We start from the raw sequence: 56,535 nt of genomic DNA, 5'->3' as shown, positions 1-56,535 counted from the left end.
TTTCGGCGCCTTCATCGGCGGACTGGCGACCGGTGCGATAGTCGGCGGTCTGCTGAGCCAGCCGAGATATGCCGGGCCGAGTTATTACGGCGGCGGCAGCGCCCACACCCGCTGGTGCTATGCGCGATATCGATCCTATCGCGCCTGGGACAATACCTATCAGCCGTATGGCGGCCCCCGTCGCCAGTGCTACTCGCCCTACAGCTAGAGCATTTTCCCGTCAGGTGGAATCACCTGACGTCGCACAAATGCGGCAAAAACAAACAGATAGAGCGGTCGCGCGAACGCACATGAGCGCATCCCGCTCTACTGCATGATTCCTTAAATCGGAATCGATTTAAGGACAAAATCATGCAGCAAATCAAAGTGCTACAGCGACCTTTGCGCGTCCGATTGGACGCGCGGCGCTGTAAGGCATTCACGGCTGCAATCCACAGCCCTTCCCACCGAGCAATGTGCCGAGGGCCCGGCTTCATAGAAAGTTCTGTCTTTGCATGGCAGACCGTTGCGCCGACACAAGCCGCCCTTGGCCTTCAGCCCACTTGCCGTCGCGCATCCAGCAGCTACGATTTCACCTCCTCTTGACCGAACGGAGTGGCCATGGATCGGAGTGAATTTCGCGAGCATCGCTTTCGGTTGCAGGACGGCCTGCAGCTTTATGCCAGATCCTATGGCGATGTACCGCGTGGACGGATCCCGGTCATCTGCCTCCCCGGCCTTACACGCAACAGCCGCGACTTCCAGGAGCTCGCGTGCTTTCTCGCCTCGCCGGCGGGAGGCGAGCATTTCATCCTCTCGCTCGACTCCCGCGGGCGCGGCTGCTCGCAGCGCGACGACGACAAGAGCCGTTACACGGTCGCGACGGAAACCTCGGACCTCATCGCCGCCTGCGCCCATTTTGGCATCGAGAAGGCGATCTTCATCGGCACGTCGCGCGGCGGCCTGATCCTGCATCACCTCGCCGGCCTTGCCCCCGCGTTGATCGCAGGCGTCGTTCTCAACGACATCGGCCCCGTCATCGAAATCGAGGGGCTGCTGCGGATCAGGGACTATCTCAACGCAGCGACAGGACCGGCAAGCTGGACCGCGGCACCTCGCTACCTGCAATCCGTACATGGGGATGATTTTCCAATCCTCCGCGAGCACGATTGGCAGGAGATGGCAAAGGCAATTTATCGCGACGAGGGCGGCATCCCTGTCGCCGACTTCGATCCGGCAATCGCGGCACAGTTGCGAATGCTAACGGCCGATACGTCACTGCCGGATCTTTGGCCGCAATTCGACGTCTTCGCCGGCCTGCCGATGATGGTCATTCGTGGGGAGCGTTCCCGGCTGCTGTCGAAAGCAACGGTCGAAGAGATGAAGCGTCGGCATCCGAGCCTGATGTCCGTGACCGCGGTCGGACAGGGCCATGCACCGCTCCTGCATCTCGATGGCCCAAGGCAGGCTATAGCGGCCTTTCTACAGCGGTAACGGTTTGCGCTCGTCCTACGCAGAGAAGCGTCTCTCGCTCCACGAAACGCCCAAAATGAGAAAGCCCGGCTCAAGAGCCGGGCTTCCCTAACTGACCGAGGTCAGGTCAGATTAGAAGTCACGCTGCAGGCGGAGGAAGCCGAAGACTTCATCGTCGCCGTCATCCTGGTCTTCGTACTGAACCGACAGACGGGTGGCGAGGCCTTCGGTGATCTTGTAGTCAACCGTACCACCAACGCGCCATGCATCGTTGCTGCCGAAGTCGGTAAGCGAGCCTTCCGACAGGTTGCCGAAGTACTGAGCACCGGGGGTGATTGCGAGCTTGTCGTTGACGTTCCAACGGTACGAAGCAGCAACCGTCCACTCAGACCGTTCCCAGTAAGCGTTCGGGTTGGATGCCCAGATACCAGCAACCTGGAAGACGCCCGGGCCGAGGTCAGCCGAAAGCAGAGCGCGGATCGCGCCTTCTTCGAGTTCGGTGTCGAAGCCGCCGAGCAGGTCGAAGCTTACGCCGCCGAGCGTAGCGGAAACGATACCGGCAACGCCGACGCCGTTGTCCTTGGTGGAGGTGCCTTCGAGTTCGTCGACCGAGATACCGGCCTGGAAGGTGCCACCGTCATAGAGGTAAGCGAGCGAGTTGAATTCGGTGAAGTTGCCGAGCGAGTCGGTTTCACCGTTCAGACCCTTATCCCACCAGCTGTAGAAGAAGCCGGCCTTGAAGCCGCCGAGCTGGATGTAGGCTTCATCAACGTCGATGAAGTCGCTGTCGCCAGAATCGGTATCGTTGTCGGCGTTGAACTCAGCAGCGAAGAAGCCGGTGAGCGTGCCGTACTCGGTGTCGCTCTTGGCGTCGGTCGAGATGTAAGCGCGGGAGAACATGTCCCAGTCCGAGGTGGCCTGGTTGCCGAAGTCGCGAGCATCGAAACGGCTAGTTACCTCGTCACGGCCGAACGAGCCCTGAACGCGGATGAAGCCGCCGATCTTGAGGCAGGTTTCCGTGCCCGGGATGTAGAAGTAGCCCGTGCCGAAAGCGTCGCAAACGCGAACGTATTCCATGGGCTCCGGCTCGGCGGCGACGATTGCGTCGGCTGCCTGAGCGCCGGATACTGCTGCGAGAGCAGCAGCGGAGCCGAGAAGAAGGCTCTTGATGTTCATTTCTGACCTCCAGTCAAAAGTTTCAAACGGGTCTGGGTTTCTTTGCTGAAGGACAGCGTTCCCTGCCCCATCCCCAACGTTCAAGAAGTCGGACGATCAACCGCCCTTGCTTCCGGAGTTGAAAATACAAAACCGGATGGGGCACGCAACGTCCAACTTACCAGATCACCTCCTTTGCGCTGCCCTTCCCTGATCCCTGTTGCTGAAACGACACAAAATCGCCTCATCCCACCCGAGGAAATTAACAAAGCGTTAAGAAAACCCTTTAGCGACGGGGGGTTAGCACAAGGGCGCAGCGAGGCTCCTGTTCCAGAAAGGGGCAGAAAATGGCCGAAAACAGGGGCAAAACCGGGCATCGGCGGCTCCGGTCTGCGGTCTTCTCACCAGCAAGCCGCCACCCAAACGGCATCTGGCGAGATGGCGACGGGAGATCTTTTGCCGATTCACAAGAGAATCAACGCACTGGATTCGCGAATCCTTCGGAGCCCACTGGCGACGCCGGGAATCGCACGACTCGTCGCGGGGCCGAACGCGAGAGGGACAAGGATGCGGACAGGCGGGCACGATTTTACGTGTGTGCAGAGAGCACTTGCAGAAGTTGCAATCGAAGAACGGAAGATCGGCGAGCCGCTACAATCGAACAACTTGCCCGACCGATGACGTTTCGTGGGTTGTCATGGACAAATGAGGAAATGGCGGAGAAGAAGGGATTCGAACCCTCGATACCGTTTCCGGTATACTCCCTTAGCAGGGGAGCGCCTTCGACCACTCGGCCACCTCTCCGTTAGCGCCTGACTAGTGTCACCGCGCCATCAATGCAAGATTTTTTTGTCAGATTTCGGGAAATCACACGATTTTCATCGGCTGGCGATACGTCAGGAGGCGCCTCTATCGGCGATGTGCATCGCGACCGGAGGGTGCACACGCGGGCCGCCGCCCTTGGAACCAGACAATTTGCCAACGAGATGATGTCGGCTTCCCGAAGGTCCCGACGTTTCGTAAATAGCGCTGCCCGCAAGGCCGAAGCAAGTCCGCTTGCCAAAAATAGCCGTCTCGCGGTCGAGCGCGGTGATTCCCCGCCGAATGACGACATCGCGTGGTGGATAAAAGAGTCGGCATTTTCGGAGGCCGCTATGTCGATGATCATGCATGTCGCGCAAGCAAAGCCCGGCCAGACCTCGGCCGTCTACCAGCATTATTTCATCGAGCGCCCGTGCCGCATCCTTGTCATCGGCAAGCAGTTGAAGACTAAGGCCAAGTATCAGTGCCTGCTTCGGCATATCTCGATTGGCGGCGCAATGCTCGACTTCAATGCCGCGATCATGCTGCCGAAGCACTTCTTTCTTGAGATCGACGGATTCAAAGAGGAGATCGGCTGCGCGGAGGTCCATCGCAGCGGCACGGAGCTCGGCGTGCGCTTCAACATGCTGCTTGCCCAGGACTTTCTGCGCCGGCTGATCCGGTTGCAGTTTTCCAGCGGCGGGCTTTAAAAGCGCGTCGCGCTCAATCGGACTCATGCGACGCGCTTTAGGTCATCGCTTTTATGCATATCCCAAAACCGCTGCACACTTCTCGGCGACATGCATCAGTAGCGGCTGCGTCGGTGTCCAAATAACGCAAGCTTGTTAGATTCTTATCGATTAGCTTCAAGGGATTGCAAGTTTCCCACTGGAGACTGCCGAGAATAGCCTTCCTGCCCAGGCATTTTGGAAGGCACCGGCAAATGACTTGTCCGGACTTCGTGGAATCGCAATCGCCGCTTCATGCGGCGCGTCCGGAGTATGACGCATGCTGCAGTCGACCATGTATTCGCTCGTCCCCTCGCCTCTCTACGAGCGCAAGTACGAGCGCTTTTCGATCGGCCAGGCTGGCACGCTGATGTCGGTGCGACCGGCCCTCGGCGGCGTCTCCATACGAGCCTGCAAAATGATCGACATCTCGCGGGGCGGCGCGAGCTTTTCCGTGAGCACGACAATCGGACTGTCGCAGCACTATTACCTCCATATCGTCGGCACGAAATTCCGCATCGGATGCGCCGAGGTCTACCGCAAAGGAGAGCGCATCGGCGTGCAATTCATCAAGACGATCGACGAGGCATTCCTGCACGAAATCGTGCGCCACGAATTTTTCACCGGCCAGGACAAGAAGGCTCCGTCCAACCTAGCGGCGGTCTCGCGTCGTCCCGCATCTGTCAACTGGGGCTTCGTCGAATAAGGCGCTGAGCGCAAGCAGGTCGATCTTTTCCGCAAAAGCGATTCCGATTCTTGCGCATATGCGATAAGTTCCGCGGCATTTGTTCCACGGGGTCCAGCTTCTCGCATGTCCGCATTCTCCCGCTTCACACCGCTTATCCAGTCCTTGCCAGCAACCATTCCCTTCGTCGGGCCTGAAGCGATCGAGCGCCAGCGCGGCCGCAAGGTTGCCGCGCGCATCGGCGCCAACGAGAGCGGCTTCGGTCCGGCAAATTCTGTGCTGCTCGCCATGCAGCAAGCGGCCGGAGAAACCTGGAAATATGCCGATCCTGAAAATTACGACCTGAAACAGGCCCTCGCCAGCCATCTGCGAATCTCTTCCGCCAACATCGCGATCGGCGAAGGCATCGACGGCTTGCTCGGCCAGATCGTCCGCCTCGTCATCGAACCCGGCATGCCGGTGGTGACCTCGTTCGGAGCCTATCCGACATTCAACTATCATGTCGCCGGACACGGCGGGCGTCTCGTCACGGTCCCCTATGCTGACGATAGGGAAGACCTCGACGGATTGCTTACCGCCGCAAAGCGCGAGGATGCACCGCTCGTCTACTTCGCAAATCCCGACAACCCGATGGGGAGCTGGTGGCCCGCTGATCGTATCGTCGAATTCGCAAATGCCCTGCCCGAAACAACGCTCCTCGTCCTCGACGAAGCCTACAGCGAAACAGCGCCGCCCGAGTCGATACCGGCGATCGAAAGTTTGATCGACAAGCCGAACGTCATACGCACGCGCACATTTTCCAAGGCCTACGGGCTTGCCGGGTCGCGCGTCGGTTATGCGCTTTCAACGCCCGGCACGGCTTCGGCGTTCGACAAGATCCGCAATCATTTCGGGATGAACCGTGTCGGCGTCGCGGCAGCGATTGCTGCTCTTGCTGACCAGAGTTATCTTAAGGACGTCATCGCGAGAATAGCGGCGTCGCGTGACCGAGTCTCTCGGATTGCGCGCGACAACGGGCTGCAGCCATTGCCATCGGCCACAAATTTCGTGGCCGTCGACTGCGGACACGACGCGACCTATGCGCGGGCGATCGTCGACCGCCTGATGAGCGGCCACGGTGTTTTCATCCGCATGCCGGGCATTGCCCCGCTCAATCGCTGCATCCGGGTCAGCGCCGGGCCCGATGCTGAAATGGACCTGTTTGAAGCAGCCCTGCCCGCCGTTCTCAGGAACCTGGCGGCAGGTAGCTGATATTGTAGTAGTTCAAAGTGCTACAGCGACCTTGCGTGTCCGATTGGACGCGCGGCGCTGCAGGCTCACACCTCGCTGTCAATGTACCGTCATCCATTCGCGGGCGGCGCGCAGGGCGGCGGCAAGATCGGTCTTGCTCATCGTTGCCGCAAGATCGGCGCGCAAGTCCGCAGCGCGGTCGGATCCCTTGATGGCGGCAATGTTCAGCCACTTGTGGGCAGCGACGAGGTCGACCGGCCGGCCACGGCCCGTCGCATAGGCCAGGCCCATTTCACAGAGCGCGTCCGCGCGGTTTTCGCCACCCATCGCGGCGTCCGAAGCGATTTGCATATCAAAGCGTGCCATTTGTCTTGTCCCTGTCTTGCTGGTTGATCCGGCTGAAGCGGCCCGCCCTCTCGGGCGGACCTTGCTCCAGATCAGCATTTTTGGTCCCTGTTCAGTCGCGCCTCTTTGTGGGCTTTCCGAAAGTGCACCGTCTTTTGCGAGTGTCGCTTTCGGCAGTTCGGCGGGTTGTTCTCTCCGCTCGTCTTGTGGCCTGGAGTATGCTCAACGGCCTTCAACGCGCGCTTAAAATGCATGCTTAATTTGACGCAAACAAAGTTCAAACGCTTGGTAAACTTGAGTTTTCATTAAGCATAGGATCGCCTGAGATAGCGCGCATTTGCCTCAAAATTTACGAAATATTCAGCCGCCGATTTAAACCAATCGCTAACCACACAAACAGCATCGGCCGGCCGCACATCGATTTTCGTTGCCTCTCGCCGGCTCTGCAGACCTGGCGAACCAGTGATACGGGAGGGCTGCGGATGTTTACCTTTACGTGCGCGTAAGATACGTTCGCGCCACGCGGTGCGAGACCGCTTGACATGAGGTATTCCAGCTGGGCCGGTAGACGATACTATGCCGGCCGGCTTTCTTTTTGGGAGGGATTGAATGATTCGTACATTGCTCGTCGCAGCGGCCATTGCCTGCACTACCGCGGGCTCGGTCCGTGCCGCGGAACCGATCGTCGGCAACTGGAAGACAGCGAGCGGCGCCACGGCCGAAATCGCACCATGCGGCGGCGCTTACTGCATCACTTTGAAAACCGGGAAGTACGCGGGCAAGCGCATCGGCAATCTGACCGGAGCCGACGGTATCTACAGCGGCGAAATCACCGATCCGGAAAGCGACAAGACCTATAGCGGATCAGGCACCGTCAACGGTAAGGCGCTAAAGATGAAAGGCTGTGTGCTGAAGGTGCTTTGCAAATCGCAGACCTGGTCGCGGCTGTAAGTCTCACTATGGGGATGGGAACCGCCTGGGTCTTCTGCCGAAGGGCAGCCTGGCGGTGTGTCAGAGGCGAAATCCCATCCTCCGACAGAACGATTTTATTCGGGGCTTGGATGCCCTACAGCGCCCGCGTCTTTTGTCACACGCAAAGGTCGCTGCATTTTGAATCGCTGCAGGATTCCTCAAATCGATTCCGATTCGGGGAATCATGCAGTAGAAGCGATTCGCAATCCGATATGGTCTCGCGAGGATTTCGAGGCATTCCCCGGTATCCGTCAGCATCAGAGAATTGAGCATGCCGAGGAATGTCGATGGAAGCAAAAGACGTTGAGGCGATCCTTTCCGAATACGAAGCGCTAGCCCTGATCGCCAACAGTGAAGGTGTAGACATCGATGCGGTCATGCGCGCCCTTCCAGAGCGAACGCTGTATGTCTTTTTCAACGGGTGCGCAAAAGTGCTGGCCCGCCCGTTCGAGAAGGACGCCATACTGTGTCAGCGCCTCATCAGCGGCGGCACGCGCTTCCTGACTTCACAGAAGCATGTGGATCGGGCACGTGCACTCTTCTCGCGGCCCTTAAAGGCTGAGATTGGCGTTCTTGCCGAGCGCGGGGCACTGGAAGGAACGCCTCGCATAGCGGCACCGCGCAGGAGCGCGCTCGTGCAACATACGTTGGACTTCGACCATGAGTTCGGCTCGCTGTACACAGCCAGGCGCATGCCAACGACCGGTTTTGCCGTTGCCCTATGGCTGCTCGAGAAGGCGCCACATGCAAAGGTCTTCCTCTGTGGTTTCACCGGCGCCGCGGGATCCCGATTCGACATTATTGTGGAGCACGACTGGACCTTCGAACAAATCATGCTGCGGTGCTTCGTGAAGCGAGGGCGCATTCAATTCTTCGAAGAGAGCGTCAGCGAGCCGGCTGGCGCCCTGGAGCGCGTCTGCGCTCATTTTCCGGATCTCAGCGAGGCGACAATAGCGCTAATCGCCTCCAACGTTCTCGCAAACCGCCACACGGCTGTGGAACGGCAGGTCGCGAAACTTTGGGCGACGACAAAGCTGCAGCGCCGGATCCGCTCGTTTTTCAAGCGCATTAGGCTCAGGTACGGCGAACGCTGACGATCCAAAACCCTTCGTCCGGTTCGCCGCCCCTGATCTCATGCAAACGCGGGAGCGATTGAAACGTCCGTTTGATAGCACCCGACGCTAACGCGCACGCTGTCCAAACAGGATCTTCTGCGCCTCCTGGTCCTCGGCGAGGCTCTTCTGGCGAGCGCGCTCTTCCTTACCCACTTCGATCGCCTTTTGAACGGCTGGCCGCGCAAGCACCGCCTCGAACCAGCGCTTCAGATGCGGGAAGTCATCCAGATCCTGTCCCTGATTCTCGTGCGGGATCACCCAGCCGATACAGGCCATGTCGGCAATCGAGTAGTCGCCAGCCAGGAACGGCCGGTCGGCGAGGCGCTTGTTCATCACGCCATAGAGGCGGTTGGCTTCGTTGGTATAGCGATTGATCGCGTATTCGATCTTCTCCGGCGCATATTGGCGGAAATGATGGGCCTGTCCCGCCATGGGACCGAGGCCCCCCATCTGCCAGAAGAGCCATTGATCGACTTCGACGCGCGATCGCTCGTCGGCAGGATAGAACTTCCCGAATTTGCGGCCGAGATATTGCAGGATCGCCCCCGACTCGAAGATCGAAATCGGCTGGCCGCCCGGGCCGTCGGGGTCGATGATCGCCGGCATTCGGTTGTTGGGGGCGATCTTCAGGAAATCCGGAGCGAACTGTTCGCCACGCCCGATATTCACGTATTTGACCACATAGGGAGCGCCGAGCTCCTCCAACATGATCGTGATCTTCCAGCCGTTTGGGGTCGGCCAGTAATAAAGCTCGATCGGAGCCGCCATCCTGTTTCTCCTGAGGTTGCAAGAGTTAACACGTAGGCACGCCCGCCGCCTCCTACAAGACTGATAAAATTCACGAAGATGAACCGGAGATGAACGGACATCTCAGCATCAATTCAGTTTGGTTGTGAGAAAAGACAATCAATCGATCTTAACGTGCCTCCAGCCAACGGACAGAACCATGGATATTCTCGCTCGGCGCCTCACCATCATCAGCGTGCTGATGGTTGTCTTCGCTATGACGCTCGCCGCCGCGGTCAGTGCCGATACGCAGCGCCGCCGCCAAAGCACCTATCTCGGCTCGCTGACCGACTGCACCGCCCACACGGCCCAATATTGCCAGGCCAAGCTCTAAGAAGCCAAAGATGACCGCTCTCGCCACTTCCGCCATTCTCTCGCTCCGTGTCCTGATACTCACAGGCCTGCTGATGGCGCCGATCGGAGCAGTCGCCTACACCAAAGCCGCGGGCCTCGGCATCGGCAAGACCGGTGCCGGCCTCGTCCTCTTCGTGACGCTCCAGCGTCAGGCGATGAGTTGACGTCCACAGCGCCGCGCGTCGTATCAGACGCGCAAAGGACGCTGTAGCACTTTGAATTGCTCGCGACCCGTCTACCGCTTGCATATGGATTGAAATTCCGGTCCTTTTCCGGCGAACGGATGGAATAATGCCTGCATATGCAATCTATCTCGCCGCCGCACTTGCCGAAATCGCCGGATGCTTTGCCTTCTGGGCATGGTTCAAGCTCGGCAAATCCATCTGGTGGCTTGTACCCGGCATGGGCTCGCTCGCCCTGTTTGCCTGGCTCCTGACGGTGGTCGATTCGGCGGCCGCCGGCCGCGCCTATGCCGCCTATGGTGGCGTCTATATCGCCGCTTCGCTCGCCTGGCTCTGGCTCGCAGAAGGTGTGCGCCCGGACCGCTGGGACATGACCGGCGTCGCGCTGGCGCTCGCCGGCAGCGTGATCATTCTCGCCGGTCCGCGCTGACTCCAGCAAGCGAGCATAGGTGTATCGGATTCAATCGGCGTTCGATTCCAGATAGTTAAAGCGATGCCACGGCGGAAAAAACGGCTCCACAATTTTCCAGACCCCACTTTATCTTGTCGTTTGCTTGTCAGAAGGCGCAGCCTATAATGCGACATGAACAAACGAATCTCTTCAAACTCCGTTCTCTCCGTCGCAACCCCTGAACCATTCGAGCCGCACCTCTTCGAGGATCCGGCCGAGGCCGTCGATTGCCTGGAGGCTCTTTATGAACGCAACACCCGCTTCCTCCGCGAGGCCTTCGAAGGGCTTGGAAAGAGCGATGCGCCGCTCACGCGGTTTCGTGCCTGCTATCCGCAGGTCAGCATCGAGACGAGCAGCTTCGGCCACGTCGATTCCAGGCTTTCGTTCGGATATGTCAGCGCGCCCGGCGTCTACACGACGACGATCACCCGACCCAAGCTCTTTCGCCATTATCTGAAGGAGCAGCTCGGGCACCTGATGCGCAACCACGGCGTCGGTGTCACCGTTTCCGAATCGTCGACACCGATACCGTTGCATTTCGCCTTCAGCGAGGGCGCTCATGTCGAAGCGTCGGCCGCCGAAACCATCGACATCCCGCTGCGCGACCTGTTCGACGCGCCCGACCTGACGACGACCGACGACGAGATCGCCAATGGGTCCTATGAGCCGGGCCCCGGCGAACCCTCGCCGCTTGCTCCGTTCACCGCGCAGCGCATCGATTATTCGCTGGCCCGCCTCAGCCACTATACAGCGAGCAGCCCGACGCATTTCCAGAACTTCGTGCTCTTCACGAACTATCAGTTTTATGTCGACGAGTTCTGCGCCTGGGCCCGACAGCAGATGGCACAGGGCGGAAACGGCTACACCGCTTTCGTCGAGCCGGGCAACATCGTGACACCCGCGGGCGCCGACAGGCCGGATGCCGACTATACCTCCGTCCGCCTGCCCCAAATGCCGGCCTATCACCTGAAGAAGAAGGGGCACGGCGGCATCAGCTTGGTCAACATCGGTGTCGGCCCGTCCAACGCCAAGACGATTACCGACCATATCGCGGTGCTGCGCCCGCATGTCTGGCTGATGCTCGGGCATTGCGCCGGGCTTAGAAACAGCCAGCGCCTCGGCGACTATGTGTTGGCGCATGCCTATATGCGCGAGGACCACGTGCTCGACGATGATCTGCCGGTCTGGATCCCGCTGCCGGCGTTGGCGGAAGTGCAGGTTGCGTTGCAGGACGCCGTGGCCGAGGTGACGGGCTACAAAGGCTACGACCTCAAGCAGATCATGCGCACCGGCACGGTCGCGACGATCGACAACCGCAACTGGGAACTGCGCGACCAGCGCGGCCCGGTCAAGCGCCTGTCGCAGGCGCGCGCAATCGCGCTCGACATGGAGTCGGCCACGATCGCGGCCAACGGCTTCCGCTTCCGTGTGCCTTACGGCACGCTGCTTTGCGTGTCGGACAAGCCGCTCCACGGCGAGTTGAAGCTGCCCGGCATGGCAACCGCCTTTTACCGGACGCAGGTGAGCCAGCATCTGAAGATCGGCATCCTGGCTCTGCAAAAGCTCGCGGCAATGCCGCCCGAGAAACTGCATTCGCGCAAGCTCAGAAGCTTCTACGAAACCTCGTTCCAGTAGATCACGATCTTCGCCGCAACAGCAGTGAGAGCATCGTGCCGGCGACGGCCGACACGATGACGAGCAGGTGCGCATTGACGCTGGCACGGCCGAGCAGTTCCAAGGCGGCGCGATTGCCGGGCGCCCCGAAGGAGATCGCTCCGGCGGCGATCGCAGCCGGATAGGTGCCTACTCCCGCCGGGGCATGAACCGGCAGAACCGAGGAAAGCTCGCCGCCTAGGGCACCGCCGAAGCAGGCGGCAAGCGGCGCTACCCCCATGATGGCAAGCACCCAGGCGAGAACCACGACCTTGACGCCCCAGTTCAGCATGGTCATTGCCCATGCACGCAGGAATGCCGGCACGTTGTCCGGCAGCCCTGCTTCCACTTCGTCCAGAACGGTCGCGAGTTTCGCCGGCGCCTTGCTGCGCGCAAGCGTCAGAACCTTTCCCTTCAGGAGAAAGAATGCGAGCGGTGAAAGGAAAGCAAGCGTCCATGCGAGCCAAGCGATCAATGCATCGCTCATGTCGATCACCAGGCCGATCGCCGCGACCGTTAGCAAGGCATGCAGATCGAGCAGCCGCATGACGAGCAGAGCCGACGTGCCATGCACCAGCGGCACCCCGAATTCAGAGCGCATCAGCAGGGGAAAGCTCGTTTCACCTGCTCGAAACGGCAACATGATGTTGAGCAGATTGTGGACCTGCGTCACGCGAAACAGAGGCAGGAACCGCCCACGGGTCTGTTCCGGGAAATAATCGTAGATGCGAACGCAGCGGATGAAGTAGGTGGAGATCAGCAAGACGAGTGCGGCAAGCACCGACCAGATGCCGATTTCGGCCCACTGGCGCATCAGGGTAGACCAGCCCCAGACCCACTCGACAAAGACCGCGTAAGCCGCGATCGCGGCCACGGAAATCAGCGCCATGCGGTTGCGTACGAGCCACGATCGCCGACTGAACTGCCAGTCCGAATTCATCCGATGCCGATTTCCTGTGCTGAACCACGCAATTCGACGTTGGTTATCACCGTTAACTGTGCAAGAAAACTGCGACAGTACGTCGGAGACAATCCTTGAATCACATTGAAGAACCCGTGACGGCTCTTGCCGATAAAATTGAGGCCATCGAGCTGTCCGTCGTTGTCCCCGTGTTCAACGAAGAGGACAGCGTCGGGCCGCTTGTCACACGCATTCGTGACGCGCTGGCCGGTTTCAGCCAGCCGTGGGAACTGATCCTCGTGGATGACGGCAGCACCGATGGTACCCTTGCCAATGCCCGCGCCGAACTCTTTCGTCCGGACTTAAGGCTGAAGATCATCGAACTGCAGAAGAATTTCGGTCAGACTGCCGCCATGCAGGCCGGTATCGATGCCGCGTCCGGGCGATTGATCGCGACCCTCGACGGCGACCTGCAGAATGACCCCAATGACATTCCACGCATGGTCGCGGCAATCGAAGAGCGCCAATTGGACCTGCTCGTCGGGTGGAGACAGAATCGGCGGGACGGCCTGCTGCTCAGAAAAATTCCCTCATGGTGCGCCAACCGGCTGATCGGCAAGATCACCGGAGTGAGGCTCCATGACTACGGTTGCAGCCTGAAGGTCTATCGCGCCTCGATCATCAAACAAGTCAAACTGATGGGCGAAATGCACCGCTTCATCCCGGCGTGGGTCGCCGGTGTCGTGCCCAGCAGCCGGATCGGCGAGATGCCCGTTACCCACCACGCCCGGCACTTCGGTACGTCGAAATACGGACTCTCGCGCATGTTCCGCGTCATACTCGATCTCCTGGCCGTACTCTTCTTCATGCGCTACAAGGCGCGCCCCGGTCACTTTTTCGGATCGATCGGGCTTGCGACCGGCGGCTTGAGCGCACTCATCCTCTTCTATCTGGCCATCGACAAGTTCATTCTCGGCAATGACATCGGCACCCGCCCGATGCTGGTCGTGGGCGTGATGCTGTTCCTGTCTTCGGTCCAGCTCATCACCACCGGCATCCTTTCGGAAATGATGGCCCGCGCCTATTTCCGCGACGACGAGACGACGAGCTATATCGTGCGCCAGGTCTTCGATAAGGGAGGGCCGCATGCTTGAAGCCTTCGACCGACGCCCCAATGCGGCCTTCGTCGCGGTGGCCGGCTATTTTCTGTTGTGCATAGTCTTACGTCTTGCGGTGTCGAACTCTCTCGAGATCGATGAGGCTGGCGTGGCACTCCAGTCGCAATTCCTGCAGCTCGGATACGGGCCGCAGCCCCCATTCTATAACTGGCTGCAATACGGTCTGGCGCAGTCGATCGGCGCGTCGCTTGCGACGCTGTCAGTCCTCAAGAACAGCCTCCTGTTTCTTTCCTGCCTTTTTTACGGTCTGGCGGCACGCCTTGTCCTCAGTAACTGGCGCCTTTCGGCGATGGCGATGCTTGGCGTCCTGACGCTGCCGCCTGTATTCCTGCTGGCGCAGCGCGATCTCTCGCACACGGTCGCCGCGCTCTTCACGGTGTCGCTCTTTCTTTACGGCTTCCTGAGGACGCTCACACGGCCCACCCTGTTCTCGTACCTGCTGACAGGCATCGCCGTCGGCATCGGCATAATCTCGAAGTATAACTTCGTGTTGATCCCGGTCTCGGCGATAATTGCAGTCCTGCCGGAGCGCGACTTGCGGGCTCATGTCTTCGACTGGAGGATCCTGCCGGCGATCGTGATCGCCGCCCTCATTGTTCTGCCCCACAGCTACTGGCTATTGCAGAATCTCGACTTCGCCTCGGGCGGCACCTTGAACGAGATGAGGGAACATGAGGCGCAGGGGCGTTTGCTGCAGGCCTTGCGCGGAACCTACGCACTCGGATCGGCGATCATCGGCGGTGGCCTCGTTTCAGCACTCGTATTCGGCCTTGTCTTTCGCGGCAAGGTGCGCGTGATCTGGCAGGCGGAAAACCAGTGGAGCCGGGTCGTGGGGCGGATGATCGCGATCTGCCTGGTTGGGGTGCTGCTCATCGTGCTGGGTGTCGCGGCAACGCACATACGCGAGAAATGGCTCGTTCTCTATCTCATGCTTGTCCCGCTTTATCTTTGCCTCAAGATCGAAGCGGCGAAGATCGATCTCACCAACATGTTCCGGCGCTTCTTCCTGTTGGTGGCGTTTCTCGCCTTGACGGCACTCACCATCGTGTCGGCGCGCGCGATCGTGCGGCCATGGTTCGGCGACTATTCAAGGCTGAATATCCCCTATAGCGACTTCGCCGAAGCGGTGGCTCAAGCGGAGGGCGGGCAGCCGGCGCTCGTCGTTACCAATGACAAGCAAATTGCGGGAAATCTGCGCACACGGTTCAGCGCGGCGCTGGTCACCATGCCGAAGCTCAACGCGCTTCCGGTCGACATGACGAAGAGGCCGCTTCTGGTTGTCTGGCACGACGACACAACCCAGGAAGCGCCCATTCCCGACCTTCTGAAGGACACGCTCAAGGCTTCCACCATTCCGGAAGCGGCGATGATGCCGCGCCACCTCGCCCTCCCCTACATTCATGGCGCCGGCTCGGATCGTTACGCCTTCAGCTACATCTGGATCGCGGAGTGAGACCTGCTCTGTGGCGCTAACAAAGCACGTCGCATTCAATTGCAGCCATGCGACGTGCGGTGGGTTTTTGTCCTCATGCATGTCTTTGTCCCGAAACCGCTGCACACTTTTGGGCGACATGCATGACAGCGCCGTGCGTCCTTTAGGACGCACAAAGGACGCTGTAACTCTTTGATTCGACGCATCGTGCTTTCCGAAAATCGGGTCCGATTTTCGGGCCGATGCGCTAGGCTCCCACCAGCAGCTTCAGCTCGCCAGGATGTATCCGTAGCGCCACGTCGCGTCCCATAGGCAAAAGCTCGCCGTCGATGACGCAATTGATCTTTCGGTCGACTTTCGGGAAATGCAGGTCGACTGTGATGGCGCTCATTTCCGTGATCAACGGGCTCGCGCGGAACTTGCCGCGCAGGATGGCGAAGGCGAGCTTCGCGACGCCGGCAGGATTCAGAGGCGGCGCGGTGTAGAAGCCGAGATGCCCGCTCGTCACGTCGTCCGCGTACATGAACGTGGAATGGCCGAAATGGTTGTTCGAGACAGAAATCGCCGAAACATGCCGGCGCTCCCTGTGGCCGTCGGCATCGAACTCGATTTCAAAATCCGGCGGGTTGAAAACAACGCCGATCGCCGCGCGTGTGCTTGCACCGATCTTTCCAAGCCGCGAGGCGAAACGGTAGGATTTGCGATACCGCACCAGACGGGCATGCAGGCCCATGGAAAACTGATGAACAAAAGCGCGGCCGTCGGCGCTGCCAATATCGGCAGCGATAATTCTGCCATGAGCAAGAACCGCCGGCGCCTTCCAGATATCGAGCGGCAGCTTCAACGAGCGCGCGAAAAGGTTCATCGTACCGGCCGGGATGACTCCGAGCGGCATGCGGTTCTTCCACGCGACTGCGGCAGCGGCCGAAATCGTGCCGTCGCCGCCGCCGGCAACGATCGCATCGAGATCGCCCCGCCGACAGGCTCTTTCGAGCGTATCCCGCATGTCGACGGCCTCGACAGCGGCGACTTCGATCTCATGTCCGGCAGCGCGAAAGACCTCTTCCACCCACCTGCCGTATGCCTCCATGTCCGTCGAACGGAAGGTTCCCCCATCTCGATTGAAGACGGCCTTAACTTTCATGGAACGTCATGTTCTCCGGTGACCTCGCCAACATCTCAGATCAGAGATAAGCGCGGCGGTGGGCGTTTCCAGAGGCCTAAGCGGGAATCAGCGGCTGCGGTTTCAGATAATGGTGAACCGGCGGAAAGAAACACGCGCAGCGCTACGCGCCGCGGGCTTCTTCATGGCAACGAAGGCAGCTTCAGCGGTCCGCCCGTCTTGATCGACCGGATAGCGAAGTTCGATCGGATATCGGTAACGCCCGGCAGGGCAAGCAGCGTCTCGGTCAAAAGCCTCTCATAGGCCGAGAGGTCCTCGACCACGACCTCCGCCAGGAAATCGGCATTGCCGGAGATCAGAAAGCAGGAGACCACCTCCGGAATGCCAAGCAGCGCTTCCTGCTGGCGGCGTGCGTTTTCCTGGCTGTGATGGCCAACCTTGATTTCGACGAAAACCGTCAGGCCAAGGCCGACCTCCTTGCGGTCGATATCGGCGCGATAGCCGCGCAAAACGCCTGATTTCTCAAGATTGCGAATCCGTCTCAGGCAGGGCGACGGCGACAAGTTCACGCGCTCGGCGATCTCGACATTGGTCGCGCGCGCATCCTCCTGGAGGATCTTCAGAATGGCAATATCGAATTTATCAAGTTTTGGCATACTCAATAAGTTTGCTGCACAAAGTTGGCACATTGTTGCTCATTGTATGCCATGTGAGGCACAGATAGCAAGGACATGCCCTGCCGCTTGGCGCTAGTGTCTTCCCGATCCGAACCCCTCTCAAAACCGATCGGAAGGAACACGAAAATGGTTGCGCTGACACTCGATCGCGGCTCCGCCGCACCTGCCGTGGCCGGTTATGCCGGCGCTTTCATCACCGTGATGATCTGGGCGACCTGGATTCTGGCCACGCGGCATACTGCAGCGACGGCGCTCGGGACGATCGACCTCGGCCTCATTCGCTACGGGATACCGGCACTCGTGCTTGCGCCTGTCTGGCTGAAGACAGGCCTCATACCCAAGACGCTGCCGCGGGGGCTTCTTGCGATGATGGTGGCGGGTTCGGGCGCTGTCTTCTTCCAGGTGGCCGCCTTCGCCATCCATGCAACGCCCGCTGTGTCCGTCGGTGTTCTGCTCGGCGGCTCGATGCCGCTCGCGACCGCGTTGATCGGTGTCGCATTCTTCGGCGAGCGCCCCGATCGCATGCGCCTCGTCGGCTTTGGCGCCATCATAATCGGCGTCACCATCCTGCTCGTTCGCAGCCTTGGCGCGTCGGATGGATCCGCCTGGACGGGCTACATGCTGCTGCCCGCGGCCGCGACGCTCTGGGCGATCTACACGCATGCGTTCCGCCGCTCGGGCTTGAGCGCCGTGGAGGGCAGTGCGCTGATTGCGGTCTGGTCGTTTCTCATTCACCTCGTCCTGGCGGCCGTCTCGGGCACCAGCACGCTCATGAGCGTTCCGCTCGGCGAGGTCGGTCTTCAGGTTTTGAGTCAGGGCGTTCTTTCCGGTTTGGCGGCAACGCTCGCCTATGGTTTTGCGGTCCGTCGCCTCGGCGGCACACAGGCGGCGGCCTTCACCGCCTTGACGCCCGTGCTCGCCATGTTCGGTGGAGCGGCACTGCTTGGCGAAACGATCGGCCCGTTCGAGATCGCTGCCGCGGTCGTCACCTCGGCCGGCGTCGCCCTCTCCACCGGCATTCTCTCTCCAAAACAGGCTTGATCGCATAAACAAACGGCCCGGAAACGCTGGCATTTCCGGGCCGTCCTTTTTTCGTCGTTTGGCTTTAGCCGTGAACGATCTCGCGATGCCGCTGCAAGCGGTGGCCATAGGCCTGGCTGACGCGATCGAAGATAATCGCGATGCCGACGATGGCCAGTCCGTTGAAGATGCCGAGCGTGAAATACTGGTTGGCGATCGCCTTCAAAACCGGCTGGCCCAGCCCCTGAACACCGATCATCGAGGCGATCACAACCATGGCGAGCGCCATCATGATCGTCTGGTTGATGCCGGCCATGATCGTCGGCAAGGCAAGCGGCATCTGGACGTTCTTCAGCTTCTGCCAGCTCGACGAACCGAAGGCGTCCGCCGCCTCGAGCACATCCTTGTCGACCAGCCTGATACCGAGATTGGTAAGGCGGATCATCGGCGGGATGGCGTAAATGACGACGGCAATCAGGCCGGGAACCTTGCCGATGCCGAGCAGCATGACCACGGGAATGAGATAGACGAAGCTTGGCATCGTCTGCATGACGTCAAGCACCGGATTGACGACGTTCTGGAAACGATCGGAGCGCGACATGATGATGCCGATCGGTATGCCGATCGCAATCGACAGGACGGTACAGACGAAGATCATCGAGATCGTCTTCATCGTGTCGTCCCACATATCGAAATAGCCGATGACGAGAAGCGTACCGACGCAACCGGCTACGATCTTCCAGTTACGGCTGGCGAGCCAGGCAATCAGCGCGACCAGGATCAGGATGATCGGCCAGGGCGTCCGCGTCATGAAGCGTTCAGACTGGATCAGAAAGAACTGCAGCGGTTCGAAGAAAGACTCGATGCCATCGCCATAGGCGCGGGTGAACGCCCGAAAACCTTCGTCGATCACTTTCTTCAGCTCTCGAAGCTGATTATCGTCCATATGCGGAAATTTGGTCAGCCATTCCATTTGATTCCCCTTCGCATTGCTCCTGGCAGCGCTTTCGTCTTGTTGTTTTCGCCGCCGGTCATCAAACATGAACGGCGCGCACGATGCGCGCCGCCCACTCGGATCAACAGATCAAAGCGCGGCCTTGATCTTCTCCGCAACTTCCGGAGAAACCCACTTGGTCCAGATGTCCGGGTTCTCCTCGAGGAAGTGCTTGGCGCCTTCCTCGCCGCTCGCCTGGTTGTCGGTCATCCAGGCCATCAACTTGTTGACCGTGTCGTTCGTCCAGGCACGCGCGTTGAGGTATTCCATGGCCGGGCCGGCACGGTCGGCAAAGGCCTTGGTTACCAGCGTCTGGACCTTGTCCTTCGGCCAGTCGTTCTTCTTCGGATCCGGGCAATCCGCAACCGTGTTGCAGCGCTTCCATTCGGCCATGTCGTTCGGCACGCCATGGTCGAGCTTGACCATCTCGTACTTGCCGAGCAGCGCCGTCGGCGCCCAGTAATAGCCGACCCAGCCCTGCTTGCGCTCGTAGGCCTTGGCGATCGAACCGTCGAGGCCGGCGGCCGAGCCGGTGTCGACCAGGGTGAAGCCCGCGGCCTCGGCGCCGTAGGCCTTGTAGAGCTGCGTCGTCACGACCGTGCCGCCCCAGCCCTGCGGACCGTTGAAGACAGCACCCTTGCTCGGATCCTCCGGATCTGGGAAGAGTTCCTTGTGCTTCAACACGTCATCGATCGTCTTGATATCCGGATTGGCGTCGACGATGTATTTCGGCACCCACCAGCCCTGCACTGCGCCGTCAGACAGCGCTACCGCCGCGCCGACGAGCTTGCCTTCCTGAAGGCCGCGATTGACGACATCCGGCAGCAGGTCGACCCAGCCTTCCGGCGCGATGTCCGGCTGACCCTTCTCAATCATCGAAGTAATCGACGGCACCGTATCACCGACGACGAGCTCGGCGCTGCAGCCATAGCCCTCGGTCAGGATGAACTTGTCCACGTTCGCCAGCACTTCGGCGCTCTGCCAGTTCATATTGGCGATCGTCACGTCGCCGCATTCTGCCGCCGACGCCGCGCTGCCCAGGCCGAGAAGGCCGGCAGCAAGACAAGTCGTTGCAAGAAATTTCTTCATTTTCGGTTCCCTCTGTTCTCGCGGTGTACCCATGGCGAACTGCCAGCCTCACCGCGGCGGCCGGCAGCGAACGGAACAAGGCCCCTGCCCCAGTCCGCCGGAATGGAAGCAACAGCTTACCACAGCCGTCAATGCCTGTTCGGATTGACGCCTAATCATTTGCTACCGAGTCTTTCCGGCAAACACTTTTCCATTTGCGTCAGCGATTGCGCTGACTCCCGCTTCCAGGGAACACAAATAATTGATGGGTTTTCTGAAGGGACCGTCCACGACCGTCCTTCCTTCGTAACGGGTCGGATTGGACTGCGGACGCGGCCCGGAAATTCGAGTGCGTTGAGCGCGACAGTTCAATGCAATCAATCGCGCCCGCTCAAGGCTTATGGCGCCCCGCATCTCGAGAACGCTGTCGCATGTCGTCGGGAGTCCGTGCGGCGACTGCCGAACATTACATGTTCGGATAGACCGGGCCTTCGCCGCACTCTTGCCTGGCGGGGGTCCGTGCGGCCCGACTGCCGAACATTACATGTTCGGATAGACCGGGCCTTCGCCCCCTTGTGGCGGCACCCAGTTGATGTTCTGGTTCGGGTCCTTGATGTCGCAGGTCTTGCAGTGCACGCAGTTCTGGGCGTTGATGACGAAGGTCGGCTTGCCGTCCTTCTCCACCCACTCGTAGACGGCGGCCGGACAATAGCGCGTCGACGGGCCAGCAAAGACGTCGTATTCCGACCGCTTCTGCAGGTCGGGGTCCTTCACCTGCAGGTGGATCGGCTGATCTTCCTCATGGTTGGTGTTCGACAGGAACACCGAGGACAGGCGATCGAAGGTCAAGACGCCGTCTGGCTTCGGATAGTCGATCTTCTGGTGCTGTTCGGCCGGTTCCAGCGAGGCCGCGTCGGTCTTGCCGTGCCGCAGCGTGCCGAAGAAGGAGAAGCCGAACAACTGGTTCGTCCACATGTCGAGGCCGCCGAGGGCGACGCCGACCGCGGTGCCGAACTTCGACCACAGCGGCTTGACGTTTCTCACCCGCTTGAGGTCCTGGCCGATGGCGCTGTCTCGCCAGCCGTGTTCGATCTCAATCGGCTCGTCATTGGCGCGGCCGCTGGCGATCGCCTCGGCGAGCTTCTCCGCCGCCAGAATGCCCGACAGCACCGCATTGTGGCTGCCTTTGATGCGCGGCACGTTGACGAAGCCGGCCGAACAGCCGATCAGCGCACCGCCGGGGAAGGACAGCTTCGGCACCGACTGGTAGCCACCCTCGGTGATGGCGCGCGCGCCATAGGAGAGGCGCTTGCCGCCCTCGAAGGTGCCACGGATTGCCGGATGCGTCTTGAAGCGCTGGAATTCCTCGAACGGATGGAGATAGGGGTTCTTGTAATTGAGGTGGACGACGAAGCCGACGGCGACGAGATTGTCCTCGAGGTGATAAAGGAAGGAGCCGCCGCCGGTCCTCATGTCAAGCGGCCAGCCGAAGGAATGCTGCACCAGGCCGGGCTTATGGTTTTCCGGCTTCACTTCCCAGAGTTCCTTCAGGCCGATGCCGAACTTCGGCACGTCGCGGCCCTCACCAAGCTTGAACTTGGCGATCAGCTGCTTGGCTAGCGAGCCGCGCACGCCCTCGCCGATCAGCGTGTATTTGCCAAGGAGCGCCATGCCGCGGGCGAAGTTCGGTCCCGGTTCGCCCGAGCGCTCGATGCCCATGTCGCCGGTGGCAACGCCGACCACGGCGCCCTCGTCGTTGTAGAGCACTTCCGTTGCGGCGAAACCCGGATAGATCTCGACGCCCAGGGCTTCTGCATGGGTGGCGAGCCAGCGACAGACGTTTCCGAGCGAGACGATGTAATTGCCATGATTGTTCATCAGGGGCGGCATCAGGAAATTCGGCAGGCGGATCGAGCCGGCGGGACCCAGGAACAAGAAATGATCGTCGGTGACTTCCGTCTTGAACGGATGGTCCGGCTCGTCTCGCCAGCCGGGCAACAGCCGGTCGATGCCGATCGGATCGACGACGGCACCGGAGAGGATGTGGGCGCCGACTTCTGCGCCCTTTTCCAAAACGACGACCGAAAGTTCCGGATTGACCTGTTTCAGCCGGATCGCCGCCGCGAGCCCTGCCGGTCCGGCGCCGACGATCACCACGTCGAATTCCATGCTCTCGCGTTCCGGCAGTTCCTGTCGTTCGGTCATTCTCATGCACTCCAGTGTCGTCGGTCTTCCGCCGGTTCTGTTCCCAAGCCAAATCATCCCCGTCATGGCAAATGCGGTCGGGCTTGTCGAGCCGGGATGCGACAGACAATCTCCGCATTTGCGCATAACTTCATGAGTTTACCACACGTGCCTTATATTACTTTGACGTAAACGTAAACATTGGCGTCATCTTCGGCAGCTGAGACGGCTTGCTTTTGCCGCAACCGCGTGCGAGGAGGCCCGCCCTTCCCTTCCAACGCAACGCCGGAAAAACCGCGCACATTTTCCTCGGCCTGCTCAAGACACGGAGAAAGTCATGGCATCCGCCCTCGGTCTCGATTTCGGCACAACCAATTCCGTGCTGGCATTGTCACAGGGTGTATCGACTCGCTCCGTCGTCGTCGAAAGCTCTACCGGCAAATCCGACACGACGCGGACGGCACTTTCGTTTCTGAAGAAAGCAGACCGCGGGCCGTTACAGATCGAAGCGGGACAGGCGGCGATCCGGGAATTCATCGACAATCCCGGCGAATGCCGCTTCCTCCAGTCGATCAAGACCTTCGCAGCGAGCGCGTTGTTCCAGGGCACGCTGGTCTTCGCCAAGCGGCACGATTTCGAGGACCTCATGTATGCGTTCCTCGCGCGGCTGAGGGACTATGCCGGCAGCGAATGGAGCAACGAGCTGAAACGCATCGTCGTCGGGCGTCCGGTGCAGTTTGCGGGCGCAAACCCGGACGAGACGCTGGCACTCGAGCGTTACAATCGCGCCTTGGCACGCTTTGACTTTCCGGAAATCCACTATGTCTACGAACCGGTCGCGGCCGCCTTCTATTTTGCACGAACGCTCGACAGGGACGCGACGGTGCTCGTCGCCGATTTCGGCGGTGGCACGACCGACTATTCAATCATCCGCTTCGAGAGCGAGGGCGGCCGGCTGACGGCGACGCCGGTCGGGCATTCCGGCGTCGGCATCGCCGGCGACCATTTCGATTTCCGCATCATCGACAATATCGTCTCGCCGCTCATCGGAAAGGGGAGTCTGTTCAAGAGCTTCGACAAGCTGCTTGAAGTGCCATCGAGCTACTACGCCAATTTCGGCCGCTGGAACCAGCTGTCGATCTTCAAGACGTTGAAGGACTTTTCCGAGCTGAAGAAACTTGTCCGGGCGAGCCTTGAGCCGGAAAAACTCGAAGCCTTCGTGGATCTGATCGAGCACGACGAAGGTTACCCGCTCTACCAGGCGGTTTCGGCCACCAAGATGCGACTGTCGCAGGAGGAAGAAACCGAGTTCTTCTTTGCGCCGCTCGGGGAGCGGGCTCGCCGGACGGTTCGACGCGCCGACTTCGAGACCTGGATCGCGCCTGACCTTGCCCGCATCGAACAGGCGCTCGATGAGGTACTTGAAAAGACCGAGACGGCGCCGGCAGCGATCGACAAGGTATTCCTTACGGGCGGCACGTCCTTCGTGCCGGCGGTAAGGCGAGTCGTCGACAACCGTTTCGACCGGTCAAAGATCGAAAGCGGCGGAGAACTCCTGTCGATCGCACATGGGCTGGCATTGATCGGCGAGCGGCAGGACATCGCGACCTGGACGGCTGAAGCCGCTTGATGTCGCTGGACCGCTCACGCCGATCTGCTAAGTTCGCCTCATGATCCCGGCCAACCACCTTTCCCCGGCAGAGCTTGCCGCCCTTCTCGCCTTCCATGCGGATGCGGGCGTCGAATGGTTGTTGGAAGACGAAGCCGTCGACCGGTTCGCAGAGTTCGAGGCGATGAAGGCGAAGCGCGCTGAGGCGCGCAGCGCCCCGCAAAGCGCTCCGACGGGCACCGGCCAAAGGCAAGGTGCGGGAGCGCAGCAAGCGGCACCCGCGCAGTCCCGCAGCGCCGCTCCCGCAGCACCGGCGGCCTCCCCTCCGTCGGTGGCGATTCCCGACGAGCAGGCCATTAAGGAGGCGCAATTCGCCGCGGAAACAGCGCGCTCGTTGCCGGAACTCAGAACGGCAATGGAATCCTTCAACCATTGCAACCTGAAAAACAGCGCCCGCAATCTCGTCTTCGCCGAGGGCGATCCCGCATCCGGGATCATGATCATTGGACCGATGCCCTATGCGGACGATGATCGCGATGGTCAGCCATTCGCCGGCAGGCTGGGCGAGATGCTCGAGCGTATGCTTTTGGGAATCGGCCTCGCCCGGCAGGATGTGCTGCTGACCAATGTCGTACCTTGGCGTCCGCCGGGAAATCGCGTGCCTTCGGGCCGCGAAGCGGATATCTGCCGCCCCTTCATCGAGCGACAGATCGCACTCGCCGAGCCGAAGCAATTGCTGCTTCTCGGAAACTTCACGGCGCGCTTCTTCTTCGGCGGTGCCGATACGATCCATCAATTGCGCGGGGAATGGCGCGAGCTTTCCGCAGGCGGCCACCGTGTTCCGGCACTGGCAACCCTGCATCCCCAGGATCTCGTGACCGCTCCGGTCAACAAGCGGTTTGCCTGGCAGGATCTGCTCGTCTTCAAGGCGAAGATCAACGCCTAACAAGTTCCGTGCCCATTCATGAATAAATGGTGAAAAAAGCCATGCGAATTGCGCATGCCAGCGCCGCGTTTTAATGCGTTGCAAAATCGATGCTGCATCGCAATATGGGCATGTGGGAGGAATGGAAAAGGAAATGAACCATGACTGCCCGCTTTCGTCCGATTCACAGCAGCTTTGAGACGCTCCGCCATGCCGGCGCCGCGCTGCGGACACCATTCAACACTTTCGGCACGGCAGCCAACGAGCAGATGACCGCGATCGGCCTTACCCGGACAACGCGCCGCCCGGCCCAGATCTACGCCGAATTCATCCAACGCTGACGATCGCGCGGAGCATTCAGCTCCGCAACGCGCATTCTGGATCGCAGAGAAGGAGAAGGATCATGTCCAACCCGCTCGGCAGCATTCGGGTTTTGCTCGACACGATCTCCGACATCGGCACAGCCGTACGTGCCTCGCGCGAATACAGCCGCTTGAGTACAATCAAGGACTCGCGGCGCGCTCACCGTGTTGCCGTCAGCCCGCTGCTACCGAACTAATCCTTCTCCTGCTTCTTTTCGCCATCGACTGTCGCAATCGACAGCGTCAAAAGATTGCGATAAAGCCACACTCATTCCGATCCGCGGAGTGAGCTGGCGAACGTCCGATCGACCGCTCCTTCCCGTGCCCCGGGCGTTTCTCCGCAACGGCTGAAGACGACGCCAGCAATGTCCAGGAGCGCCGATGCTGGCCAGTCTCGCTTCCGTTTTCAGCCTGATGCTCTCCACCTTGCTGATGATGGTGGCTTTCGGGCTGCAGAGCTACGTCATTCCGGTGCGCTCCGTGGCTGAAAGCTGGTCCACGCTCACGGTCTCGATCTTCGCCACCGGATACACGCTCGGCTTCACGCTCTCCTGCATTGTCACACCGAGATTCGTGCTGCGCGTCGGGCATGTCCGCGTCTTTACGGCGCTGATCACTCTGCTCTCCATTGCCATCCTGATGTGCGGGCTCATCGTCGACTGGCGCGCCTGGATCGCCTTCCGGGCGATTTCAGGCTTTGCCATTTCAGGAAGCTATCTCGTCATCGAGAGTTGGCTCAACGAGCGTGTGACGAACGAAAACCGAGGTCTGCTCTTTTCGCTCTACCTCATCACAACCATGGTCGGGACCATCGGTGGGCAATATCTGGTACCGCTCGGCGATCCGACCAACACCTCGCTGTTCATTCTTTGCGGGGTTCTGTTTTCGCTGGCGCTGCTGCCGACGGCGCTTTCCTCCTCGCCCATGCCGGCGCCGCCGGCACAGGCGAAGTTCGACATTCCGGGCCTGTTTCGCCGCTCGCCGGTGGCCGTCGTCGGCGGCGTTCTCGCCGGCGCGCTTTCCGGCGCCTGGCTCAATCTCGGCGGCGTCTTTACGCAGAGGATCGGGCTTTCGACTGCCGAGGGCGCCACGCTGCTTGCGTCGCTGCTCACGGGCAGCGCCCTCTCGCAGATACCGATCGGCCGCGCTTCGGACCGAATGGACCGGCGTATCGTCATGGTCGCCTGCGGGATCGTCGGCGTCATCTCCTGCCTCGTCATGTCGGTTTCGATCAGCAACAGCCCGACGGTGCTTTATCTCGTCGCCGCCTGCATCGGCAGCGTGCTCTTTCCGATCTATGCACTCAATGTCGCGCACGCCAACGACCTCGCCCGCCCGAACGAATATGTGGAAATCTCCTCGGGCCTGATGATCACTTATGGCATCGGTACCATTGCCGGACCGCTGATGGTGGGTCCGGTGATGGACCGCTTCGGTCCCGCGGCACTGTTCATCGTTCTCGCCGTCTACTTCGCGCTTTACGGTGGTTATGCCGCCTGGCGCATTCTCAGGCGCGACCAGCACGTGGGGCTCGTCGCCAAGACCGACTTCCAGGCGACCACGGTCCTGCCGACACCCGGTCCGGACGTGACCAGCCCGATCCCCCAGCAGGCGGATGCGGATGCGCTCATCAGCGACGACACTGTTCCCATTTGGGAAAGGCAGCCGGAATAGGGATCACGAGCATCATCAGCCTTGGGGTGTCACGTGCTTGCGAGCGCCCCTGCGCTCCAAACCCAGTTGATGCTCGCGAAAGATGATGAAGATGCCGGCCGAGACAACGATTGCCGTGCCCGCCAACATGGTTCCCGTCGGTATGTCACCGAAGAGAAAATAACCGACGGCAATACCCAGTACGATCGACGTGTACTCGAACGGCGCGATCGTCGACATGTCGGCGTGACGGTAGCTTTCCGTCAGCAGGATCTGTGCGACGCCTCCGCAGAAGCCGGCGACCATCAGCAGCAGAAAGGACGTCCACGACATTGCCGGCCAGCCGAAGGGCAGTGTCGCAAGTGAAAACACCGACGCCGACAGGGAGAAGTAAAGCACGATCGTGTGCGTTCGCTCGAACTTGACGAGCTTGCGCACCAGCACCATCGCCATCGCCCCAAGCGCCGCCGAAGCCAGTACCGCCGCTGCACCAAGCGCCTCGGACGAGCCGAACTCTCCATTCTTGAACAGCGTCAGCCGGGGCCAGGTGATGATCAGCACGCCCGTGAGCCCGATAACGACCGCTGACCACCGGTAGAGCCGCACAGTCTCGCGGAGAAAAACGGCGGCAAAGATGACGGCAAGCAGCGGCATCGCGTAGCCGATCGCGATCGCCTCCGGCAGCGGCAGGTGGACGAGCCCATAGAAGCCGCAGCTCATCGAAAGGATGCCGACAAAGCCGCGCGCCAGATGTCCTATCAGGTTCTTGGTCCTGAACGCATCACGCACCTGGCCGCGAAGCGCCAGGAAAGCCAGGATCGGCACCATCGCAAAGGCGGAACGGTAGAAGGTAATTTGGCCGGTGGCGATGTCGTCACCGGCAGCCTTGATGCAAGTGGACATGCAAACGAAGATGACGACGGAAAGTACCTTGAACAGGATTCCCTTCATCGGGCTTTGGATGTCCGCATCCATCAAACGCACTTTTCAAATGCCGCCGGCCAATGCAGGAGAATTTCGGCCGAGGAAGACGCGGCAGGAAAGCCGCAGGAAGGTCGCGCTCACTCTAGCGATGCGGGGGCGGAATATGGATCAAATTTCTTGATGGCAAGCATTTTTTCGTGATGCGTCCGCCATCGCGGCTCGGGCTCTGCGAGATTTTTTAGCAAGCGCGAAAAAGTCCTTGCCGATTTAGTTCTTGTTAGTGACGCTTCTATAAACCACTGATCGATAAGGGAACGGGAAGAATACCGGAAGCCACGTCTTGTCCGCCGGTGCGGTCGCCGGCATCACAATGATGTGGCAAAGTTTCGCTTTTCGCCCCTTGGGCTTTTCACCATCACAGGCGCCCTTTACAAATCGAATGTACAACGAAGGCGCGAGCGAGACTGACCATGCGGACAAATACGGGCCAGACCATTCATCTGGAAGACTACCGGCCGACCGACTTCGTTCTAGAGAGAGTGGATCTGACCTTCGAGCTCGACCCGAAGGAAACAAAGGTCGAAGCGCGCCTCATTTTCCACCGGCGCGAGGGGGTAAGCCCGGCGGCGCCGCTGGTCCTCGACGGCGACGAATTGCGCATGACCGGCCTGTTGCTCGATCAGGTGGAAATACCGCCAACGCATTTTGACGCCACGGACGATACGTTGACGATCCGCGGGCTGCCGGAGACGGCCCCCTTCGAGATCACGATAACAACCCTGCTCTCGCCCGAGACCAACACCAAGCTGATGGGTCTCTACCGCACCAACAACGTCTACTGCACCCAATGCGAGGCGGAGGGGTTCCGCCGCATCACGTACTTTCCCGACCGACCCGATGTGCTCGCCGTCTACACGGTCAACATCATCGCCGACAAGGCGACGACACCGCTGCTGCTCTCTAACGGCAATCATCTCGGTGGCGCCGACATGGGCGACGGCCGTCATTTTGCGGCGTGGTTCGATCCGCACCCGAAGCCGAGCTATCTTTTCGCGCTGGTCGCTGGCGACCTCGGCGTCGTGGAAGACACGTTTACGACGGCCTCCGGCCGCACGGTCGCCCTCAGGATTTATGTCGAGCATGGCAAGGAGGCCGGTGCCTCCTATGCAATGGACGCACTGAAGCGCTCGATGAAGTGGGACGAGGAGGTTTTCGGCCGCGAATATGACCTCGACATCTTCATGATCGTCGCGGTCTCCGACTTCAACATGGGCGCCATGGAGAACAAGGGGCTCAACGTCTTCAACGACAAGTACGTGCTCGCCGACCCGGAAACAGCGACGGACGCGGACTACGCCAATATCGAAGCGATCATCGCGCACGAATATTTTCACAACTGGACCGGCAACCGCATCACCTGCCGCGACTGGTTTCAGCTCTGCCTCAAGGAAGGCCTGACCGTCTTCCGCGACCATGAATTTTCAGCGGACATGCGTTCACGCGCCGTCAAGCGCATCGCCGAGGTACGTCACCTGAAGTCGGAGCAGTTTCCGGAGGATGCCGGCCCCCTCGCCCATCCGGTACGCCCGACGAAATATCGTGAAATCAACAACTTCTACACGACTACCGTCTATGAAAAGGGCTCCGAGGTGACGCGGATGATCGCCACCATCCTCGGCCGCGACCTCTTCAAGAAGGGCATGGATCTCTATTTCGACCGTCACGACGGTCAGGCGGTGACGATCGAAGATTTCGTTGCCTGTTTCGAGGACGCCAGCGGGCGCAACCTCAAGCAATTTTCGCTCTGGTATCACCAGGCGGGAACGCCGCTCGTCACCGCATCGGGATCCTACGATGCCGACAAGCAGACTTTTTCGCTTTCGCTTGAGCAGACGGTACCCCCGACGCCGGGTCAGAGCACCAAGGAGCCCATGCATATTCCGTTGCGGCTCGGACTCCTGCTTGAGGACGGCAGCGAAGCGAAAGCCGCGTCGGTTTCGGGCGCCGACATCACGGAAGATGTCATCCATCTCACCAAACGCAAGCAGACGGTTTCATTCTCGGGCATTCCGTCGCGCCCGGTGCCGTCCTTGAACCGCGGGTTCTCGGCGCCGATCAACCTCCACATCGAGCAGAGCGCCGGGGACCGCGCACTGATCGCGCGCCACGAGATCGATCTCTTTGCTCGCTGGCAGGCACTGAATGCCATTGCGCTCGACAATCTGGTTGCCGCCACCACGCAGGCGCGCAACGGCCAACCGGTTGTCTGCGACAACGCCCTCGTCGCCGGCCTGATTGCCGCGGCGGCGGATCACCGGCTGGAGCCGGCGTTCCGCTCGCAGGCCCTGACGCTGCCGAGTGAATCCGACATCGCCCGGGAAATCGGCAGCGACAATGACCCGGATGCCATTCACACCGGCCGTCAACAGATCCTGGCCGGTATCGCCGCAGCCGGACGGGATACCTTCAACCGGCTGATGGAAGACATGGCAGCCCCAGGCCCATTCAGCCCGGACGCCACCAGCGCCGGATGTCGAGCATTGTGCAACAGCGCCCTTTCCTTCCTCGTCTATGGTGACAAGGGGCCGGAAAGGGCGGCCGAGGCATTCCGTGCCGCCAACAACATGACCGATCTCAGCATCGCGCTGACGTTGCTGGCACATCGTTTCCCGGATGCGAAAGAGACGGCCGAGGCCCTCGCTCATTTCAAACAACGTTTTGCGGACAACGCCCTCGTCATCGACAAATGGTTTGCGATCCAGGCGACGGTTCCCGGCCCCAAGACCCTCGATCGCGTCAAGACGCTGATGTCCGATCCGCTCTTCAACGGCAACAATCCAAACCGTGTCCGCTCGCTGGTCGGAACGTTCGCCTTCTCCAACCCGACCGGGTTCAATCGGGCCGATGGCGAAGGCTATCGCTTCCTTGCCCGACAGATTCTCGACATTGATCCGCGCAATCCGCAGCTCGCGGCGCGCATTCTGACGTCGATGCGCTCCTGGCGTTCGCTGGAGAAAGTTCGATCGGATCATGCCCGCAACGCGCTTGCGGAGATCGCCGGCGCGGCCAACCTGTCCGCAGATGTCGGCGATATCGTCGACCGCATGCTGGAGGCCTGACGGCTCTCGTGCACAGCGATCACGGCAGCATTGGCTCGAATCGGGCTACTGCATGGTTCCTTAAATCGAAATCGATTTAAGGAATCAGCAGCTCAAAGGGCTGCAGCGACCTGTGCGCGTCCGATTGGACGGGCGGCGCCGTAATGCCGCCATGAACGATTCCAATGAACTAAAGCTCATCTGAGAGAAAGAGAGCCGAAGCCGCAACGGTAATCCGGCCTGTGATTTTCCAACGATGAGAATTGGTTAAGAAATCTTTACCATTCCCTCTGGACAAGGCGAATCGCCCTGTGATTCATTGAGTCAGATTCGGGCGAGCGGCGCGCCGAATCACTGAGGCAACCATTCCCCGGCCAAACGTTGGGGCGGCTCAATGTCTCAGATCTAGCGGATCAGGCGTCTTCGGCACATTCATTGGGAATGCCGGGCGCTTTCGAGGATGACAAGATTGGGAAAGATGGCGGACGCGCGACGGGGAAGCGCAGCCGACGGGCGGTTGCGACTCAAGTTTCCGGGCCTTTCCAGCCTGGAGCGGGAGTTCATCGAGCAGGCAAAGCTGTTTGCCGAGCCCGCATCGCAGCGGCTCGCAAGCGCCGAGCCTATTCTCAAGCGATCCATTCCCGTCCTGATCATCGCTTTCCTGGTCATCGTGGCTATTTCCCGCATGTCAGGCATCATGGGCGAACACGCCCGGATGGAGGGCAGTTCCCGGCAGGCCGTCGGCCTCGCGGCGGCCGCGGCTGCCGCCGCCTTCCACGCCGATGGCGCGACACTTTTTGCCGACGGCCGGCGATGGGACGCCGAACAGCGGCTCGGCGAATATCTTCCTGCGGACACGCTCGACGGCGGCATGTTCCTGCTGACGGTTCGCAAGGACGGACGGATATTCGCAAGCACGCCCGAAGGGGTGCATTTCATCGGACGCACGCTGGCATCGATCGCTCCGGACCTCGCCTCGTTGCAGTATTACGGCGAGGGATCGAGCGTGATGGAGACGTCAATCGGCGATGTCGCCCACCTCGTTGCCTTGACGCAGCTTCCGGAAGCCGCTGGCGTCATTCTGGCGGCAATACCGATCGCCGAACTCGAAACGGCGTGGCGCGACGAAGTTTCGCTCAATGTCACCCTGTTTGCAGGCATCTCGGCGATCCTGCTCGTCGTGCTCTATGCCTATTACATTCAGGCAAAGCGCGCGCGCGATGCCGATGCGGTATTCGCCGAATCGAACCTGCGCGTTGAAACCGCGCTCTCGCGCGGTCGCTGCGGCCTGTGGCATTTCGACCTCGCCAACCGGCGCCTTTTCTGGTCGCGGTCGATGTACGAGATGCTGGGCATGCCAGGCGACAGCAGCGTGCTGTCCTTCGGCGACGCTGCGCGGCTGATGCATCCGGAGGATCGTGGCATCTACAGCGTGGCGCGGGCGATCGCGCGGGATAACGCGCGCCAGATCGACCAAGTGTTTCGCATGCGCCATGCCGACGGCCATTACGTGTGGCTGCGCGCGCGTGCCCAGGTCATCCGCACCGTCTCGGGGCGCACCCACCTGATCGGCATCGCCATGGACGTTACCGAGCAACACCGCCTTGCCCAGCGCTACGCGGAAGCGGATCAGCGACTGGCCGATGCGATCGAGTGCACGTCGGAGGCCTTCGTGCTCTGGGACAAGCACGACCGCCTCGTCATGTGCAACACCCATTATCAAGAGGCCTATCAATTGCCGGATCACGTGCTCGTGCCCGGCACCGAGCGAACAGTCGTCTATGCCGCCGCGGCACGACCGGTCGTCGAGCGGCGGGTGGCGGATCCGGATCGCAGCAATCACTCGCAGACAAGCGAGGTGCAGCTTGCCGACGAGCGGTGGCTTCAGATCAATGAACGCCGCACGCGCGATGGCGGTCTGGTTTCTGTCGGCACCGACATCACGCTGCTCAAGCGCCACCAGGTGCGCCTGCGCGAATCCGAGCGCCGGCTTATGGCAACGATCGGCGACCTTTCGGCATCACGCATCACGCTGGAACAGCAGAAGGCCGAGCTTTCTGTCGCCAACGCCAACTATCAGGCGGAGAAGGAGCGTGCGGAAGCCGCGAACCGGGCCAAGTCCGAATTTCTGGCGAACATGTCGCATGAATTGCGCACGCCGCTGAACGCCATTCTCGGCTTTTCGGAGATCCTTCAAAACCAGATGTTCGGTCCGCTCGGATCCGAGAAATATCACGAGTATTCGCGCGACATCTTCGAAAGCGGCAAACACCTGCTCAACGTCATCAACGACATCCTCGACATGTCAAAGATCGAGGCAGGCCACATGCGCATCACGCGCGAGACGATCGATCTCGCTCCACTGATCGAAGAGACGCTTCGCTTCACCACCATTCCAGCCGAGCAGAAGAACATCCGCGTCGTTCAGCAAATTTCCTCAGGCCTCACCATGGTCGCCGACCGCCGTGCGATGAAACAGGTGCTGCTGAACCTGCTTTCGAACGCCGTCAAATTCACCAATGAAGGGGGCCGGATCTCGCTAAGGGCCCGCAAGGTCACCGGGGCAGTCACGCTGACCATCGCCGATTCCGGCATCGGTATTCCGAAGGATGCATTGCAGAAGATTGGCCAGCCGTTCGAGCAGGTGCAGAGCCAGTACGCCAAGAGCAAGGGCGGTTCAGGCCTCGGGCTTGCGATTTCCCGCTCGCTGACGCGCCTTCACGGTGGAACGATGAAGATCCACTCCGCCGAAAACGTCGGCACGATCATATCCGTGCGCATTCCCGACCGCGTTGGCGTCTGAAACAACGCGACGACGCATTGCCGTTCACTGAACGACGACGGATTGGAAAATCCCACGGACCGCTTTCGAGAGGCTTCGGATATCCGCCTCGAGGTGCTTCAGGTCCGGATAGTCCCCTGCCCCGCAAACGAGATCGACCAGGCCAGCGGGGGCATCCTTCGGGTCGAAATCCCCGTCGATGCAGAGGCGCACGATCTGCGAGACTTCGGTGAAAAGCGTCAACGCGTCGACGGCTACATCCAGATCGTTCGCATCCATCATGGCCGCGCCGAGGCTCTTCAACGCTTCAAGCGTGTGCGTGCCCGCCGGCGGCGGCGTCACGCCTTTTGCCGGCGCAATCAGGGCGAGGTATTGCGCGATGAACTCGATATCGACGAGGCCGCCGGGAATGAGTTTGAAATCCCAGATGTCGTTCGGCGGCTTCTCCTTGTCGATCAGGTCGCGCATCTCCTCCACGTCCTTGCGGACCTTCCCGATGTCACGCTTTTGAGAAAGGACCTCGCCGAAAATCGCTTCCGCCTCGCTGATCAGGCTTTCATCGCCGCAGATACAGCGTGCGCGCGTCAGCGCCAGGTGTTCCCAGGTCCAGGCCTCTCCACGCTGGTATTTGGCGAAGGCCGTGATGCGGGTTGCCACGGGCCCCTTGTTTCCCGACGGCCGCAGCCGCATGTCGACATCGTAAAGGATGCCCTCGGCGGTCGGTGCGGAAAGCGCCGCGATCAGCCGCTGCGTCAGTCGGGTGAAATAGCGCACGTGATCGAGCGGCTTGGCGCCGTCGGACTGCCCCGCGTCGCCGTCATAGTCGTAGAGCAGGATGAGATCGACGTCGGAGCCGGCCGTCAACTCGTGGCTGCCGAGCTTGCCCATGCCGACGACGGCGACCCTGCCCCCTGGAAAGCGTCCATGCGCCGCGCGGACTTCCTCCATCACCGCGTCGAGCGCCGCGGCGATGATGAGGTCGGCTAGATCGGTGAAAGCGCGCCCTGCCTGGATGCCGGAAATGGCACCGGTCAATAGCCTTATGCCGATCAGGAAACGCTGTTCGGCGGCGATGATGCGCAGGCGGTCCAGCACCTCCTCGTAGTGACGGCCGCCAGCAACGAAATTTGCGATCCTCGGTGCGAGATATTCCCGTGTCGGCAGCTCCGCGAGCAGCCCCGGATCCAGCATGCCGTCGAAGACATGAGGTCTTGCGGCGATGATGTCCGCCAGCCGAGGGGCAGACGACATGATGTTGACGATCAGCGACAGGAGCCTCGGATTGTTGCCGAGCAGCGAAAAGAGCTGGATACCTGCCGGCAGACCGGAAATGAAATGGTCGAACCGCAGCAGTGCCTCGTCAGCCCGCCTGCTTTCGCCGAATACACGCAGGAGCTCCGGCGTCAGCTCGGTCAGCCGCTCGCGCGCTTCCACCGACTGCGTTGCCCGATAGCGCCCGTAGTGCCACGTGCGAATCGTCCTCGCTATGTCGGACGGGCGCTGGAAGCCGAGCCTTTTGAGGGCCTCCAGCGTGTCCGGGTCGTCCTGTTGTCCGGTGAAGACCAGATTTCCGGTCTCGGTCGAAAGCTTTGCCTCCTGCTCGAACAACTGCGCATAACGTCGCTCAACCGTCCGCAACACACGCGACAGCTCCGTTGAGAAGGACGCGGTATCTTCGAAGCCGAGCATGTAGGCAATCCGCTTGAGATCTGCCTCCGTCTCCGGCAGGACGTGCGTCTGTTCATCGCGCACCATCTGGATCCGGTGCTCGACGTTGCGCAGGAACCAGTAGGCATCGACCAGCTCATCGGCGGTCGACTGATCGATCCATCCGGCCTTCACCAGTGCTTGCAGCATCGGCTCCGTTGCGCGCAACCGAAGCTCGTGCATGCGGCCGCCGGCGATCAATTGCTGCGTTTGGACGAAAAACTCGATCTCGCGGATGCCGCCGCGACCGAGCTTGATGTTGTGACCCTTGACGGCGATTTCGCCATGTCCCTTGTGCGCGTGGATCTGTCGCTTGATCGAATGAATATCGGCAATGGCCGCATAGTCGAGGTATTTGCGGAAAACGAACGGTGTCAGCTCCCGCAGGAAGCGCTCGCCGACCTCCAGGTCGCCGGCAACCGGTCGCGCCTTGATGAAGGCGGCACGCTCCCAGTTCTGCCCCCTGCTCTCGTAGTAGAGCATCGCCGCTTCGATCGAGATCGCGAGCGGCGTCGAGCCCGGATCGGGGCGCAGGCGCAGATCCGTGCGGAAGACATAACCGTCGCCGGTCCGTTCCTGCAGGATGCGAATCAAGCGCCTCAGCAGACGCGCGAAGATTTCCGAAGCGCCGTCCCGGTCGACAATGATGCCGGACTGCGGATCATAGAAGATGACGAGGTCAATGTCGGAGGAATAGTTGAGTTCGCAAGCACCGAGCTTGCCCATCCCCAGAACGACAACCCCTGAGCCGACGCTCGGCTCCGACGCGTCTTTCAGTTTGAGCTTGCCGCTTTCATGGGCGCCAAGGAGCAGGTGATCGATCGCGGCGGCGACGGCGGCAGACGCGAAATCGCTCAGCCAGCGCGTGGTTTCCCGACCGTCGAAAAGCCGCGACAGATCCGCCAGTGCGACGGCGAAGGCCATTTCGCGCTTTGCCCTGCGCAGCCTGGACATGATTTCCCCATCCGGCAGGGCAGCGGTCGTCGGTTCGGGTTGCCAGGCTGACCGGGCTGCCTCGATCCGGCGCTTCAGGAACTCGGACAGAGGCGTGGCGAGCAGATCTTCGAGAACCGCCGGATGGCTGCCAGTCGTATCCCTTAAAAACGGTGAGAGCGCGAGCGCCGAGACGACGAAGTCCTTGAGCGGCCCATTAGACGCCAGCAAATCGGCGATTCGATCGTGTCCTTTGGCGACATCCTTCAAAACGGACAAGGCGGCCTTTGCATCCGCCTGGCTTGTCGGACGGATCGGAACCACTTCGATATCGGCCAGACGCCGCTCGTCCGTTTCCAGCATCAACACCTCCTCCCGATCTCATGACCGGTCTATCAGGTTGTACGAGCCGGGAAAACCATGCGCACCGTCAATCCTTTGCCATCCTCGGTGTTCGGCTCGGTCGCACTGAGCGTGAGCGAGCCTCGATGCATCTCCATCACTGCCTCGACAAGCGAGAGACCAAGACCGGTCCCGGGCTTCGAGCGGCTTTCATCCAGACGGACAAAGCGCTTCAGCACTTCGCGATACATGTCTTCGGGGATGCCGGGGCCGTGATCAGCGACCGTCAGCACCGCCTCATTGCCGCTCTTCGTCATCGCCACCTGGATCAGAGGATTTGCTGCTCCCTCGGCATATTTGATCGCATTGTCCATCAGGTTTCCCAGCGCCTGTCCGATCAACTCGCGATTGCCCGAGATCACGACGCCCGGCAGGATATCCGCTTCCAGCTTCAAGGCATTGTCTTCGGCTGCCGGTTCGTAAAGCTCGACCCAATCGGCGACGATCTGGGAGAGGTCGACATCGCTCATTTCGGCGACGGCGGAACCCGCCTCGACCCGGGAGATCATCAGCAACGCGTTGAACGTACGGATCAACTGGTCCGACTCGGCGATGATTTCCTCAAGCGCGCCAGTTTGGCCACTGTCCCCCTTGCTGGAGAGTGCAGCTTCGGCCTTGTTGCGCAAGCGCGTCAGCGGAGTCTTGAGATCGTGCGCAATGTTATCGGAGACCTGTCTCAGCCCTTCGTTGAGCTTCTCAATCCGCCCGAGCATCGCGTTGAGCGATTCCGACAGCCGGTCGAACTCGTCGCCCGAACCGCTCGTCGGCAGACGCTGCGAGAGATCGCCCGCCATGATCTTCGTGCTGGCCTCGGACATACGGTCGATACGCTTCAGCGCGTTGCGGCCAATGCCGAACCAGATGACGAGGGCACCGAGCCCCATCACGCCAAGCGCGACGACCAATGCCTGTCGCACGAGCACGCGAAACTTCTCCGGCTCCTGAAGGTCGTGACCAACGAGAATTCTGAGCCCGTTGTCGAGCATCAGAACCTGGGCAAGCGCCACGTGGCTCTCCCCGCGGCTTTCGTCGGCGAACCGCCGGTAACGAAACGGCTCCGACTTCCAGCCTTCGTCGTCGAGCAGCCCTGGCTGCAGACCAGCCACGTTGCCGGCGAGGATTTCTCCGCTCGGGCCGGCGATCACATAAAGATTTGCGCCCGGCTGGCGTGCACGCCGTTCGAGCGAGCGAAGCAGGCCATTCATGCCGGCGCGCTCATAGACGGCTTCGATCTGACCCACTTCGGCGGCGATGGCATCGCGCGTCTGCTGCTCCAGCAGGCGCTCGGACATACCTGTCACGTAGAAGACGAGGAAGACCGCGCAGAGGGAAAAGAGAACAAGGTAGAGTGCGGAGAGCCGGACTGCCGTCGTTCTGAACAGAACCCTGAGTTTGCTCATGTCTCAGTCCGGTCGTCCTTGATCATGTAGCCGGCGCCACGCACCGTCCTCAGGAGCGGCATGTCGAAGTCCTTTTCGATCTTCGAGCGCAGACGCGAGACGTGCACGTCAATGACATTGGTTTGCGGATCGAAATGGTAATCCCACACGTTTTCAAGCAGCATCGTCCTCGTCACGACCTGGCCCGCATTCTTCATGAGGTATTCGAGCAGCCGGAATTCGCGTGGCTGCAACGGAATCTCCTTGCCCTGCCGTCGAACCGAGTGAGCGAGCCGGTCCAGTTCGAGGTCGCCGACGCGGTAGACCATATCCTGTTCGGGCGCGCCCTTGCGGCGACCGAGTACCTCCACCCGAGCGAGAAGCTCGTTGAAAGCGTAAGGCTTCGGAAGATAATCGTCGCCGCCGGCGCGCAAGCCCGTGACGCGGTCGTCCACCTGGCCGAGCGCCGAAAGGATGAGAACGGGCGTGTGGATGTCGCGCCGTCTCAATTCGGTGATCAGCGACAGACCGTCGCGGCGTGGCAGCATACGATCGACGACCAGCACGTCGTAGGCGTTCTCGCTCGCCATGAACAGCCCGCTTTCGCCATCGCTGGCGTGATCGGAAACAATTCCGGCCTCGCGAAATGCCTTCGCCAGATACGCGGCTGCCTCAAGGTCGTCTTCAACAATCAGAATCTTCATGCGCGTGACCATAGTCCCGGATCCCTATCTGTCTCAACCGGTTTCGGTTCCGACACCTCCAGCGCCGCCCGTCTCACGAGACGCGCAATGGTCGCTGTAGCGCTTTGAATTGCTGCATGATTTTCGATCCACGCAATCATGCAACAGCGCCATGGCAACCGTCGCTTCGGCCGGACGGAGAAACGCCGCGAAATCACTCGGATGTCGCGGCGCCCTTGGATCATGGTGATTTTCGGATTGTGCCGATCCATTCACCGTGATCGCCAGAATGGATTGGGGCGGGCGACCCGCTCCAATCCTTCGATAGTCGCGAGATCAACCCTGATCGATCGGAAGAGCGACAAAGCGGCTGCCTTCGCCGGATTCGATCTGGAAGAGCGCCTTGGTCCGCCCCTCCTTCTTGGCGTTGTTCATCACCTTGAGGATGTCGTCCGCCGACTTCACATCCTGATTGTTGACCGTGACGATCTTCTCGCCTTCCTTGAGACCACGGTCGCCGGCATCCGAGTCCGGATCGACGGAGGCGATTGTCACGCCAGTCCCGTCCTCGGAAGGTGTCACCGTCAAACCGAGACCGGCAAGCGCTTCATCGCTGGCTGGCGGTTGCTGCTCGGACCGCTCGTCCTTCGGCTGCGCGGAGTCGCTCGTGTCGCTTGGCAGGTTGCCGATTTCGAGCTTGGCGCTCTGCGACTTGCCCTCGCGCCACAGCGTCACGTCGGCAGAAGAGCCCGGACGCAGCGCCGCCACCTTGCGGGCCAGATCGCGCGGATCCTTGATCGGCTCACCGTTCAGTGCCGTCACCACATCGCCCTTCTTGATCCCGGCCTTTTCTCCCGGAGAACCGGCCTGCGGTTCTACGACCAGAGCGCCGCTTGCCTCGGAGAGGCCGAGTGAATCGGCGATATCCTTGGTTACCGGCTGGATCTGAACGCCAAGCCAGCCGCGTGAGACGGTGCCGTCCTTCATGAGGTCGTTGACGACGTCCTTGGCAACGGATGCAGGGATCGCGAAGGCGATGCCGACATTACCGCCCGAGGGGGCCAGGATAGCGGTGTTGATGCCGACAACCTCACCCGAAAGGTTGAAGGTCGGACCACCGGAGTTGCCGCGGTTCACGGCTGCGTCGACCTGCAGGTAATCGTCATAGGGGCCGGAGCCGATGTCGCGGCCGCGAGCGGAGACAATACCAGCCGTCACGGTTCCACCGAGGCCAAACGGGTTGCCCACGGCGACGACCCAATCGCCGACGCGTACCTTGCTGTCGTCCGCGAAGCTCACGTAGGTGAACTTCCGCTTGTCGTCGACCTTGAGTACTGCAAGGTCAGTACGGCTGTCCTTGCCGACCAGCTTGGCATCCAGCTCCGTTCCGTCGTTCAGGATGACCGTGAAGGCGGAGCCATCGGCAACGACATGGTTGTTGGTCACCAGGTAACCGTCTTCGCTGATGAAGAAACCGGAACCCTGGCCGCGGGGGCGAAGGCGACCCTCGTCGCGCGGACCACGGCGATCAGGCCGACGCTCGGCACGATCGTCGCCGCGCGGGCCGCCGAATTCGCGGAAGAAGCGCTTCAGCGGATGATCATCGGGCAGATCTTCGAGGCCGCGGCCGCCGAAGTCGAAGCTGAAGTTGCTGGATTCATCTTCGGAAGTGCTCACGCGCGACTGCACGCGAACGGAAACGACGGCCGGCGAAACCGCGTCGACGACATTCGCGAAGCTCGGGACCGAGGGAGCCTCTGCCTTCACCGCCTCGGCGAAGGACTGCGAAATCTGAGCCGGCAGGCCGCTGGTCAGCATGACCGCCGCGAGACCGGCGACGGTGGAGGTTTTCAGAACCGTCTTCAGGGATGGACGTGTGATCTTGGACATTCGCTTTTGCCTTCTCTCTTCCTTGAAGCCATCGCCAATCGGCATGCGGCTTCAAAACCTTGACCACGAGCACTCCCGAAGCGGTATTTGGCGTTCGGGGAACTGCTCGCCTGGCTGTGATTGGAGGAACAGCCGATGATGAAAGGTGTAACGGATGGGACCTTACTGAGTTCTGTCCGACAGATGAATATTTGGTAATGTTCGCACGGAAGCGGGAGAGAGACTGCTCAGCGCCGTGCAGTAAGGCGCGATATCTCGTTTCGACTAAGCGAAATCCGCCTCAGCATCCTGAATTATCCTTCGGTATCAAACCCCATTTTCGATGGTCCGGGGCATCTGGGGAAAGAAGCCCTAGGACCTCAAAAGCTTGTCCAGCTCTTCCCTTTCCTTGTCGGAAAGCGGCGTGCCGGGCATACCGGCGCTGCGTCGGCGCGCAGCCACGACGAGGGCAACGCCACCGCAAAGAAGCAGGATGACGGGCATGCCCCAGAGGATGACAGTCTTTGCCTCGAAGCGCGGCTTCAACAGGACGAACTCACCGTAGCGGGAGACGACATAGGCAATCACCGCTTCGTCCGTGTCGCCATTCGTCAACCGTTCGCGCACCAGCACCCGCAAATCCTTGGCAAGTTCGGCATTGGAGTCGTCGATCGACTGGTTCTGGCAGACCATGCAGCGAAGCTTGGCCGAGATCGCCCGTGCGCGCGCTTCGAGTGCCGGATCGGCAAGCACCTCGTCCGGATTGACCGCCAAAGCGGGCAGCACAGAAGAGAGGCAAAGGAAAAGCGCAAGCAGCAGGCGGATCATTCGGCTACCCCCAAGGCGAGCCGTGCGGCCCTTCTTGCGCGCGTCGGCGCGCCAACCCGCAGGCGGCGGTCACTGAGCGAGACAACGCCGCCCGCCATCATGACCAGCGCCCCGCCCCAGATGCAAAGGATCAGCGGCTTCCACCAGACACGCACGACAATTCCGCCGTCGGTCATCTGATCGCCGAGGGATACATAGAGCTGGCTGAGGCCGAAGGTCCGAATTCCGGCTTCCGTGGTCGGCATCCGGCGCGCCGTATAAAGCCGCTTCGACGACGAGATTTCCGTGACCGCCACGCCGCCCCGGCTTACGGTGAAATGCCCGGTTTCCTCGGTATAGTTCGGCCCGCGCCCTGGACGCATGCCGTCGAAGCGCAGGGTATAGCCACCGGCGTCCACCGTCATGCCCGGCTTCATCTCGACAACCGTCTCGGTCTCGAAGCCGGTGACGGCGACGATGCCGATCAATGTGACGCCGAGTCCCGCATGGGCGAGCGCCGTCCCGAAGGCAGAGCGCGGCAGGCCCGAGAGCCGCTTCCAGGCAACGCTGCCGGCCGCTTTGCCGATACCGGAGCGCAGAATGAGATCGGTCAGCGCGCCCACGATCAGATAGACGCCGAGCGCAATGCCGAGGAGGGCAATTACCGGGCCGCCATTCATTGCGTAGTAATAGGCCGCAGCGACAAGGAGGCCGACCGCGGCTGCGACGAACAAACGCTGGGCAGCGCCGGTGAGGTCGCCGCGCTTCCAGGCAAGCAGCGGACCGAAGGGAACTGCGCAAAGTAGCGGCAGCATCAACAGACCAAAGGTCATGTTAAAGAACGGTGCGCCAACCGAAATCTTTTCCCCCGTCAGGGCCTCGAGCACCAGGGGATAGAGCGTGCCGGTGAGCACCGTCGCTGCCGCCGTCGTGAGAATGAGGTTGTTGAGAACGAGGGCTCCCTCGCGCGAGATCGGCGCGAAAAGCCCGCCGGACTTGAGACGCGAGGCCCGGAGCGCGAAGAGTGAAAACGCGCCACCGATGAAGACAACGAGAATGGCGAGAATGAAGATGCCGCGCGTCGGATCGGTGGCGAAAGCGTGCACCGACGTGAGCACGCCCGAACGGACGAGGAAGGTGCCGAGCAGCGACAGCGAGAAGGTCATGATCGCAAGCAGCACGGTCCAGATCTTCAGCGCCTCGCGCTTTTCCATCACCAGTGCCGAGTGCAGCAGCGCCGTGCCTGCAAGCCACGGCATGAACGAGGCGTTTTCAACCGGGTCCCAGAACCACCAGCCGCCCCAGCCGAGTTCGTAATAGGCCCAGTAGGAGCCCATGGCGATGCCCGCCGTCAGGAAGGTCCAGGCGGCAAGCGTCCATGGACGCACCCAACGCGCCCAGGCCGCGTCGATGCGGCCTTCGATCAGCGCCGCGATGGCAAAGGAAAAGCAGACGGAAAAACCGACATAGCCGAGGTAGAGCAGCGGAGGGTGGATGGCGAGACCGACATCCTGAAGCACCGGGTTCAGGTCCTTGCCCTCGCCCGGTGCCGGGATGAGGCGGGCAAAGGGATTGGACGTCAGCAGGATGAAGAGCGCAAAGGCGGCCGCGATCCAGGCCTGTACGGCGAGCACGGTTGCCTTCAGCGTTTCCGGGAGGTTGCGGCCGAACAACGCCACGAGAGCGGAAAAGAAGACGAGGATCAGCAGCCATAGCAGCATCGACCCCTCGTGGTTCCCCCACACACCGGAAATCTTGTAGATCAAGGGCTTGAGCGAATGCGAATTCTCCCAGACGTTGCGCACGGAGAAGTCGGAGGTCACGTAGGCAAAGGTCAGCACCGCAAAGGAGAAGGCAACGAGCAAGCCGCAGACAAGTGCAGCGCTCGAGGCGAGTTCCATCAGCGCGCGGTCACCAAGCCGCGCTCCGGCGATCGGCAAGATCGCCTGGACGAGCGCGGTCGCGAGTGCCAGCACCAGGGCATAATGTCCGAGCTCGATGATCATTGAATGTTTTCCTTGCCGCCGAGCGCAACACCTTGGGCCTTCAGGCGGTCTGCAACATCTTTCGGCATATAGGTTTCATCGTGCTTGGCAAGCACCGTATCCGCGACAAACACCGGGCTGCCTGCAACAAATGCACCCTCGGCCACCACACCCTGTCCCTCGCGGAAGAGGTCGGGCAGGATGCCGGTATAGGTCACCGGTACCGTTCCCAGCGTATCGGTCACGTTGAAGGTCACGGTCTTGCCCTCGCCACGCTTGAGCGAGCCGCTTTCGACGAGGCCGCCGAGGCGAATGCGCGTTCCCGGCGCAAGGCCTGCCTTGGCGAGATCACCCGGAACATAGAAGTAGGCGACCGCCTGGCTGAAGGCGAACATCACCAGCAAGACGGCGGCCATCAAGAAGCCAACGCCACCGCCGATGATCGCCAACCGTTTCTGCTTGCGTGTCATTTTTCTTCTCCGCCCGCCTCGATCCCGAGTTCGCGGCCGAGAGCCAGCAACTGCTTTCCCTGATCCCCGGTGGCCGGGAACGCCTTCAGCCCTTGCTGTAGAGCGTCGCGCGCCTCGTCTCTTTGATCAAGCACAACGTAGGAACGGATCAGGCGCATCCATCCTTCAAAGTTCGCGGGGTTTTCCTTCAGCTTGCTCGACAGGCTGTCGACCATGCCGCGGATCATGGCCTGGCGATCGCCAGCGTCCATCTGCGCGGCAGCCGCCATATCCTCGGATGTCGGGTTTGCGGGCATCGTATTGCCGGCGGGCGCTTGACCAGCGGAGAGCTCCGCGATGTGCTGGTTCACCAATGGCAGCCAGGGCGCGTCGGCAGGAGAATTGCCGGCAAGCCTGCGGAACGCGGCGAGCGCATCCTGCTGCTTACCCTCCTGCTTGAGACCAAGAGCCAGATAGAATTCCGAGCGCGGGTCGTTGGGGTCGAGGGCAAGCGACTTCTTCAAGGCTTCCTGCGCATCGGCCGTCACAAGGCCGCCGGACTGCACGATCAAGGCCTCCGCATAACCGCCGAGTCTGGCGGGTGTCGGTCCGAGCAGGCGAATCGCCTGGTCGTAAGCGGCAACGGCGTCCTCAACCCGTCCGCTGCGCATGTAGATCGGTGCCAGCAGATCCCAGCCTTGGCCATCGCCCGGATTTGCCGCAAGATGGTTCTCGGCCCGCGCGATCAAAATGTTGATGTCGTCGCCCGGATTGGCAAGTCTGGCCGCAAGCGGTTGCGCCGGCACGCCGGGACTGCCGGTGACGAGATAGACAAAAAGCCCCACGGCGGGAAGACTGACAAGAACGAAGAGCTGCGCGATGCGATTCGAGCGCAGAGATTTCAAACCGCTCTGCTCGATGGGCGCGTCCGCGGCGCTTGCCGCAAGCAGCCGGCGCGCGATCTCGGCGCTCGCGAGTTCCTCGTCCTCGCCGCTGATCAGGCCGGACTTCTGATCCCGCTTCACTTCCTCGAGCTGGTCGCGATAAACTTCGATGTCATGGCTGTGTGGAGACGAAAGCGGCGCCGTTGCCCGCATCAGCGGGAGAACGAGCACGACAGCAACTGCCGCCGTCAAAATAGCGACGAGGATCCAAAACAACATGGAGGGGAAATACTATGAGCCCCGTGCCATTCCAACTCGAAAACAGGCAATGACGGAGATTTGAGGCGTTTCGCCGCAAGGTCGCCCGCGTGTTTCGCCGGTTTGACGGCCGAAGGCGCGTCACCGAAGTGACGCAGCGAGCTTATGTGAGCGGCGTCCAGCTTCCATCGGGATTGCGGCACGCCGCTCCGCGTGCCGTCGTCTGCTGTCCCTTCACGGTCACCGTGTGGCTGTATTGCCGGCAATTCTGCGAGCCGACCTGATAGGGTGCCGCGGCGACGACGGAACCGCTGACGCCGCGCCCCTCCCATACGACCGGCTGCCCGCCTGGTGCGGCCTCCAGCGCCCGGTACTCCGCCTCCAGTGCCCTCTGCCGATCGGATTTGCCGAGATCGATGCCCTCGATGCGCGCAATGACACCACCCTGCAGCGCGGAGATATAGGCCGTCGACGACGCCCCTCGCGTTGCGGTCGCAGAAAGACCGGAGACGGCCCCACGCTGGCCGTTCGATGCCGTGCCGCAACCCGCCAGTGCGACGGCAGACGCGATGACCGCGATCCTACCGCTGACGACAAAGGCTCGTGTCATTACTGCGTGGTTCCTCATGATCCCCCGACAACTCAACTCTACCGCGAACAACCGTATCCGCCTTCCCGCGCATCCGGCGGCGGACAGGTGGCACCCTGTCGATTTTCTTTTGGCACTCCCCAGCGCATCAGGCAACCACACCCACTTGGGGATCGGCATTTTCGGCCGGTGTGTGGCCGCTAAACCGCAGCAGGCAGAACGAGTTGGGCCCGCAATCCTCCCTCATCGCGCCGCGAAAGCTCGATCGTGCCTTGGTATTCTCCGACAATCTCGCTCACGATCGAAAGTCCAAGCCCGGTGCCGGGCTTGCTCTCATCGAGCCTTTTGCCACGCTTCATTGCCAAGGCGATCTGGTCGGGATCGAGCCCCGGACCGTCGTCATCGACGTCGAGTACGATCCAGTGCCGGCCGTGGTCCTTGCCGTGCACGTCATCCGGGGCGGGCCGGACAGTTAGTGAGACATGGTCGCGTGCATGCCGTGCGGCGTTTTCGAGCAGATTGCCGACCGTCTCCTCGACGTCCTGCTGCTCCATCGCCAATATCAAACCCGGTGGATTGATCGACAGGCTGAACTGCCTTTCGGGATTGAGGCGGCGCATCACCCGAACAAGCCGTTCGAGCGCGGGCTGGGCCTCGGTTCTGGCGAGGATCGAGCCCCGCTGCGCGGCGATCCGCGCGCGGCTGAGATAGATTTGCACCTGGGTCTGCATGGCATCGGCCTGCGTCTTCACCAATTCCCCATGCGGTACTTCCAGTACACGCGCTTCGTTCAGCAGAACTGCGATCGGCGTCTTCAGGGAATGGGCAAGGTTGCCGACCTGCATGCGCGCCCGCTCGATGATGCGGCGATTGCTGTCGATGAGCGCGTTCACCTCGTTGGCAAGCGGCTGGATCTCACGCGGGAAAGCACCGTCCAGGCGCTCGCTCTCGCCCGCGCGAATCTTTTCGAGCGAGCGGCGCACCTGGTCAAGCGGCCTGAGACCGAACAGAATGGTCAACGCATTGACGCCAAGGCCGCCGAGACCGAAGATCGAAAGCGCGATGGTGAGATTGCGGGTGAAGCGATCGATATCCGCCTCCAGCACATCGCGATTGCCCGCGACGCGGAAGCGGGCGGCATGGCCCTGAATATCGAGGACGACCTCGGTTTCGGCCACCTCGACCTCGTTTCCGAACGGATCCATGGTCGTGTAGAAGCGCTCGTAGCGAATATCGAAGGGAACCTCGTCGACACTGGCGATCGGCAGTTTTGCGGAGCCGAGCGACGTCGACAGCAGCGGCGGCGTATCAAATTCGCCGATCGGTTCGACAATCCAGTACCATCCGGTTTGGGGCTGGGAGAAGCGGAGGTCGCCGAGTTGCGGGCTTCCGGTCAGAACTGCCTTCTCGTTGACGGAGATCGAATTGATAACGTTGTAAAGCTGTGCGCGCAGCAGATCCTGAAAGCCGCGCTCAGACCCCTGCCTGTACAGCGCGGATATAACCACTCCGATCACAACGAGGGCGACGACGGCCCAAACGGTCGAAACCGCCAGTACGCGGGCCGTGAGTGATCTAATTGCCATTGCCGGGCGCTTGCATGCGATATCCGAGGCCGCGGACCGTTTCGATCAGGTCGTTGCCGATTTTCTTGCGCAACCGGCCGACGAACACTTCGATCGTGTTGGAGTCCCGGTCGAAATCCTGATCATACATGTGTTCGACCAGTTCCGTGCGCGAAACCACCTGCCCCATATGGTGCATCAGGTAGGAGAGCAGCCGGAACTCATGTGAGGTGAGCTTCAGCGGCACGCCGCGAGCGGTCGCTTTGGAGCCCTTGGTATCGAGCCGCACCGGACCACAAACGATCTCGGAACTCGCATGGCCTGCGGCCCGGCGGATCAATGCGCGGATACGGGCAAGAACCTCCTCCACATGGAAGGGCTTGGCGACATAATCATCAGCACCGGCGTCGATACCGGCCACCTTGTCGCTCCAGCGGTCGCGCGCGGTCAGAATCAGGACCGGCATGGTCTTGCCGTCGCCGCGCCACTTCTCGAGAACGGTAATGCCGTCCATCTCCGGCAGGCCGATGTCGAGGATTACCGCGTCATAGGGTTCCGCGTCGCCAAGATAGTGGCCCTCCTCGCCGTCGAAGGCCTGATCGACGACGTAGCCGGCTTCTTTCAACGCGTCGGCCAACTGCCTGTTCAGGTTGGCGTCGTCCTCGACTATAAGTATGCGCATCTGCGTTCATTTCCCTTGCTCGTAGGCTGCCCGCAAGCAGCCTACATCGGCACCTTCACCGTCACCTTCTTCGGCCGCCCACCGTTGCCCGGGATGAGCACCGTGATCACGCACTGGCCGTCGGATGTCGGCTGGGCGGAGAGCAACTCTCCACCCGTCTCGGCAACCACTTGCGCGGCGGCAGCGCTGCAATCGCCAGCCGCACGGACAACAGCCGAAGGCACGTTGATGGCAGGCAGCGACATGCCCGCTAGGCCTGCGGCAAGCGCGGCTATGATCACTGGTGAAGACATGAACGCACTTTCGACTTGGGAAGCATCATGGCGAAAATCATTAACTGATACAGGCTGAATGGCAAATGAATGTCGGATGCCGCACCCGCTCCGGCGTCACGGGAGAACGACCGTAGATTGCAGCGATTCCCCGGCTTGCAAAAGATCGCACGACGTCAACGCCGTCGCACGCCACGGACAGTGGTTCATTAAGATCTTCGCGGGAGAATGCTCACGAACATCCGCCACAAGAACCGCGATCGCCCCTTCTGGAGGTCGGACCACCCACCCGGGGCTTTAATCCTTCCTCAATTCGCGATTCTTCCGAGCGGCTTGCCGCCGTTTTCTTAAGACTTGAGTCCGATCCTTCAGAGGTGAAGCGGCGATCTCCGAAAGCGAATCCATTTCCTTGTTCAAGCGTTTGAAAATGCGAACGTTTCCGCCTGCGCCGCTGCCGGCTCCGAGAGCAGCGATTTCACCCGGCAACGAGTTCATGAACAAATTTGTGGATCAATCGAACATTAATCGATTTAAAGAATTTTCAATCGTTTAAATGATTTAAACCACTGATTTACAAAGTATTTACGATGTGGAATGGTCCTCGCATCCTTCAACCATCATGAACCCGGGAGAAACGGATGCAGACGCTCGCGAACAAACAGCCCGCACTACCGCAATCCAGGATTCCGCAATCCCTTCTCGATCGCTTCGAGAACGAGTGGCGCGAGATGCGCACGGCTGGCGAGGCTGCACAGAAGCCCGTTCCGCCTGCAGAATGATGTTCCGGCACCGCTGAAAGAACGCGGTTCTACAGCGGTGCTACCCCACCAAAACGGCGTCGCAACTCTTACTGATCGTCCATGACGCAGGCTTTGCGGCCTTTTTACCATTCCACAATTCCATGCTACTCTTCGGCCATGCTGACCGAAGAGCTCGAAAGGCTGGCGCTCAGCCTGCCCGGAACGCAAGAGAATGCCCATTTCGGAACGCGGGATTTTCGCGTGGGCAAGCGGATTTTCATGTCCCTGCCGGAGGCAGGTCGCGCGGTCTTCAAATTCACCCCCGATCAACAGCGCATGTTGCTGGAAATGGAGCCCGGGTTTTGCGCCGCCGTGCCCGGCGGCTGGGGAGAGCGCGGCTGGACCTCGCTCTATTTCGCCGACGCCGACGAGGCGCTTGTCCGGCAATCGATGGAAACCGCATGGCGCAACGTCGCGCCAAAAAGCCTCGTGAAGAAGAACGGCGGCGCTTGATCCTGGCCTCACCTTGGTGCCGACCCGCTACGGTCATCCCCATTGAAGCCGCGAAATGACCTGACTCTTTGGAACGACGCGATTCCCTGGAACACGCTCTAACGGGCCGGTTCCAGTCCTACTTCCAGCGGCCAAGTAACCAGGTAGTCCTCATAATCCTCGACATCGATACCGTCCTCGGCGACCGTGCGCCCGCGCACGGATATGCCGGCCGCATGGACGGTTTCCGGGTCGCCGGAGACGAGAGGATGCCACCAATAGAGGTCCCTCCCCTCGCCGATCAGCCTGTAGGCGCAGGTCGGCGGCAGCCATGAGATCTCATGCACCACCTTCGGCGTCAGTTGGATGCAATCAGGTACAGTCGCCTGCCTGTTGTCGTAATCCTTGCAGCGACAGCTTTCACCATCGAGCAGAGTACAGCGGATCGACGTCCAGGCGATCTCGCCCGTATCCCAGTCCTCGAGCTTGTTCAGGCAGCAAAGCCCACAGCCGTCGCAGAGGCTTTCCCACTCGGCATTGCTCATTTCTTCAAGGCTTTTGGTTTTCCAGAAAGGCATTTCGCCCATCATGTCACACTTTCGTCCGTTCCATGCCAACATGGAACATTCGCAGAAAATTGCCGGTTTTTTAAGGCCGGCAGCACGATATGCAAGTAGATTGGAAACTCGCCTCGTGCAAATATCATTATGGGCAAGCGAACCTTCGAGACGAGAACGCCGTGCAGGAACCGAAGAAAGAGGACAACCGGCCGAAGAGGCGACACATCTTTCTCAGGATCGATTCCTGGATCGACTCGACGGTGTGGAATGCCGGTTTCCGGCTGGGCGAATGGTGGGAAGACACGACGATCTTCTTTCGGCGCTTTCGCGTACGCGGCTGGAAGAGAGCGGTTTTCGAACTGCTTGGCGAAGCGGCGACGTGGGGGACGGCGGGCTCGGTGCTGATGCTGGCTCTGGCCCTGCCGGCATTCGAGGAGACCAAGGGCAATTGGCGCGCCCAGAGCGACTTTGCGGTGACCTTCCTCGACCGTTACGGCAATGAGATCGGCCACCGCGGCATCATCCATGAAGACTCGGCCCCGATCGACGAATTGCCGGACCATCTCATCAAGGCAGTGCTCGCCACGGAGGACCGGCGTTTCTTCGATCACTGGGGCATCGATTTTCTCGGCCTGGCACGCGCCATGACCGAGAACGCCCGGGCGGGCGGCGTGGTCCAGGGCGGGTCGACTCTCACCCAACAGCTTGCCAAAAACCTGTTCCTGTCGAACGAACGCACGATCGAGCGCAAGATCAAGGAGGCCTTCCTCGCCGTCTGGCTGGAATGCAACCTGTCAAAGAAGGAAATCCTGCGCCTCTACCTCGATCGCGCCTATATGGGCGGCGGCACTTTTGGGGCGGCTGCGGCTTCGCAATTTTATTTCGGCAAGGCCATCACCGACATCAATCTCGCCGAATCCGCCATGCTCGCCGGCCTTTTCAAAGCCCCGGCGCGCTATGCGCCGCACGTGAACCTGCCGGCCGCACGCGGCCGCGCCAACGAGGTTCTCACCAACATGGTTCAGGGCGGCCTGATGACTGAGGGCCAGGTGATTGCCGCCCGCCTCAATCCCGCGACCGTGGTCGACCGCGCCCAAGTCAAGGCGCCCGACTTCTTCCTCGACTGGGCCTTTGACGAAGTCCAGCGTGTCGCCGCCCCCTTCGCGCAGCACTCGCTGATCGTGCGCACGACGATCGACATGGGCCTGCAACAAGCGGCCGAGGAGTCGGTCGAGTCAAGCCTCCGGCAGTATGGCGAAAGTTATGAGGTGAAGCAGGGCGCTCTGGTCATGGTGGAAAATGGCGGTGCCGTACGTGCTATGGTCGGCGGGCGCGACTATGGCGAAAGCCAGTTCAATCGGGCAACAAGGGCGCTGAGGCAGCCGGGCTCCTCTTTCAAGGTCTATACCTACGCCGCGGCGATGGAAAAGGGCATGACCCCGGAGACGGTGGTCGTCGATGCGCCGATCACCTGGCGCGGCTGGTCGCCGCAGAATTACGCCCGCAAGTATGCCGGTCGGGTTACCTTGATGAACGCGCTGGCGAGATCTATCAATACCGTCCCTGTCCGTCTCGCCAAGGACAAGCTCGGCACCGAGATCATTGCCGCCACCGCAAAGAAGATGGGCGTCGAAACGCCCATCCGCACCGACAAGACCATGCCGCTCGGCACCTCCGAAGTGACCGTGCTCGACCAGGCGACGGCCTACGCCGTCTTTCCTGCGGGCGGCCTGCAGGCGCGGCGACATGGCATCAGCCAGATCCTCAACTACGACGGCGACATCCTTTACGATTTCGGCCGCGATGCGCCTCCGCCGCAACGGGTTCTAAGCGAGCAGGCGGTCTCGTCGATGAACCGCATTCTGACGCAGATTCCGGTGATTGGCACCGCGCGGCGCGCAGCCCTCGACAACGGCATCGTCACCGGCGGCAAGACGGGCACTACGCAGGCCTATCGCGATGCGTGGTTTATCGGCTTCACCGGCGACTATACGACGGCTGTCTGGTTCGGCAATGACGACTATACATCGACGAACGAGATGACCGGTGGTTCGTTGCCGGCCATGACCTTCAAACGGCTGATGGATTATGCAGAGCAGGGCATCGAGCATCGCGCGATCCCCGGCATAGACAACCCGCTTCCCGGCGCCACCAAGAAGCCGGAGGCAGTGGCGGATGCAAAGCCCGATGAAAGTGCCCTTCCGCCGCTCGTTCGCCCGCGCTCTCTCTCTGCCGAGGTGACCAGGCTGCTGAAAGCGATCGGCGCAACGTTCGAAAAAGCCTCCCCGCTCAAAGCACCCGAAAAAAACTCCGGCAGGGTCGCAGTGCTTGAGACGCCGACGACGAACTCCCCGGACCGCGTTACGACGAATGCCACAAACAATTGACTTTGTAGTCAAAAATCCGTTCCCTGACGAACGTAGCGATCACGCCGCGTGGCTTTCGCAAATTGCCAGGCAAACGAGATACGATAGAGCCGCTCCTTGTTTCGCATCCCCCTCCTCGTCGCTCTCGCTCTGATCGTCGCCTTTGGCGGCGGGATCACTTCGGCCGTCTGGGCGCTGAAGGCGACCGTCGGTTTCGGCTCAATCGCGATCGGCCCCTGGGTCGCGTTCCCCGAGGCACAGACGGCGGCGGCGGACCCCTACGCCAAGGCGCATCGCGCCCGCGCCGGCGAGTTGCTCTTTGGAGGCGCGGAAGGGCTGATTTTCACCGCGGCGACCGACGACAGCGGCGCCCGCCTGTCGGCTGCCTGCTCCTACGATATTTCGGGCATAACGCCGCCGGCCCGTTTCTGGACCCTCTATGCGACGACATCCGACGGCATGACCTTGCGGGCCGGACCGGACCTGCCGTCGGCGGTGAACTCCTGGACGGTGCTGCGCGCCGAAGACAGCAGTTTCGTCGTCCACGCCTCGCCTTTCGCTCAGCCGGAAAACTGGCTCGCCATCCGCCACGGCGGCAGCTTCAAGCTTGTCCTGACCCTGCTCGATACCCCGACTGCCGGCTCCTCGGGGTTGATCGATCTTGCGATGCCGAAAATCGTCAAGACGGGATGCGGAAATGCGTAGCACGCTGTTCGCCATTCTCGTCGGCCTGTTTGGCGCGGCCCTGCTGCATATCATTATCGTGCTTGCCCTGCCGCAATTCACCGGCCGGGACGCCTATACGCGCGTGCTCGGCCTCCTCGAGATGGACAGCTTCTTCCCGTTGACGGCAGAGCCGGGGGCAACCGGGCTCGACAACAGCGACCCCTATCTGCGAACCGCCGTCTGCAGCTTTTCGATCGCCGAGGCGCCGGCGCGCTTCATCGCCCGCGGCGCGGTGCCGTTCTGGTCGCTTTCCGTCTTCGACAGCAACTCGAACGAGGTGTTCAGCATGAACGACCATACGGCCGTCAACGGCAGTCTCGACCTGGTCGTCGCCACGCCTATCCAACTGGTCGAATTGCGCAAATCGCCCCCGGAAACGCTGGCTCAGTCCATCATGATCGAGATGAAGGACGATGAGGGCTATGCGGTTCTGCGGGCTCTTGCCCCGCTCGACAGCTTCGAGGAACAGGTTCGCAATTTCCTGACGGAGTCGAGTTGCGAGCCCTTCCGGCGTTGACGCGATACGGCCGGCACTGTCGGTGCCTCGTTATCGCAGGCAAAACCCGAGTCCGACATCGACCGGGCATTCCGGATGGCATTATGCTCGAAGGTCGGTGGAGGCGCCCGGTATCCCGGGCTTTGAAGTGACGACTTAAGTCGCGCGGCCGCACCCGCGTGGGCGGCAGTGCCGCACGCTACAAATTAAACTACTGCTTCTTGATCCGCCGTCCGGCTGGTGCGTTGGGCTGTGGCCCTCGGCCATCGAGACGCTCGTAGCGGATACCTGTAAACAACAGCACAGTGGCGCTGCCCGATTTCACGGGCGGCCTTCGCGGCTTTTGAACCCTCCGGTCCTGCATTCTGATTACGTCTGCCATGCTCGTCTCCAGATTTCCATGAGACGGATGAACTACCGTACCGATTTCACCCTGCCCGCCCTCGGGCTGACGCATTTTCCAAAGACCACATTCCCTGGACAGACGCGCCGTTCTCATTTGCTCCTTCTTCCGGTGACCCGGACGTTGTTTCGGTTCACATCAGATGCCGGACCGATGATAGCCGGTCCATCCTGATTGAGCCATAGCCTAGTTAACACTATCTTAATCTCATCGTGCTTCCCCCCATTTTGGTGCGCTATCCCGGTGTCTTGAGTTGGAGCGCTCAGCGTCTCGCAAGCAGCCCGAACAGGAACGCAACACCCGCGACCGTCAACAGGCTCGATATCGGTTCGTCGCGAACGCGTTCACGGACGCGCTCCGTCATCAACTCCGCCTCCCCCTGCACGACGGCCCTTGCCCCAGTGCTGATGGCTGAAACCGTCTCCGTTAACCGAGCAATCTCCGTTCTGAGGTCAGCAATCTGCGCTTCCACTTCCGCCTGCGCGCTCGCAGTGCGTGCTTCAGCATCCGCTTCCGCCGCGACGGCTGCCAGTTTCTTCTCCGCCATTTCGTTGCTCCCTTATCTTCGCGCGATGTCAACGCACCCAGGCAGGATTGGTTCCCGCGAGGCGACGCAAATAGACCGACGAAAAGGGCGGGCGGCAATTGCCGCCCGCCCTCTCGGAACCATCTGTAGCCGTTCTCACTACCTGCGTTTCGCACCCTGATCTTCCAGCGGCCCGCCGGCGAAAGATCGCACGGCGCGTCAGTCGTTCTCACACGAGGCGTTGTCGAAACCACACACCGGAACCATGCGCATTTCATCGTCGCGCCGCCATTCACGCCGGTCGCGGTCACGCTCCCATTCCCGGCGATCCTCGCTCACTTGCCTGCGTTCCCATTCGCGACGATCCCACGTCCGCTGTCGCTCCCAGTCACGCCGGTCCCGATCCTCTGCCCAGTCGGGACCACGGCGCCAGCGGTCACGGTCACGATAGAAGTCGCGGCCCCGGTAGTTGCGATCCCAGTAACGATCGAACTGGAAGACGACCGTGGGAATGCCAAGCGGGCGGTAATTTTCCGGCTCCAGATAAACCCTCCGGCTGCGGTAGGCAGCTTGCACATAGCGGTCGGCAACCCAACCGCGGCCACCATAGAAGGAAACATCACACCAGGGCAGGTCCGCCAGGCAGCCGTGGATTTCCACCGGTTCGCCGGCCGGGATGACGGTCACGGCCGGATAGCGTGTGCTCGGCCCCGATCGCATGTTGACATTGGCGGTGGAAAAACCTTCCGCAGCCTCGGCTACCGCCGGGACGAGCAGAAGCGCACAAACAATGGCTGCCCGAAAAAACGCATCTTTCACAGATCTATCTCCATAGAGGGCCTACCTCCGGCCCCTTCGGCTGGCACCAGCGCTTCGCCGATTTGCGGATCACATAGAAGTGCATGTGGAGTTTTTATGGCTGAATGCAGCCCGGGCGCCCGACTTCTGTGGATCAAGGAAAATTCCGCTTCGCCACGACAGTGCCGCAAGCCTGAATAAAGCCCCAACGTCCATAGTTAATGCTACGCTAACGTTTTAGATCTATTTTTGATGACGTGTGCCGTTCCGGGCCATCGCCGATGGCGGTCGTGTTTTGCGTGCAAGGATAAATTGTGACGAACCGGTTTCGTGAGTTGGAAAGGCCGCAAACGGGCCGACTGAAGGACGTCGTGCTGATGGCGACCGTCACCGGCTTCGAGAGCCTTCGCGTCCCGCGCAAGTCGGATATGAAGCAGTTTGCCGAGCTGTTCGAACCGCTTTTCCTCGGATCAAGCGACGAAGCCCGCCGGCAGGCGGCCGCCGCGCTTTCGCAATGTGCACAGGTGCCCGAACCCGTCGCCCTGCTGATCGGCAGCATGCCGATTTCCATCGCCGCCACCTTTCTGACCCGATCGAAAGCAGTTTCCGATCGGGTGCTGGTTTCCATCATCCGTCGGCAGGGACCGGCCCATGCCAGCGCGATCGCGCACCGGGAAAACCTTTCGCCCTCGGTCGTTGATGCGTTAGTCGAACACCACCATTCCGTGTATCCCGGCGGGCAAACCGGCGTGAACCAGCCGGAGCCGAACGCCGTACGTCCATCGCCGTCAGCCGGGGGCAGCGCTTCCTCCGATCGCATCGCCCGCGAAGACAAGCTGCGCGAGGAAATCAAGGCATTGGTGCGGGCGGAGCCGCGAGAAGGCACGTCGCGAATTCGGCCGATCGACGAGTTGCACCAGGCGTTGCTCATGCGGTTTGCCCGCAGTGGCGAAGCGGTTCTCTTCGCTACGGCTCTCGCCGACGCATTGCGATCGAGTCGAGCGCTTGCGGAGCGGATCCTGCTCGACATTTCGGGCCGGCAGCTCGCCGCGACCCTTTCTGCACTTGAGTTCCCAGCCGGCGAGACTAGACCTCTGCTCGAGGCGCTTTATCCGCACCTTTCCG

At 61.0% G+C, this 56,535-nt stretch carries 52 protein-coding genes and 1 tRNA gene (2 of these 53 only partly in view); 27 read left to right on the top strand and 26 right to left on the bottom strand.

The genetic code is table 11. From position 1 onward, the window contains the following. Together QA637_RS03485 and QA637_RS03480 are read left to right on the top strand one after the other, a co-directional pair. Positions 1 to 208, top strand: the 3' portion of a protein-coding gene (locus tag QA637_RS03485) for a BA14K family protein (protein WP_283063447.1). 284 nt of this gene lie to the left of the window's left edge; the window shows 208 of its 492 coding nt (coding positions 285-492); its start codon lies beyond the left edge, outside the window; the stop codon is at positions 206 to 208. 392 nt (positions 209 to 600) lie between these two features. Continuing rightward, the gene (locus QA637_RS03480) at positions 601 to 1,473 is read left to right on the top strand and encodes an alpha/beta fold hydrolase (RefSeq protein ID WP_283063446.1); all 873 of its coding nucleotides are present in this window, start codon (positions 601 to 603) and stop codon (positions 1,471 to 1,473) included. Between the two features lie 111 nt (positions 1,474 to 1,584). Here the strand turns inward: QA637_RS03480 and QA637_RS03475 are convergent, their stop codons facing one another. After that, entirely contained in the window at positions 1,585 to 2,628 is a 1,044-nt protein-coding gene (locus QA637_RS03475) for a porin (protein ID WP_283063445.1), read from the bottom strand. Positions 2,629 to 3,321: 693 nt separating this feature from the next. Next, positions 3,322 to 3,411 (bottom strand) — tRNA-Ser (locus QA637_RS03470). A gap of 350 nt (positions 3,412 to 3,761) precedes the next feature. Between QA637_RS03470 and QA637_RS03465 the strand changes: the two genes are divergently transcribed. From QA637_RS03465 to QA637_RS03455, 3 genes are all read left to right on the top strand, one after another. Next, positions 3,762 to 4,118: a PilZ domain-containing protein gene (locus tag QA637_RS03465; protein WP_153441062.1), complete on the top strand. Its 357-nt coding sequence runs from the start codon at positions 3,762 to 3,764 to the stop codon at positions 4,116 to 4,118. Between the two features lie 298 nt (positions 4,119 to 4,416). Continuing rightward, positions 4,417 to 4,842 (top strand): PilZ domain-containing protein, encoded by a 426-nt coding sequence (locus tag QA637_RS03460; RefSeq protein ID WP_283063443.1) that lies wholly within the window; start codon positions 4,417 to 4,419, stop codon positions 4,840 to 4,842. A 105-nt stretch (positions 4,843 to 4,947) separates the two neighbouring features. Further along, a complete protein-coding gene (locus QA637_RS03455; RefSeq protein WP_283063442.1) occupies positions 4,948 to 6,072 on the top strand; it encodes a pyridoxal phosphate-dependent aminotransferase in 1,125 nt (374 codons plus the stop codon). A gap of 78 nt (positions 6,073 to 6,150) precedes the next feature. Here the strand turns inward: QA637_RS03455 and QA637_RS03450 are convergent, their stop codons facing one another. After that, complete coding sequence (locus tag QA637_RS03450) at positions 6,151 to 6,417, bottom strand: SEL1-like repeat protein (protein WP_136504089.1); 267 nt, start codon at positions 6,415 to 6,417, stop codon at positions 6,151 to 6,153. A gap of 588 nt (positions 6,418 to 7,005) precedes the next feature. On the opposite strand from QA637_RS03450, the gene QA637_RS03445 reads away from it, so the two are divergent. Together QA637_RS03445 and QA637_RS03440 are read left to right on the top strand one after the other, a co-directional pair. Continuing rightward, positions 7,006 to 7,347 (top strand): DUF2147 domain-containing protein, encoded by a 342-nt coding sequence (locus tag QA637_RS03445; RefSeq protein WP_153441065.1) that lies wholly within the window; start codon positions 7,006 to 7,008, stop codon positions 7,345 to 7,347. Positions 7,348 to 7,655: 308 nt separating this feature from the next. Further along, positions 7,656 to 8,462: a hypothetical protein gene (locus tag QA637_RS03440; RefSeq protein ID WP_283063439.1), complete on the top strand. Its 807-nt coding sequence runs from the start codon at positions 7,656 to 7,658 to the stop codon at positions 8,460 to 8,462. An 87-nt stretch (positions 8,463 to 8,549) separates the two neighbouring features. On the opposite strand, the gene QA637_RS03435 is transcribed toward QA637_RS03440, so the two are convergent. After that, positions 8,550 to 9,251 (bottom strand): glutathione S-transferase N-terminal domain-containing protein, encoded by a 702-nt coding sequence (locus QA637_RS03435; protein ID WP_153441067.1) that lies wholly within the window; start codon positions 9,249 to 9,251, stop codon positions 8,550 to 8,552. A gap of 178 nt (positions 9,252 to 9,429) precedes the next feature. Between QA637_RS03435 and QA637_RS03430 the strand changes: the two genes are divergently transcribed. The 4 genes from QA637_RS03430 to QA637_RS03415 all read left to right on the top strand — a co-directional run bounded on the left by QA637_RS03430 (position 9,430) and on the right by QA637_RS03415 (position 11,891). After that, entirely contained in the window at positions 9,430 to 9,603 is a 174-nt protein-coding gene (locus QA637_RS03430) for a hypothetical protein (RefSeq protein ID WP_136504085.1), read from the top strand. Between the two features lie 10 nt (positions 9,604 to 9,613). Continuing rightward, positions 9,614 to 9,787 carry a hypothetical protein gene (locus tag QA637_RS03425; RefSeq protein ID WP_153441068.1) on the top strand — a complete coding sequence of 58 codons (174 nt, stop codon included), beginning with the start codon at positions 9,614 to 9,616 and terminating at the stop codon, positions 9,785 to 9,787. 127 nt (positions 9,788 to 9,914) lie between these two features. Beyond that, a complete protein-coding gene (locus QA637_RS03420; protein ID WP_283063436.1) occupies positions 9,915 to 10,235 on the top strand; it encodes a YnfA family protein in 321 nt (106 codons plus the stop codon). 153 nt (positions 10,236 to 10,388) lie between these two features. After that, positions 10,389 to 11,891, top strand: coding sequence for an AMP nucleosidase (locus QA637_RS03415; protein ID WP_283063434.1), 1,503 nt, complete (start codon positions 10,389 to 10,391; stop codon positions 11,889 to 11,891). A 1-nt stretch (position 11,892) separates the two neighbouring features. Here the strand turns inward: QA637_RS03415 and QA637_RS03410 are convergent, their stop codons facing one another. Then, complete coding sequence (locus tag QA637_RS03410) at positions 11,893 to 12,849, bottom strand: lysylphosphatidylglycerol synthase transmembrane domain-containing protein (RefSeq protein ID WP_283063433.1); 957 nt, start codon at positions 12,847 to 12,849, stop codon at positions 11,893 to 11,895. A 95-nt stretch (positions 12,850 to 12,944) separates the two neighbouring features. Between QA637_RS03410 and QA637_RS03405 the strand changes: the two genes are divergently transcribed. After that, positions 12,945 to 13,964 (top strand): glycosyltransferase family 2 protein, encoded by a 1,020-nt coding sequence (locus QA637_RS03405; RefSeq protein ID WP_283063432.1) that lies wholly within the window; start codon positions 12,945 to 12,947, stop codon positions 13,962 to 13,964. Beyond that, on the top strand, positions 13,957 to 15,441 hold the full coding sequence (locus tag QA637_RS03400) for an ArnT family glycosyltransferase (protein ID WP_283063431.1): 1,485 nt from the start codon (positions 13,957 to 13,959) through the stop codon (positions 15,439 to 15,441). The genes QA637_RS03405 and QA637_RS03400 overlap by 8 nt, the downstream gene beginning before the upstream one ends. A 226-nt stretch (positions 15,442 to 15,667) precedes the next feature. Here QA637_RS03400 and QA637_RS03395 read toward each other — a convergent pair whose 3' ends face one another. After that, positions 15,668 to 16,564 carry a diacylglycerol/lipid kinase family protein gene (locus QA637_RS03395; protein ID WP_283063429.1) on the bottom strand — a complete coding sequence of 299 codons (897 nt, stop codon included), beginning with the start codon at positions 16,562 to 16,564 and terminating at the stop codon, positions 15,668 to 15,670. A gap of 161 nt (positions 16,565 to 16,725) precedes the next feature. Further along, positions 16,726 to 17,199 (bottom strand): Lrp/AsnC family transcriptional regulator, encoded by a 474-nt coding sequence (locus tag QA637_RS03390; RefSeq protein WP_153436556.1) that lies wholly within the window; start codon positions 17,197 to 17,199, stop codon positions 16,726 to 16,728. Positions 17,200 to 17,346: 147 nt separating this feature from the next. On the opposite strand from QA637_RS03390, the gene QA637_RS03385 reads away from it, so the two are divergent. Then, complete coding sequence (locus QA637_RS03385) at positions 17,347 to 18,261, top strand: DMT family transporter (RefSeq protein ID WP_283063427.1); 915 nt, start codon at positions 17,347 to 17,349, stop codon at positions 18,259 to 18,261. A gap of 64 nt (positions 18,262 to 18,325) precedes the next feature. Here the strand turns inward: QA637_RS03385 and QA637_RS03380 are convergent, their stop codons facing one another. The 3 genes from QA637_RS03380 to QA637_RS03370 form a co-directional block, all read right to left on the bottom strand. Continuing rightward, the gene (locus QA637_RS03380) at positions 18,326 to 19,213 is read right to left on the bottom strand and encodes an ABC transporter permease (RefSeq protein WP_153436554.1); all 888 of its coding nucleotides are present in this window, start codon (positions 19,211 to 19,213) and stop codon (positions 18,326 to 18,328) included. 111 nt (positions 19,214 to 19,324) lie between these two features. Continuing rightward, positions 19,325 to 20,323, bottom strand: a complete 999-nt coding sequence (locus QA637_RS03375) for an ABC transporter substrate-binding protein (protein WP_153436553.1) — start codon at positions 20,321 to 20,323, stop codon at positions 19,325 to 19,327. A gap of 519 nt (positions 20,324 to 20,842) precedes the next feature. After that, on the bottom strand, positions 20,843 to 22,507 hold the full coding sequence (locus tag QA637_RS03370; RefSeq protein WP_283063424.1) for an electron transfer flavoprotein-ubiquinone oxidoreductase: 1,665 nt from the start codon (positions 22,505 to 22,507) through the stop codon (positions 20,843 to 20,845). A 316-nt stretch (positions 22,508 to 22,823) separates the two neighbouring features. On the opposite strand from QA637_RS03370, the gene QA637_RS03365 reads away from it, so the two are divergent. From QA637_RS03365 to QA637_RS03345, 5 genes are all read left to right on the top strand, one after another. Further along, positions 22,824 to 24,116, top strand: coding sequence for an Hsp70 family protein (locus QA637_RS03365; RefSeq protein WP_283063422.1), 1,293 nt, complete (start codon positions 22,824 to 22,826; stop codon positions 24,114 to 24,116). Between the two features lie 40 nt (positions 24,117 to 24,156). Further along, positions 24,157 to 25,041 (top strand): uracil-DNA glycosylase, encoded by an 885-nt coding sequence (locus QA637_RS03360; RefSeq protein ID WP_283063420.1) that lies wholly within the window; start codon positions 24,157 to 24,159, stop codon positions 25,039 to 25,041. A gap of 140 nt (positions 25,042 to 25,181) precedes the next feature. Beyond that, entirely contained in the window at positions 25,182 to 25,361 is a 180-nt protein-coding gene (locus QA637_RS03355) for a hypothetical protein (protein WP_136504071.1), read from the top strand. Between the two features lie 62 nt (positions 25,362 to 25,423). After that, positions 25,424 to 25,579: a hypothetical protein gene (locus QA637_RS03350; RefSeq protein ID WP_283063415.1), complete on the top strand. Its 156-nt coding sequence runs from the start codon at positions 25,424 to 25,426 to the stop codon at positions 25,577 to 25,579. A 184-nt stretch (positions 25,580 to 25,763) separates the two neighbouring features. Then, positions 25,764 to 27,056 (top strand): MFS transporter, encoded by a 1,293-nt coding sequence (locus tag QA637_RS03345; RefSeq protein ID WP_283063413.1) that lies wholly within the window; start codon positions 25,764 to 25,766, stop codon positions 27,054 to 27,056. A gap of 15 nt (positions 27,057 to 27,071) precedes the next feature. Here the strand turns inward: QA637_RS03345 and QA637_RS03340 are convergent, their stop codons facing one another. Further along, a complete protein-coding gene (locus tag QA637_RS03340) occupies positions 27,072 to 28,010 on the bottom strand; it encodes a DMT family transporter (protein WP_283063411.1) in 939 nt (312 codons plus the stop codon). Between the two features lie 419 nt (positions 28,011 to 28,429). Here QA637_RS03340 and pepN point away from each other — a divergent pair, with 419 nt between their 5' ends. Then, on the top strand, positions 28,430 to 31,078 hold the full coding sequence (pepN, locus tag QA637_RS03335) for an aminopeptidase N (RefSeq protein ID WP_283063410.1): 2,649 nt from the start codon (positions 28,430 to 28,432) through the stop codon (positions 31,076 to 31,078). Positions 31,079 to 31,526: 448 nt separating this feature from the next. After that, positions 31,527 to 33,860, top strand: a complete 2,334-nt coding sequence (locus tag QA637_RS03330; protein ID WP_283063409.1) for a PAS domain-containing sensor histidine kinase — start codon at positions 31,527 to 31,529, stop codon at positions 33,858 to 33,860. Positions 33,861 to 33,884: 24 nt separating this feature from the next. On the opposite strand, the gene QA637_RS03325 is transcribed toward QA637_RS03330, so the two are convergent. The 12 genes from QA637_RS03325 to QA637_RS03270 all read right to left on the bottom strand — a co-directional run bounded on the left by QA637_RS03325 (position 33,885) and on the right by QA637_RS03270 (position 48,324). Then, complete coding sequence (locus QA637_RS03325; RefSeq protein WP_283063407.1) at positions 33,885 to 36,842, bottom strand: bifunctional [glutamine synthetase] adenylyltransferase/[glutamine synthetase]-adenylyl-L-tyrosine phosphorylase; 2,958 nt, start codon at positions 36,840 to 36,842, stop codon at positions 33,885 to 33,887. 32 nt (positions 36,843 to 36,874) lie between these two features. After that, entirely contained in the window at positions 36,875 to 38,281 is a 1,407-nt protein-coding gene (locus QA637_RS03320; RefSeq protein ID WP_283063405.1) for a sensor histidine kinase, read from the bottom strand. Then, positions 38,278 to 38,976 carry a response regulator transcription factor gene (locus QA637_RS03315; protein ID WP_153442097.1) on the bottom strand — a complete coding sequence of 233 codons (699 nt, stop codon included), beginning with the start codon at positions 38,974 to 38,976 and terminating at the stop codon, positions 38,278 to 38,280. The genes QA637_RS03320 and QA637_RS03315 overlap by 4 nt, the downstream gene beginning before the upstream one ends. A gap of 303 nt (positions 38,977 to 39,279) precedes the next feature. Then, a complete protein-coding gene (locus tag QA637_RS03310; protein WP_283063403.1) occupies positions 39,280 to 40,833 on the bottom strand; it encodes a Do family serine endopeptidase in 1,554 nt (517 codons plus the stop codon). A 351-nt stretch (positions 40,834 to 41,184) separates the two neighbouring features. Next, on the bottom strand, positions 41,185 to 41,640 hold the full coding sequence (locus QA637_RS03305) for a cytochrome c-type biogenesis protein (protein WP_283063402.1): 456 nt from the start codon (positions 41,638 to 41,640) through the stop codon (positions 41,185 to 41,187). Beyond that, on the bottom strand, positions 41,637 to 43,625 hold the full coding sequence (locus QA637_RS03300) for a heme lyase CcmF/NrfE family subunit (protein WP_283063401.1): 1,989 nt from the start codon (positions 43,623 to 43,625) through the stop codon (positions 41,637 to 41,639). The genes QA637_RS03305 and QA637_RS03300 overlap by 4 nt, the downstream gene beginning before the upstream one ends. Then, positions 43,622 to 44,074 (bottom strand): cytochrome c maturation protein CcmE, encoded by a 453-nt coding sequence (gene ccmE / locus QA637_RS03295; protein WP_153442101.1) that lies wholly within the window; start codon positions 44,072 to 44,074, stop codon positions 43,622 to 43,624. The genes QA637_RS03300 and ccmE overlap by 4 nt, the downstream gene beginning before the upstream one ends. Next, positions 44,071 to 45,216 (bottom strand): c-type cytochrome biogenesis protein CcmI, encoded by a 1,146-nt coding sequence (gene ccmI, locus QA637_RS03290; RefSeq protein WP_283063400.1) that lies wholly within the window; start codon positions 45,214 to 45,216, stop codon positions 44,071 to 44,073. The genes ccmE and ccmI overlap by 4 nt, the downstream gene beginning before the upstream one ends. Positions 45,217 to 45,358: 142 nt before the next feature. Then, a complete protein-coding gene (locus tag QA637_RS03285) occupies positions 45,359 to 45,805 on the bottom strand; it encodes an RT0821/Lpp0805 family surface protein (protein ID WP_283063399.1) in 447 nt (148 codons plus the stop codon). Between the two features lie 179 nt (positions 45,806 to 45,984). Further along, positions 45,985 to 47,370 (bottom strand): ATP-binding protein, encoded by a 1,386-nt coding sequence (locus QA637_RS03280; protein WP_283063397.1) that lies wholly within the window; start codon positions 47,368 to 47,370, stop codon positions 45,985 to 45,987. Beyond that, a complete protein-coding gene (feuP, locus tag QA637_RS03275; protein ID WP_283063395.1) occupies positions 47,360 to 48,031 on the bottom strand; it encodes a two-component system response regulator FeuP in 672 nt (223 codons plus the stop codon). The genes QA637_RS03280 and feuP overlap by 11 nt, the downstream gene beginning before the upstream one ends. Positions 48,032 to 48,072: 41 nt before the next feature. Continuing rightward, complete coding sequence (locus tag QA637_RS03270) at positions 48,073 to 48,324, bottom strand: hypothetical protein (protein WP_153442105.1); 252 nt, start codon at positions 48,322 to 48,324, stop codon at positions 48,073 to 48,075. Between the two features lie 617 nt (positions 48,325 to 48,941). On the opposite strand from QA637_RS03270, the gene QA637_RS03265 reads away from it, so the two are divergent. Both QA637_RS03265 and QA637_RS03260 read left to right on the top strand, forming a co-directional pair. Continuing rightward, a complete protein-coding gene (locus QA637_RS03265) occupies positions 48,942 to 49,082 on the top strand; it encodes a hypothetical protein (RefSeq protein WP_167528379.1) in 141 nt (46 codons plus the stop codon). A 138-nt stretch (positions 49,083 to 49,220) separates the two neighbouring features. Continuing rightward, positions 49,221 to 49,556, top strand: a complete 336-nt coding sequence (locus tag QA637_RS03260; RefSeq protein WP_153442106.1) for an MmcQ/YjbR family DNA-binding protein — start codon at positions 49,221 to 49,223, stop codon at positions 49,554 to 49,556. Positions 49,557 to 49,654: 98 nt separating this feature from the next. Here the strand turns inward: QA637_RS03260 and QA637_RS03255 are convergent, their stop codons facing one another. Beyond that, a complete protein-coding gene (locus QA637_RS03255) occupies positions 49,655 to 50,122 on the bottom strand; it encodes a YcgN family cysteine cluster protein (protein WP_225106256.1) in 468 nt (155 codons plus the stop codon). A gap of 80 nt (positions 50,123 to 50,202) precedes the next feature. Here QA637_RS03255 and QA637_RS03250 point away from each other — a divergent pair, with 80 nt between their 5' ends. The 3 genes from QA637_RS03250 (at position 50,203) to QA637_RS03240 (ending at position 53,704) form a co-directional block, all read left to right on the top strand. Then, positions 50,203 to 52,482, top strand: coding sequence for a transglycosylase domain-containing protein (locus tag QA637_RS03250; protein ID WP_283063392.1), 2,280 nt, complete (start codon positions 50,203 to 50,205; stop codon positions 52,480 to 52,482). A gap of 96 nt (positions 52,483 to 52,578) precedes the next feature. After that, positions 52,579 to 53,166: a DUF1214 domain-containing protein gene (locus tag QA637_RS03245; protein WP_153442108.1), complete on the top strand. Its 588-nt coding sequence runs from the start codon at positions 52,579 to 52,581 to the stop codon at positions 53,164 to 53,166. Then, on the top strand, positions 53,159 to 53,704 hold the full coding sequence (locus QA637_RS03240) for a DUF1254 domain-containing protein (RefSeq protein WP_153442109.1): 546 nt from the start codon (positions 53,159 to 53,161) through the stop codon (positions 53,702 to 53,704). The genes QA637_RS03245 and QA637_RS03240 overlap by 8 nt, the downstream gene beginning before the upstream one ends. A gap of 644 nt (positions 53,705 to 54,348) precedes the next feature. Here QA637_RS03240 and QA637_RS03235 read toward each other — a convergent pair. Further along, on the bottom strand, positions 54,349 to 54,633 hold the full coding sequence (locus QA637_RS03235) for a hypothetical protein (protein WP_153442110.1): 285 nt from the start codon (positions 54,631 to 54,633) through the stop codon (positions 54,349 to 54,351). A 198-nt stretch (positions 54,634 to 54,831) separates the two neighbouring features. Then, complete coding sequence (locus QA637_RS03230; RefSeq protein ID WP_283063389.1) at positions 54,832 to 55,431, bottom strand: SH3 domain-containing protein; 600 nt, start codon at positions 55,429 to 55,431, stop codon at positions 54,832 to 54,834. Between the two features lie 293 nt (positions 55,432 to 55,724). Here QA637_RS03230 and QA637_RS03225 point away from each other — a divergent pair, with 293 nt between their 5' ends. Beyond that, positions 55,725 to 56,535, top strand: partial view of a DUF2336 domain-containing protein gene (locus QA637_RS03225; protein ID WP_283063387.1) — the 5' portion only. Its footprint extends 236 nt past the window's final position; only the first 811 of its 1,047 coding nucleotides appear in the window; the start codon lies at positions 55,725 to 55,727; its stop codon lies beyond the right edge, outside the window.

Source organism: Sinorhizobium terangae, from assembly GCF_029714365.1.
Taxonomy (GTDB): domain Bacteria; phylum Pseudomonadota; class Alphaproteobacteria; order Rhizobiales; family Rhizobiaceae; genus Sinorhizobium; species Sinorhizobium terangae.
Note: the sequence above shows the minus strand (reverse complement) of the source record. Positions and strands in the feature narration are given on the sequence as shown.

What these genes read in the sequence shown, in the direction of transcription:
- QA637_RS03480 (WP_283063446.1), top strand. Translation starts at nt 601, where the DNA reads ATGGATCGGAGTGAATTTCGCGAGCATCGCTTTCGGTTGCAGGACGGC.
- QA637_RS03475 (WP_283063445.1), bottom strand. Translation starts at nt 2,628, where the DNA reads ATGAACATCAAGAGCCTTCTTCTCGGCTCCGCTGCTGCTCTCGCAGCA.
- QA637_RS03465 (WP_153441062.1), top strand. Translation starts at nt 3,762, where the DNA reads ATGTCGATGATCATGCATGTCGCGCAAGCAAAGCCCGGCCAGACCTCG.
- QA637_RS03460 (WP_283063443.1), top strand. Translation starts at nt 4,417, where the DNA reads ATGCTGCAGTCGACCATGTATTCGCTCGTCCCCTCGCCTCTCTACGAG.
- QA637_RS03455 (WP_283063442.1), top strand. Translation starts at nt 4,948, where the DNA reads ATGTCCGCATTCTCCCGCTTCACACCGCTTATCCAGTCCTTGCCAGCA.
- QA637_RS03450 (WP_136504089.1), bottom strand. Translation starts at nt 6,417, where the DNA reads ATGGCACGCTTTGATATGCAAATCGCTTCGGACGCCGCGATGGGTGGC.
- QA637_RS03445 (WP_153441065.1), top strand. Translation starts at nt 7,006, where the DNA reads ATGATTCGTACATTGCTCGTCGCAGCGGCCATTGCCTGCACTACCGCG.
- QA637_RS03440 (WP_283063439.1), top strand. Translation starts at nt 7,656, where the DNA reads ATGGAAGCAAAAGACGTTGAGGCGATCCTTTCCGAATACGAAGCGCTA.
- QA637_RS03435 (WP_153441067.1), bottom strand. Translation starts at nt 9,251, where the DNA reads ATGGCGGCTCCGATCGAGCTTTATTACTGGCCGACCCCAAACGGCTGG.
- QA637_RS03430 (WP_136504085.1), top strand. Translation starts at nt 9,430, where the DNA reads ATGGATATTCTCGCTCGGCGCCTCACCATCATCAGCGTGCTGATGGTT.
- QA637_RS03425 (WP_153441068.1), top strand. Translation starts at nt 9,614, where the DNA reads ATGACCGCTCTCGCCACTTCCGCCATTCTCTCGCTCCGTGTCCTGATA.
- QA637_RS03420 (WP_283063436.1), top strand. Translation starts at nt 9,915, where the DNA reads ATGCCTGCATATGCAATCTATCTCGCCGCCGCACTTGCCGAAATCGCC.
- QA637_RS03415 (WP_283063434.1), top strand. Translation starts at nt 10,389, where the DNA reads ATGAACAAACGAATCTCTTCAAACTCCGTTCTCTCCGTCGCAACCCCT.
- QA637_RS03410 (WP_283063433.1), bottom strand. Translation starts at nt 12,849, where the DNA reads ATGAATTCGGACTGGCAGTTCAGTCGGCGATCGTGGCTCGTACGCAAC.
- QA637_RS03400 (WP_283063431.1), top strand. Translation starts at nt 13,957, where the DNA reads ATGCTTGAAGCCTTCGACCGACGCCCCAATGCGGCCTTCGTCGCGGTG.
- QA637_RS03395 (WP_283063429.1), bottom strand. Translation starts at nt 16,564, where the DNA reads ATGAAAGTTAAGGCCGTCTTCAATCGAGATGGGGGAACCTTCCGTTCG.
- QA637_RS03390 (WP_153436556.1), bottom strand. Translation starts at nt 17,199, where the DNA reads ATGCCAAAACTTGATAAATTCGATATTGCCATTCTGAAGATCCTCCAG.
- QA637_RS03385 (WP_283063427.1), top strand. Translation starts at nt 17,347, where the DNA reads ATGGTTGCGCTGACACTCGATCGCGGCTCCGCCGCACCTGCCGTGGCC.
- QA637_RS03380 (WP_153436554.1), bottom strand. Translation starts at nt 19,213, where the DNA reads ATGGAATGGCTGACCAAATTTCCGCATATGGACGATAATCAGCTTCGA.
- QA637_RS03375 (WP_153436553.1), bottom strand. Translation starts at nt 20,323, where the DNA reads ATGAAGAAATTTCTTGCAACGACTTGTCTTGCTGCCGGCCTTCTCGGC.
- QA637_RS03370 (WP_283063424.1), bottom strand. Translation starts at nt 22,507, where the DNA reads ATGACCGAACGACAGGAACTGCCGGAACGCGAGAGCATGGAATTCGAC.
- QA637_RS03365 (WP_283063422.1), top strand. Translation starts at nt 22,824, where the DNA reads ATGGCATCCGCCCTCGGTCTCGATTTCGGCACAACCAATTCCGTGCTG.
- QA637_RS03360 (WP_283063420.1), top strand. Translation starts at nt 24,157, where the DNA reads ATGATCCCGGCCAACCACCTTTCCCCGGCAGAGCTTGCCGCCCTTCTC.
- QA637_RS03355 (WP_136504071.1), top strand. Translation starts at nt 25,182, where the DNA reads ATGACTGCCCGCTTTCGTCCGATTCACAGCAGCTTTGAGACGCTCCGC.
- QA637_RS03350 (WP_283063415.1), top strand. Translation starts at nt 25,424, where the DNA reads ATGTCCAACCCGCTCGGCAGCATTCGGGTTTTGCTCGACACGATCTCC.
- QA637_RS03345 (WP_283063413.1), top strand. Translation starts at nt 25,764, where the DNA reads ATGCTGGCCAGTCTCGCTTCCGTTTTCAGCCTGATGCTCTCCACCTTG.
- QA637_RS03340 (WP_283063411.1), bottom strand. Translation starts at nt 28,010, where the DNA reads ATGGATGCGGACATCCAAAGCCCGATGAAGGGAATCCTGTTCAAGGTA.
- pepN (WP_283063410.1), top strand. Translation starts at nt 28,430, where the DNA reads ATGCGGACAAATACGGGCCAGACCATTCATCTGGAAGACTACCGGCCG.
- QA637_RS03325 (WP_283063407.1), bottom strand. Translation starts at nt 36,842, where the DNA reads ATGCTGGAAACGGACGAGCGGCGTCTGGCCGATATCGAAGTGGTTCCG.
- QA637_RS03320 (WP_283063405.1), bottom strand. Translation starts at nt 38,281, where the DNA reads ATGAGCAAACTCAGGGTTCTGTTCAGAACGACGGCAGTCCGGCTCTCC.
- QA637_RS03315 (WP_153442097.1), bottom strand. Translation starts at nt 38,976, where the DNA reads ATGGTCACGCGCATGAAGATTCTGATTGTTGAAGACGACCTTGAGGCA.
- QA637_RS03310 (WP_283063403.1), bottom strand. Translation starts at nt 40,833, where the DNA reads ATGTCCAAGATCACACGTCCATCCCTGAAGACGGTTCTGAAAACCTCC.
- QA637_RS03305 (WP_283063402.1), bottom strand. Translation starts at nt 41,640, where the DNA reads ATGATCCGCCTGCTGCTTGCGCTTTTCCTTTGCCTCTCTTCTGTGCTG.
- QA637_RS03300 (WP_283063401.1), bottom strand. Translation starts at nt 43,625, where the DNA reads ATGATCATCGAGCTCGGACATTATGCCCTGGTGCTGGCACTCGCGACC.
- ccmE (WP_153442101.1), bottom strand. Translation starts at nt 44,074, where the DNA reads ATGACACGCAAGCAGAAACGGTTGGCGATCATCGGCGGTGGCGTTGGC.
- ccmI (WP_283063400.1), bottom strand. Translation starts at nt 45,216, where the DNA reads ATGTTGTTTTGGATCCTCGTCGCTATTTTGACGGCGGCAGTTGCTGTC.
- QA637_RS03285 (WP_283063399.1), bottom strand. Translation starts at nt 45,805, where the DNA reads ATGACACGAGCCTTTGTCGTCAGCGGTAGGATCGCGGTCATCGCGTCT.
- QA637_RS03280 (WP_283063397.1), bottom strand. Translation starts at nt 47,370, where the DNA reads ATGGCAATTAGATCACTCACGGCCCGCGTACTGGCGGTTTCGACCGTT.
- feuP (WP_283063395.1), bottom strand. Translation starts at nt 48,031, where the DNA reads ATGCGCATACTTATAGTCGAGGACGACGCCAACCTGAACAGGCAGTTG.
- QA637_RS03270 (WP_153442105.1), bottom strand. Translation starts at nt 48,324, where the DNA reads ATGTCTTCACCAGTGATCATAGCCGCGCTTGCCGCAGGCCTAGCGGGC.
- QA637_RS03265 (WP_167528379.1), top strand. Translation starts at nt 48,942, where the DNA reads ATGCAGACGCTCGCGAACAAACAGCCCGCACTACCGCAATCCAGGATT.
- QA637_RS03260 (WP_153442106.1), top strand. Translation starts at nt 49,221, where the DNA reads ATGCTGACCGAAGAGCTCGAAAGGCTGGCGCTCAGCCTGCCCGGAACG.
- QA637_RS03255 (WP_225106256.1), bottom strand. Translation starts at nt 50,122, where the DNA reads ATGGGCGAAATGCCTTTCTGGAAAACCAAAAGCCTTGAAGAAATGAGC.
- QA637_RS03250 (WP_283063392.1), top strand. Translation starts at nt 50,203, where the DNA reads ATGCAAGTAGATTGGAAACTCGCCTCGTGCAAATATCATTATGGGCAA.
- QA637_RS03240 (WP_153442109.1), top strand. Translation starts at nt 53,159, where the DNA reads ATGCGTAGCACGCTGTTCGCCATTCTCGTCGGCCTGTTTGGCGCGGCC.
- QA637_RS03235 (WP_153442110.1), bottom strand. Translation starts at nt 54,633, where the DNA reads ATGGCGGAGAAGAAACTGGCAGCCGTCGCGGCGGAAGCGGATGCTGAA.